This is a genomic window from Pseudomonas sp. GW821-FHT02A11 (genome assembly GCF_059421985.1).
The window spans coordinates 1-40,846 of the sequence record NZ_JBWKWB010000037.1 but is presented as its reverse complement, the minus strand read 5'-3'; the positions used below and the strand labels follow the sequence as shown (position 1 = coordinate 40,846).

Here is a 40,846-nt window from a genome sequence, read left to right as displayed (position 1 = left end):
CCTCCGAAAACGAATGTCGACTTTACAAGCTTAGCTGCCAGCAACACTTTACGCAGACAGAGCCAATTCATTCGCGAAAAATGACGCCGTCTGTAATGACGTCGCGCGAATGAATTCGCTCCCACAGGGGAATCGCCGTAACCGCCTGCAATCGCGGGCAAACGCGCTTCTGCAAGGGTGAGCCCTAAGCGGCCGCCTTTTTCATATTCCGCTTGTGGGTCCGCCCCACGCGCCCTTCGATGTTGCTCTGCAGCTTCCTTCTCATCCCCATCAGAAACGCAGCCTCTGCCGTCACAAACAACGGGCCGATGATCAGGCCTGTGACGTCGTCGACGAACGCCGGTTTGCGGCCTTCGTAATAATGGCCGACGAACTGAATGACCCAACCCACCACGAACAGGCCGACCCCGGAACCGAGCCAGACCAGCGTGCTTTGCTGCGCGAGATGCGCGCCTATCCACAGGAACAGCGCGAGCACCACGCCCAAGGCGATGCCCAGGGGCCGGTCCAGGCGCAGGTAGAACAGCGTCGCCGCGACCGTCGCCAGCAGGGCCGGGGACAACCACAGTTCGCCCAATGCCCAGCTGCTCCAGCCGGGGCGTGACAGCAGCACGGAGACCGCCAGCACGATCAGCGGAACGCCAACGAAATGGGTGGCGATGTTGCGGGTGTCGCGGTGGTAAGCCGCATATTGGCTGAGGTGATCGACGAGGTTTTTCATTGTTATTCCTCCCGAGATGCGTGGATCATGCGCCTGATTTTTTGGCGGGGCGCACCGATGGCCTCAGCCTGCAATAAAACGCCAGCAAGAAAAAGGAGATTCACGTGACGAATGGAACCCAATGGCGCTCGTGGTTGATCAACGATCACTGGTTCAACGATTTGCCCGCTTCACTTCAGGATAGTCTGCTGATCGGCATGCGGCAGCGCCGGGTGACCCCCGGCAAGCTGGTCTTCCAAAAGAACGAGCCCGCGTGCGGCCTGTATGCGCTGCTCGCTGGCTCTCTGCGCTTCAACGACCCCAGGCAGCAATGCCAGTGGCGCCCGCAAACGGCGACTGCACGGCCTTACTGGTTCGGCGAGGTGTCGCTGTTTGACGACAAACCCCGCCTGCGCGATGTGTTCGCCGAAGACCAGGTCATCCTGCTGCACATGCCTCAACCCCCCCTGCAACAGCTGCTGGAAGAGCACCCTAGATACTGGCGATCGTTCGGCCAACTGCTGGCACGCAAGTTGGGGCTGGGTGTTCCGCCGCCGGATCAGATGACCTCGCTGCCCACCGACGAGCGCGTGGCGTTTCGCTTGCTGATGCTTGCTGAAGGCTACGGCGAGATCGACCGCTCGGTGCGCATCGTGTCAGTGGCTGATCTGCATTCCACTCGCGGTCTGGGGCTGGTGCCGGAAGTGGTTGATCGGGTGCTGGTGCAGTTTGCCGAGCGCGGGATGGTGCGCCGCGATCACGATTTCATCAGCGTGCTGGATGTCGACAAGCTGCGCAAAGCGGCCAGACATCGTCTGACCGAGCTCTGACGCGACGTCTTAGCGCACACCGTCGCGGTACTGGCTGGGGGTCATGCCGGTCCAGCGTTTGAACGCGCGGCTGAAGCTGCTGGTGTCGGCAAAACCCAGCAGATAAGCGATTTCGCTGAGCGAGCTGCCGGGGTCGCGCATGTGCTGCAGGGCCAGGTTCTGGCGGCATTGGTTGAGCAGCAAATCGTAGCTGCAGCCCTCATCGGCCAAATGCCGCTGCAGGCTGCGCAGGCTCAGGTGCAGGTGTTGCGCGATGCGCTCTGCCGAGGGTTCGCCTTCGGGTAACTGGGCTTCGATGGCGCCGCGCACCTTGCGCTCCCAGGTCAGCGGGCTGAGTTTTTCCAGCGCGCGATCAAGGACGGCCTCGTTGTGCTCGGCCAGTTCGGCATTGGCGTCGTCCAGGTGGCTGTCGAAATCGGCGCAGGCGAACTCCAGCAGGTTTTCCGCCGCGTCAAAGAACAGCGGCGAGCGGAACACGTCGTGCCAAGGCTTGGGATCGGCGGGCTGCGGCCGTACCAGATGCACCGCGAGGGGGGCGTAATGACGCCCGAGCCGATTGCGGCAGGTGCGCACGTAGATCGCCGCGAAGGCATCCATGGCCTCGTTGGCCGGCATTGGCCCACCCTCGGGCACGCGAAAGCGAAACTCGTAACGATCCCCCACGCGGATGAAGCTCAGGTCCAGCGCATCGCTGACCACCGGGTGATAGCGCACGATGCGCTCGAACACCTCGCGCAGAGAACCACTGGCCACCAGCGCGTAACCGAGGGCATGAAAGGTGGTAGGGCTGACGAAGCGCGACACCCGCAACCCCAGCGCCGGATCACCACTGGCTTCGACCGCCAGTTGCCATAGCCGCGTGGTGACCGTCACCGCATAGCGCGCGTTGGGGTCGTCCATCAGCTGTGGATCGAGGCCCGCAGCCTGGCTCAGCGCGAGACTGTCGAGGCCAAGGGCGTCGAGTTGCTTGCGCAGGGCGCGGGTCCAGCTGGCGAGAATGCTCGGCTCAGGCATACAGATTGGCGCTTCCGGTCAACAGATTGGCGTCCACGGCCGGGCAGTTTGACGCCCCTCACGGCACAGTGGAGCAACGTTTCGCTCATCATAAAACCGGAGAATGGAAGCATGCACGACACTTCTGCAAGCGCTGCCGGACTGAATGCACAGCAGCGATCAGCCCATATTCGCGCAGTGGTTATGGCCCAGGGGGAAGCCTTGCGAAAACGCTACCCGATTCTTGCGCACCAAGATGCAATCGGGGTCGGCATTCTGCTGCTTGCCCTCACCGGCATGATCGGCAGCGCAGTGCTCTATCTCGAAGGTTTCATGGCGTGGTGGGTGTGTCTGCTGCTCAATGCGTTCTTCGCGTCGTTGACCCATGAGCTTGAGCACGACCTGATTCACAGCATGTATTTCCGCAAGCAGCGGGTGCCTCACAATCTGATGCTGGCGTTGGTGTGGATGGCGCGACCGAGCACCATCAATCCGTGGATTCGTCGGCATCTGCATTTGAATCATCACAAGGTGTCCGGCACCGAAGCCGACATGGAAGAGCGCGCCATCACCAACGGTGAGCCCTGGGGTATCGCGCGGCTACTGATGGTGGGCGATAACGTCATGTCGTCGCTGATCCGCATGTTGCGAGCGAAAACCTGGGCGCACAAAGTCAGCATTCTCAAGCGCACCTTGCGCGTCTATGCACCGCTGGCGCTGCTCAACTGGGGCGCGTGGTATGTGTTTCTAGCTTTTCATGCGACGAACGGCATTGCCGGTCTGATGGGCACCTCGGTCGACTGGTCAACCAACACCCTGGCTGTGATGCAGGTGATCGACATCGCGGTCGTGGTGCTGATCGGCCCTAACGTTTTGCGCACCTTCTGCCTGCATTTCGTCAGTTCGAACATGCATTATTACGGCGACGTCGAAGCGGGGAACGTCATGCAGCAGACTCAGGTGCTCAACCCGTGGTGGCTGTGGCCGATGCAGGCGTTCTGTTTCAACTTCGGCAGCACCCATGGCATTCATCATTTTGTGGTCAAGGAGCCGTTTTACATTCGTCAGATGACAGCACCTGTCGCACACAAGGTCATGGCGCAAATGGGCGTGCGGTTCAATGATTTCGGGACATTTGGACGGGCAAATCGGTTCGAGCGTGTGGCTGTCGTTGAAGGTGATCCTCTGTCTCAGCCATCTCGCGGTTGATGACTGTAGGAGCGCGCTTGCCCGCGATGGCGGTTTCTCCATCTGCAACGTCGGGTGCAGACACACCCCCCATCGCGGGCAAGCGCGCTCCTACAGTGATTTCCGAAAATTTGAGTGCATAAAAATTTCTGTAACAACCCCATCGTATTCTTCGCTCATCCCCGGCGAGCTGGGGGCAGACAGCGTGATTTATCAGGGCCGCTCCTTAAGGCAGGGGGTGGCCCTCTTTTTTGGCCGCGCTTTTGCCCGTGATTGAGACATATGATTTTTGGGTATTAATAAATATCTTCTTATTCTTTTTCGAATATATGTCCCGTCTCTATACTCGCCGCCATGAACGCAAAAAATGCAGGAGGCGAAGGCCATGCATAACGAATCGATCCGTTACTTGATCGTCCCAGGCTGGCAAGGATCTGCCGACGACCATTGGCAAACTCACTGGCAGAACAGTCTGCCCAACAGCGTGCGGGTGGAACAGGCCGACTGGCTCAAACCCCGCCGCGAAGACTGGGTAGGTGAATTGCAGCGGGCCATTGCGGCCGACAGCTCGCCGGTGATCCTGATCGCCCACAGCCTGGGTTGCGTGACAGTGGCCCATTGGGCTCAGTTGGCCCCGCTGGAAACCCTGCGCCAGGTGCGCGGTGCGTTGCTGGTGGCACCTGCTGACGTCGAGCGGCCGAACTGCCCGCCGGCGATTCGTAACTTTGCGCCTGTTCCTGAACACCTGTTGCCGTTCCCGACGCAGGTGGTCAGTTCCGATAACGATTCCGCCGTCAGCGCCTTGCGGGCGATGGAAATGGCCCGCAACTGGGGCGCCGAAATCGGCATCCTCAGTGGCGCCGGCCACATCAACGTCAAGTCCGGCCACCAACGCTGGGAACAGGGTTTCGCTTACCTGTATCGCCTGCAGGGCCGTATCGAACAACTCACACGACGCCGCGCATGAAGCCATGTTGCGCGGCTGCGGGCGCGTCAGAGAACACGTTGCCCCCGTTTTTTTTCGCCGCAGTGAACCGACAGGCGCTGCGGCCTTTTTTTTAACGCTCAGGCACTGATGGCTTGGGCGGGAGCCTGCCATGAGTCATCCAGACGTACCGCAACAGCCCCTTCTGACCTTCCCCGACGCTGAAAAAAGCCCCCTGAGCATTCGTGCCAAGGCGCTGGTGTTTTTCGACCCGCGCTCGCGCCGCCTGCGTGAAGAAATGGAGCAACTGGCCCCGCTCGATCTGCCCGTGCTGATTCGTGGGGAACCTGGCACCGGCAAGGAATTGCTGGCGCGGCATATCCATCGTGGCAGTGATCGCTCGGGCCTTTTCGTGTCGGTCAATTGCGGCGCGATCAGCCCGACCTACGCCGATGCCGAGCTGTTCGGTTATGCCGCGGGTGCGCACAGCGGTTCGGTGAGCAGCCGGGCAGGGTGGTTCGGTTCAGCCACAGGCGGCACGTTGTACCTGGATGAGATTGCCGACCTACCTTTGTCGATCCAGATCAAGCTTTTGGCCGCGCTGGAAAACCACGAAGTCACCCGTGTCGGCGCCTCTCAACCAAGCCCTGTAGACGTGCGTTTGGTTGCGGCCACCAGCGTCGACTTGAGCCTTGCGGTGGCTGCCGGGAAGTTTCATGAGCGGCTTTTTCGTTACCTGAGCGAAGGGCGTCTGGATTTGCCCTCTTTGCGCGAGCAGCCGGGCAACATCCTGCCGCTGGCCGAGTATTTTCTGGGGATCTACAGCCAGCGCCTGGATTTCGAAATGCCCCTGATCAGCGAAGCGGCTCAGAAAGTGCTCGAAGCGCATTACTGGCCGGGCAATACGCGGGAGCTGGAAAACGTTATCCATTTCGCCTTGCTGGTGAGCAGCGGGGCTGAGATTTTGCCCGAGCACCTGAATTTACCCTCCCGTTGAAATTCGCAGACTGTTATGAGAAAGGCCGTTCCCTTGCAGGGGGAATGGCCTTTTTTTGCTATGAGCGTTGGATAATTGCCTATGCCAGTCAGTGAAAAGTCTTACGCCAAATATTTACGTTTCATACCCCATCGCCAGCGGGCTCTGATTGCACGAAAAGTGCAGGTATAAAAATACACGTTGTTTATTGCTGCTTGTTTCCCTTCGGTGGACAGCTTTTTGATATTCGAGCAGTCTGATTTTCGAGGGGCTTGGTTGAATGAAAATGACTGTTCTGCATGCACTTCATTGACGAATTGTTTCAGGCGTCGACGGGATGTCGGCGTTATCAAAAAAGGAATTTTATTTATGAGTATTAAATTATTCTGGAGTGGTTTTGCAGCATCGCTATTATTAGGTTTTGGAGTTTCCAACGTTGCTTACGCAATGGATGCAGGAGCCCCAAAAGTTGCCAATATTACACTATTTGGAAAAAGTGAGGCTAACCGCTGTTCATTTCCACTGGAAAGAGGCAAGCAGTACACCATGAGCAGCCAACGATCGAGAGGCTGCAAGAACGATGACTATTACTTTTTTCAGATCACCGGCGGCCAGCCAGGCACGCTGGTAGTGTTCATGGATAGTTCCCAATGTGGGCACAGTCAGCCGACCTATCAATACCTGATAGTGGGGGATGAGGGCGATGTTCTCAACATGACCGAAAAGCGCGATCTGGCACATAACGGCAGCAACGGCCAATACCTGGAGCCTCATCTCGAAACGCGTGGTGCACCTAAACAAGGACGATTAGGAGGAAAGTTATCTTGCGTTGCAGCTTGGTAATATTTTTTAGCACAGAGAGTTTTTGATCATGAATTTATCCTCTTGGGAAAGCCTCGAAACGTTCACCATTACCTCCGCGACGGGCACTAGCAATCTTTATGCGAACGGTCGTCAACAGATCAAGTTGCGTATTACGCTTCGAGCCATCGATGTCGACGGTGAGGCGGTGCCCCTGACTCAGAAGGAATTGAACAGCCTGCGCCTGATCGACACGCAGGGTCGGCTCATCGAGCCAGACCCGCTCGACTATGAGTTACGGCTCACCGACCGTTTGACTCTGGCGCGCCAGCAGTACGACCCCACGGAATACGATCAAGTCGCCGCCCGGCGAGTAGCCTTCAATCCCGCCAAACATGACCGTCTGCAGTTCAATAAATATGTCCGCAATTTCAATGGTGTGAATTGGGTCTGGTCCAGGACCCACAACAAGGACTATCGCTTCTTCCCGCCGGCACCCGGTGAGCGCTTGCCTGAGCCAGATATTGATCAATCGAGCAAGCATGTTTACACCATTGAATTTTACGTGCGTACCATCAGCCCAACACCGCTGTCGATTGCTGCGCAACTGACTCGTCGGGATGGTCAGATAATGGATTCTCATCGGCCCGCTCGGCAGAATGGCTCGTTGACCCTCATTCCCGTCAGTACGCCGACTTATACCGCGGGGAACTATACATTTCCGCGGACGGTGATTGAGGGGAACGTGGAAAGTCAACAGTATTTCGATACCCTTGATTATTACGCGTTTGATCTGGTCTCCAACCAGATCAATCTCGAGTTCCTCCGTTTTGATATGAGCCCACTGAGTATCAGGCGTGACGCGATTGCGCCACAGAACAGGGGAAGTATCACCGGCTTTACGTATCCAGGGGATGATTATTTCAACTTTGGGATGGCCCTGCGTGGGTTACCCCTCAGGCTAAAGGCCGGATTCAAGCAACCCGGAAAAGTGTACATATGCCTGGCCCGTCAACGGCAGTTCACGCCGGTGCCGGGAGGGGTCAACCGTGACACTGTTGTCAGCAGAGGCCCGACGACTATTCGCGCGCTGGATATGTATGGCAACGACCATCGCGTTCAGCTGCAATTCAAGGGCAATGGCCGCAAGTACCTGGAACTGGTTTGATGTTTAAAGAAGACGCCCATGATCACGGGCGTCTTCTTTTTATGACTGAGATTAAATATGAATACTTTACCGTCGGCGGGAGGAAACTCTAACGCCTATAACTTCTTGAGTTTTATTCAATCCGGTGTAGACCCGCGTACGGGAAGCTATAGTTGCCGTATTGCACTGTCGGAGTTGACATCAAATGTGTTGAGCGGCCCCGCGCTGCCGTTGGCGCTGGCGTTCGATCCTCTGATTGACGCGAATCTGGGATTCGGTCGCGGCTGGTCCCTGGGCGTTTCAGGCTACAACGAAGCGAGCAGAAAGCTGCAGTTATCGACAGGCGCCACCCATGAGGCGCTGCTGTCGTCGCAGGCATTCGTTCTGCCGGGCAACAAAATCAATGACCTGAAAGTCTCGCGCAAGGGCGACGAGTTGCATATTGAGCACAAGATCGGGACGCTGGAAGTGCTCAGGAAAGTCAGCAGCAGTTCCAGCGACTGGTTGGTGACGGCGCTCTATTCTGCACAAGGGCAAGGGTTGTTCTTTACCTATGCGCTCAGAGGCAGTACTCGCTATTTGAGCGAGGTGAGGGACGGTTCACGTTCGCTGGTCAAAGTCACATTTGCGGGCAACACGCCCATGATCGTGCTCTGGCCGGACAGCCCCGATAAAAGGCTGACGTTTGCGTTGATCATGCAAAACGGGGCATTGAGTGTGATCAGAGCGAATCCGGGTACGCCGGATCAGCTGGAGTGGCGATTCGAATACACCCGTCTCAACAACCTGACGCTGATTACAAGGCTGCAACAGCCCACCGGGGGGCACGAGCAGGTGAGTTACCGGGCATCGCAGCACAGGCTACCTCCCAGCGCACCGATTCATTCCCTCCCGGCGGTGATTTCCCACACTGTGTTTCCTGGTGGAAATCAGCCCTCGATCAGGCGCGAATACAGTTATTCGGCCAACAATTACCTGGGTTTCGGCTCGAATTCGCCTTGGCGTACCAGTGGAGACAACCTCTACAACCTGCCAGGGACTTACGAGTATTTTTCGACCGAGACACTGGTCGAGGGTAACGGCCCGCAGAGTCGTGTGGTGCGGACCGTGCGTCGCACCTACAACCGTTTTCACCTGCAGATGCGGGAGGTCACTCGGCAGCGCACCTCAGTGGTGGAAAAGGTCATCGAATACCACGGCTCCGCTGGCGTTTCATTCGACCGGCAATCGCCGAAATTCCAGTTGCCACGGCGAGAGGAAACGACGTACTTCGACACCCGCAACCCCAACATCAAACGTACTGAAACGACGCTCACCGAGTTCGATGACGCAGGCAACATGATCCGCAAGGTTCTGCCTTCCGGCGTCACTGAGCTGTATGAGTTCTACCCGCCGCAAGGTGCTGATGGCTGTCCGGCGGATGATTTTGGCCGCCCGCGCTGGTTGCGCAAGAAAACCATCGTTCCTGCCACACCCCCTGCGGCGCCATCTGGTGTCTCCCCTTCTGCAGCATCGCTACAGGCCCCTCGGCTCAGCTCGTATTTTCGCTACGTGCAGCTGCCCTCCCTTCATCACGCGCGCCCCACCTGGATCGCCGTTGCGCAAGAGTCGCTGCATGAGGGCGCTGACGTCACGCCTTTCAAAGTCATCGTCACAACGTACCTGGACGAAAAAGCGAGCCCGTTTTTCGGCAAGATCATTTCTCGCACCGAGACCATGGCTTCCTTCAAAACCGCACTGACTTACACCTATGAACTTGTGGGTGATGTGCTGCGAACAAACATCACGCTCACCGGCGATGACGGTGTCGGCAGCACGCGTCAAATCCAGGAGCATGCGCTCACCGGGCAGGAGGTCAGGAGCGTAGGCCAGACCGGCGTGGTGGTAGAGACCTCGTACGATCGACTTGGCCGCGTGATCAAGGAGACAGTGGAGCCCAAGAAGGCGACCGAAGCGATCAAGACCTTCGACTACCGCCTGCCGAAGAAGCCGGGTGACCCTCTGTATGTCGTCGTCACCGACGCTGCTGGCGCACAGACCCGCACGCGGCTGGACGGCATGAACCGCGAGCTGAGCGTTGAAGTGCAAGACATGGACCGCGCGATGCAGCCTTTGCGTATGACCTATAAGGCCAGTTACGACGCCCTCGGGCAGTTGGTGAAGGAAGTCGATACCGATTGGATCGACGGTAAGCCTGTGGCAGTTACGACGACGCACGCGTATGACGACTGGGGCAATCGCGTGAGCAGCGAAGGCGCCAGCGGGGTCAAGCGACATGACGTGCTGGACCCCATTACCCTCACTCGCACCCAATGGCAGGAAGGCGCAGGCAAAACCGTTATCGAGAAGAACCTGTTCGATCAGCCCCAGACGGTGCAACGCTTTGACCGTGCCGGCGTTGCCCGAGGTGTAACGCGTTACCTCTACGATGGTCTGGGACGATGCATCGAGCGGATTTCGCCTTTAGGCCATCGCACCCAATTCACGTATGACTATGCCGATCGTCTGCTGAGAACCCGCTTACCTGATGGTACAGAGGTCAGAAAAGACTACGTTGCCCACAGCTTGGAGGATCTGGCTACGCACATCTGGGTCGATGATTACCTGGCGGGCGAGCGCGCATTCGACAGTTTGCTGCGTGTCACCGAGCAGACGGTGGGTGGTCGCGGCGAGCGCTTCACCTTCCATGGTGCTCAGGACCGTCCGGCAACCCGTACATCCCCCAGCGGTACCGTGCTGTCTTTCTCATACGACGCGGCACTGGACAATCAGTTGACGGCGCGAAGCGTCGAAACCCATCAGAATCTGGCCGCGCGCTTCAACTACGACCGCACCCATGGCGGGCTGATCCAGGCATCCGATCCTGGCAGCCAACAGCGTCTTCATTACTCCTCGTCCGGCAAATTGCAGAAGGAAGAGCTGTTTGAAGGCACGGCCCGTTTCGAGACTCTGCATGCTTCTTCGCTGAACGGCCTGCCGCTCAGGTACACCGACGCCAGTGGGCAAGAGCGCCGCTTGACCTACGATGCGTTCTGTCGGGTTGCGCAGATCGACCACGGCACCCTGCGTGTCACCTTCACTTACAACGCCCTGGGGCGTCCCGCGCGTATTGAAACCCTTGATCAGCAGTCGCGACAGCGCCTGACGACGACCCTTGAACACGATGATTTTGGTCGTGAGGTGAGTCGCACGATGGGCATCGGCGGCGGCACTGTGCTCAAGCTGACTCAGGCGTTCGACCCGACCGACAAGCTCACCCAACGCATCCTCCGGCGCGGCAATCAGGTGCTGCGGGACGAGCGTTACGGCTACGACCCCCGAGGCCGGCTCGAGCATTACACCTGTAGGGGACCGCAGGCGCCGGTCGACTCAAGAGGCAAGCCGATCATCAGCCAGACTTGGCGCTTCGATGCGCTGGACAATATCCGCGAGCTGACCACGGCCTTCCTGGGCGGGCGGGACATTGCCACCTACCACTACGAAAACCCCGACCGTACCCAACTCACACGCGTGACCCATAGCCATCCCGATTACAAAGCGTTTGATGCGTCTTTCCAATACAGCAGCGACGGCAACCAACTCAACGACGAGCAAGGGCGCGGGTTGGTTTACGACGAGTTAGGTCGGCTGGTTGCCGTGACTCAATCGCCAGATCCAAGGGCTGCAAGACTGATCGACTATCGCTACGACCCGCTTGATCGTCTTCTGGGCAAGACAGTTGCGGGTGAGCCGGCGTCCACGCATTTCTATCAGGACGAGCGTCTGGTCACGCGGTGTCAGGGCGATAAATGCCAAAGCTTCATTCAGCACGATGAACATCTTCTGGCTCAGGCTTGCCGCCAAGGGGCCAAAGCCGAGCATGTCTTGTTAGGCACCGATCAAGGGCGCAGCGTCTTGCAGGCGTTGAAGCCTGAGGGGCAACAGAGCCATGCCTACGATGCTTATGGCAGCCGCGCTCCTGCTGCCGGGCTGGACAGCCTGTTGGGTTTCAATGGTGAGCTGCCCGATCCCCAAACGGGCTGCTATCTGCTCGGCAATGGCTACCGTGCCTACAGCCCTGCGCTGATGCGCTTCCAGAGCCCGGACAACCTGAGTCCGTTCGGCGCGGGTGGCATTAATGCTTACGCCTACTGCCTGGGCGATCCGCTCAACCTGTCGGACCCCACGGGGCATTTCTCATGGCGGGCGATTCTGGGCATTTTCATTGCGGTGGCCTCCATCGCGCTGACGGTGGTGACCCTCGGGACGGCGGCTCCGGCCACGGGCCCGACATTGGTGGGCGGTCTGACGCTTTCCACCTCTGCGGCGATCGTCAATATCGCGGCCAATACAGTAGGCATTGCCGCCACCATTACCCAGGAAGTCGCGCCGCGTTCGGAGGCCGGGAAGGTGCTGGGCTATGTGAGTCTGGGGCTGGGAGTCCTGGGGGCAGGACTTGGCAAGGCCGCTGCGCGCACGGCAGGCGAGGCTGCGACCACCCTCACGCGTCAGGGCGCTATCAAGGTGTCCAATGGCCAGGCGCTGCAAAGCTTCGACCGAACGGCAAAACTGACTGCGGGCGCTCGTAATACCGTGTTGATCGAAGAGCGCATCCGTACGGCTGGCGAGGTGCTGGAAGCCGTCGAGTGGGCGAAATGGTCAGCAGAGAATGTCGAGGATCACGTGATTCCCTACCTGTTCCCGCCGCAACGAGACCCGAATCAACCGCCCGAGCCACAGAGCTCAGTGCTGGAGCAAGTGCTGCGAGGCGGGGGGGAATACGTGGCGAAGAAAGTGGTGGTCGAGGCTATCTCGCAGTTCATTGCCCCGGACCTCAAGCGGCTGAAGCAGATTCGGCGGTTGATCTGAACAAGGCAGCGAGAATCGGCGTGGCGGTATCTGCGGCTTTTTAATATCCGAATTGAATAACTATTGGCTTAAAAAGTATTGTCATGGAATAAAGATTCTCGGTAATGTCCGCATCACGCCGCCGCACCGGTGAACGGGGCGGCGGCACACTGACACTTAAAAATCGCCAACCAAGACGACCGGATTCTCTCTAAGGACATCGCATGAAAAAGACGTTGTTGTTCACCGCACTGGCGGCTGCCCTCTCCTTTGGCGTCAACGCAGCCCAGGCTGCCGAGAAACTGGTGGTCGGCGCAACCGCCGTTCCCCATGCCGAGATCCTCAACCTGATCAAGCCTGAATTGGCCAAGGAAGGCGTGGATCTGGAGATCAAGGTTTTCACTGACTACGTGCAGCCGAACGTGCAGCTGAACGAGAAGCGTCTGGACGCCAACTACTTCCAGACCAAGCCTTACCTGGACGGTTTCAACAAAGGTAAAGGCGCTACTCTGGTGACCGGCGTTGGCGTTCACGTCGAACCGTTCGGCGGCTATTCGAAAAAGTGGAAGTCCATCGACCAGCTGCCTGAAGGCGCAACCGTTGCCATTCCCAACGAGGGTAGCAACGCCGGCCGTGCCCTTCTGCTGCTGCAGAAGAACGGTCTGATCACCCTGAAAGACCCGACCAACGCGCTGGCGACCCCGAAAGACATCGCCACCAACTCGAAAAAACTGAAATTCCGCGAGCTGGAATCCGCGCTGCTGCCACGCGCACTGGACCAGGTTGATCTGGACCTGATCAACACCAACTACGCGCTTGAAGCCAAACTCAACCCGAAGAAAGACGCGCTGATCCTGGAAGGTTCGGATTCTCCGTACGTGAACTACCTGGTGACCCGTACCGACAACGCGCACACCGACGCGATCAACAAACTGTCCAAGGCGCTGACCAGCCAGGAAGTCAAAGACTTCATCAACAAGAAGTACGACGGCGCGGTATTGCCAGCGTTCTAATTGAGGTAAGTGTTGTCCGGACTTAGCGGCAACGGATGATCTGTGGGAGCGAATTCATTCGCGAAAACTTGTCCGGTCGATACGCATGTGTCGGCTGGACTGGCCTCTCGCGAATACATTCGCTCCCACAGGTTGATGGCGTCCGCCAATGGATCGCCGGGATCACTGACCCACGTTTTTCACGCCGACGGCCTGTACCTGCGTCGGCGTTTTTGCATGGGTGCCCAGCGCGCGGCGCAAGGCGATGAGCAATTTGACGTTGTCGTCGTGTGATTTGTCGTGCGAGTGGTCGTTTTCGGTGGCGCGTACCGGCATGATCGGTCCTCTTGTTCTTATCCCTGACATCGGTTCAGTTGCAGTCGTACCTGGCTGCGAGGTCTGAGATAGACACCTATCTTGCGCGTCGAGTTCGCATCCGAAGATAAGACTTTGGTATCCGTCCGGTTACTGATAATGGCATTGCGATGTCGCTAGTTCTTTCGGCGCTATCCATATGCCTTAACGATATTTAAATTTCGCTTCTTATATCTATAAAGTTCCGACTTCTCAGTCACGCTATTCTGGAGTCGGAGTTCTCATGCCAGCAGCCTCCCAAGCTTCCACGTCCGCGCAAGCGCCGGATCAGCAGTTCGATGTGCGTCCATTCGCCGAAAAGGTGGGCGCGGAAATCGTCGGGCTCGACCTGTCCCGGCCGCTTAATGACGCAGATTTCGCACGCGTGCACCGCGCGCATCTGGATCACCATGTCGTGGTGTTCCGTGATCAGCAGATCACCCCGCAACAGCAAATCGATTTCAGCCGCCGTTTCGGCGTGTTGCAGATCCACGTGCTCAAGCAGTTCCTGCTCGCCAATCACCCGGAGATCCTGATCGTCTCCAACATCGTCGAAAACGGTCAGCCGGTGGGACTGGGCGATGCCGGCAAATACTGGCACTCGGATCTTTCCTACAAGGAGCTGCCAAGTCTGGGCTCGATGCTCTATGCCCAGGAGCTGCCAAGCGAAGGCGGCGACACCCTGTTCGCCGACATGCACCAAGCCTGGGACACCCTGCCCGAGCACCTGCGCAAGGCTGTCGAAGGTCGCAAAGCCGTGCACAGCTACACCTCGCGCTACAGCCATGGCAAAAACGCCGAAAACTGGCGCCCGACCCTGAGCGCCGAACAATTGGCCCAAGTCGCCGTGGTCAGCCACCCGATCGTGCGCACGCACCCGGAAAACGGCCGCAAGGCGCTGTTCGTCAGCGAAGGCTTCACGACGCACATCGTCGGCATTCCCGAGGACGAAAGCCGCGCGATTCTTGAAGAGCTCTACGCCCACAGCGTGCGTCCCGAGAACGTGCTGCGTCACAAGTGGCAGGAGAACGACATGGTGTTCTGGGACAACCGCTCCCTGATCCACCTGGCCGGTGGCACCCCAGATCATCTACGTCGTCGTCTGCACCGCACCACCATTCAGGGCGATGCTCCGTTCTGATTCACACCGATTGAGGGAGCCCGCTCCATGAACGCTGTTCTGCAAAGCCACACGGCTAGCGATCGCTCGAACGCGCAAGAGGCCAATCAGCCTACCGCTGAAGCGCTATTGCAAGTCCAGGGCGTAAGCCTTGAATACCGCACGCCGGAACGCGTGGTGCGGGCCACTCATCAAGTCAGTTTCGAAGTCGATCCGGCTGACCGCTTCGTCCTGCTCGGCCCTTCGGGTTGCGGCAAGTCGACGCTGCTCAAGGCCGTGGCCGGCTTCATCACGCCCAGTGAAGGGCAGATCCGTCTGGCCGGTCAGCAGGTGAAGGAGCCGGGCCCGGACCGGATCGTCGTGTTTCAGGAGTTCGATCAGCTTCCGCCCTGGAAGACCGTGATCGAAAACGTCATGTTCCCGCTGCTGGCCTCGCGCACGCTCAAGCGTCCTGAGGCTCTGGAACGCGCGCGGCATTACCTGGAGAAGGTCGGTCTGAGTGCGTTTGCCAACGCATACCCGCACACCTTGTCTGGCGGCATGAAGGCTCGCGTGGCGATTGCCCGCGCGCTGGCGATGCAGCCGAAAATACTGCTGATGGACGAGCCGTTCGCCGCGCTCGACGCGTTGACCCGTCGCAAGATGCAGGAAGAGCTGCTTGAGCTGTGGGAAGAGGTGCGCTTCACGCTGCTGTTCGTCACCCACTCCATTGAGGAAGCGCTGGTGGTGGGCAACCGGATCTTGCTGCTGTCGCCACATCCGGGGCGCGTGCGTGCCGAGATCAACAGCCACCAATACGACCTGAAAAGCCTGGGAGGCGTGGACTTCCAGGCCTCCGCGCAGCGCATTCACCGGCTGCTGTTCGACGAGGGCGAAGCGCCTGCGGTCGAGCAGGATCTGCGTTTTCAGGATATTCGGATCGCCTATTAATGCGCCTACTTTCACTCTTGTAGGAGCGCGCTTGCCCGCGATTGCGATGTGCCTGTGACGTTTAGGTCGCCTGACACACCTTTATCGCGGGCAAGCGCGCTCCTACAGGGGACGTTGGCCCAGATGAGACAACACCATGAGCCTTTCACCCCCTATCCGCGAGGAATACGAAGTCGAGCTTGCGCCTTTCACGCAAGAAGACCTGGCCCGCGACATTCCTCTGCTGCAACGCATCTGGCAACAGAGTTGGGTGCGCAAGACCGTGATCCTGATCGCCCTGGCAGTGATCTGGGAAATCGCTGCGCGCATTCAGGGCAATGACCTGTTGCTGCCCAGCTTCATCGACACCGCCAAGGCCTTTATCGATGGCATCGTCACCGGCGAGCTGCTGGCCAAGGTGTGGATTTCCCTGACCGTGCTGGTCAAGGGCTACCTGATCGGCATCGTGCTGGCATTCGGCATGACCACGCTGGCGGTGTCCACGCAGTTGGGTCGCGACTTGCTCGGCACGTTGACCTCGATGCTCAACCCGCTGCCGGCCATCGCACTCCTGCCGCTGTCGCTGCTGTGGTTCGGCCTGGGCGAAAACAGCCTGATCTTCGTGCTGGTGCATTCGGTGCTGTGGGCCTTGGCGCTGAACACCTACGCGGGCTTTCTCGGGGTGTCGGAAACCCAGCGCATGGCCGGCCGCAACTATGGTCTGAAGGGCATCCGCTTCGTCTGGTACATCCTGATTCCGGCGGCGCTGCCCTCGATTCTGGCGGGTCTGAAAATTGGCTGGGCGTTCGCCTGGCGCACCCTGATCGCTGCCGAGCTGGTGTTTGGCGCGTCGTCGGGCAAGGGCGGTCTGGGCTGGTACATCTTCCAGAACCGCAACGAGCTGTACACCGACAAGGTGTTCGCGGGCCTCGCGGCCGTGATCATCATCGGTCTGCTGGTGGAAAACCTGCTGTTCAGCAATGTGGAGCGCCTGACCGTCAAGCGGTGGGGCATGCAGCGCTAAGGCCGGAACATAAAACGCATCCAACACTTTCGCTTCTTTTGTGAGGAATTTATGGGGACTTTTTTCAAACGCCCGGCACTGACCGCGCTGGCCACAACGTTGGGTCTGTTCGGCGCGCTGTTGAGCAGTGGCGCTCACGCCGAGGGCAAGATCAGCATCGCCCAGCAGTTCGGCATCGGTTACCTGATTCTGGACGTCGTACAGCAGCAGAAGCTGATCGAGAAGCACGGCAAGGAGCAGGGCATCGACATCAAGGTCGACTGGAACAGCATTTCCGGGGCCACCGCGATGAACGAAGCGCTGCTGGCCGGTGCTCTGGATGTGGTGTCGGCAGGCGTGCCGCCGATGCTGACCATCTGGGACCGAACCCGCGGCAAGCAGAACGTCAAGGCAATCGCCTCGCTGGGCTCGATGCCCAACTACCTGCTCAGCAACAAGCCTGAGGTGAAGACCGTCAAGGACTTCACTGACAAGGACCGCATCGCCGTTCCGGCAGCGGGCGTGGGTTTCCAGTCGCGCACCTTGCAGATCGAAACCGCCAAACTGTTCGGTAACGACAACTACAAGAAATTCGACAACATCTCCGTCAGCCTGCCGCACCCGGACGCTACCTCGGCGCTGATCGCAGGCGGTTCGGAAATCAGCGCGCACTTCTCAAGCCCGCCGTTCCAGTACCAGGAGCTTGAAAACCCTAACGTGCACAAAGTGCTGAGTTCGTACGACGTGCTGGGCGGTCAGGCCACGTTCAACGTGCTCTACACCACGCAGAAATTCCACGACGAAAACCCCAAGACCTACAAGGCGTTCTATGACGCGCTGGCCGAGGCCGAGAAGATCATCAAGGCCGACAAGAATGCGGCGGCGAAGACCTACATCGAGGTCGAGAAATCCAAACTGCCGCTGCCGTTGGTGGAGAAGATCGTCAACGATCCGGAAATCGACTTCACCGTCGTGCCGCAACGCACCTTCATCTATGCCGAGAAACTGCATGAGATCGGCGTGCTGAAGAACAAGGCCGACAGCTGGAAGGATTTCTTCTTTGAAGAAGCCCATGGTGGGGCGGGTAGCTGATCCGACCCCAGCGCTATCGATGATGTACCTGACTGCGAACAAACCTGTAGGAGCAGTCGGAGGTTACGACGGCCGCGAAAGCGTCTTGCCTGACACGCCGCTTTCGCTGCCGTCGTAACCTCCGGCGTCTCCTACAGGATTTGCGGCGATAGCAGACGTCGTGACAAACCGCGACCCTTGAACCGCGCTTCAATCCGGCCAATGCCACGCCGGTTGATCCAGCATCCCCTGACCGACAATCCCGGTCTGTCCCAATTCCTTCTCCAGCACGATGCAATTGCATTCAGGGTCGCGCTCAAGTGCTGCGATCAGGCGGCTGGCGTGAGAGACCACCCACACCTGACAGCTCTGCGATGCGCGAATGATCAGCCTGGCCAGTGCAGGCAGCAGATCCGGGTGCAGGCTGGTTTCCGGTTCGTTGAGCACCATCAGGGTCGGCGGGCGCGGCGTCAGCAATGCAGCGATCAGCAAGAGATAACGTAGCGTGCCGTCGGACAGTTCCGAAGCGGACAACGGCCTTAGTAACCCCTGTTGATAAAACTCCAGCGCGAACAGCCCACCCGCCTGAGCGTTGATCGCAATGCGCGCGCCGGGGAAAGCGTCGCTGATGGCCTCATCCAGCGCTTCGGGCTCGCCGATCTCGCGAATGGTTTGCAGCGCGGCCGCCAGATCACGACCGTCGTGATGCAGCACCGGCGTGCGCGTACCCAGTTGGGGTTTGCGCGCGGGCGCGTCGGCGTCGCTGCGAAAGTGATCATAAAAACGCCAGCCACGAATATTTTCCCGCAGCTGCAACACCTCTGGCGAGGAGCGCAGGTTGCCGACCTGATCGAACAGGCTGTCGAAGGTCGGCGTGTGTTGCGCGAGCACGTCCCAGCTGCGGCCTTCGCGGGTGCGAATCATGGGGCCTGCGCGGTCTACCAGCAGGCTCGCCGATCTGTACAGAGGACCGGCCCAGATGCATTCGCGCTTGATCTCCGGGTCCAGCGCGAAGGCTGTCGGTGCACTTGGCGGGGGCGGCAGACCCAGTGAAATCGCGTAGCTGAAATCCTCGGCGGCAAAGCCCAGGCGCAAGCGCACCACGTCATTGCGCGGCCCACCCTGGATCTCGACTTCGCCTTTGCGCATGCGTCGGCTGATGTTTTCCGGCCCGGCCCAGAACGTCGATTTAAGCCCGCCTTCCCGTGCCAGCGCGTTGACCACGCCACCCTGCGCGGTTTCTGCCAGCAAACGCAGAGCACGGTACAGATTGGACTTGCCGCTGCCATTGGGCCCGGTGATCAGATTCAGGCGCGCCAGGGGCACCACCAGGGTGTTGATCGAGCGGTAGTTGGCGACGGCGAGGGTGGTGAGCATCGGGGCTTCCATGCGGTGAGCGGGAGTGACCGGCCAGTCCGGCTTCGTGGAGTTTAGCGGGGCAAGGAACCCTGATCTACGCTCAGAGTCGCATGATCACATCACGACGGCGCTCGGCGGCGCGATGGACGCAACGGCATTGGCACAAGGAGCTTGCATGCCTGCTCAACCCTCATTGCTTCGAAACGGCCTGACGTCGCTGGCGCTGGGCGCATGCCTTGTCGCGCTGGCCGGCTGTGGCGAGGAAAAGCCCGCCGACCCTGTGCGCCCTCGGGTGCAGGTTCAGGAAGTCAAAACCGCTGACTTTGCCGCCACGGTTGCCCTTACCGGCGATGTCCAGGCCCGCGTGCAGACCCAACTGTCGTTTCGGGTCGGCGGCAAGATCATCCAGCGCATGGTCGATGTGGGCGACCGCGTCACGGCCAAGCAAGTGCTGGCCAAGCTCGATCCCAAGGACCTGCAGACGAATGTCGACTCGGCCATTGCCGCCGAAGCCGCCGAACAGGCTCGGGTGAAGCAGACCGCCGCCGCATTCGTGCGTCAGGAAAAACTGCTGCCCAAGGGATACACCAGCAAAAGCGAATACGACTCCGCCCAGGCGCAACTGCGCAGCAGCCAGAGCGCGTTGAAAGCCGCCCAGGCGCAACTGGCCAACGCCCGCGAGCAGCTGGGTTACACCGCATTGATTGCCGACGCGCCGGGCATCATTACCGCGCGTCAGGCCGAAGTTGGCCAAGTGGTGCAGGCGACCATGCCGATCTTCAGCCAGGCCCGCGATGGCGAGCGCGACGCCGTGTTCAACGTTTACGAATCCCTGTTCGTCCAGCCGCCCGGCGATCAGCCGGTGGAAGTCACCCTGCTGGACAACCCCAGGATCAAGGCCACCGGCAAGGTGCGCGAAGTCACCCCGGCGGTGTCGGCGCAGACCGGCACGTTGCAGGTGAAGATCGCGCTCAGCTCGTTGCCGGACGGCATGGACCTGGGCTCGGTGGTCAGCGCAGCGCTGAGCGTGCCGGCCAAACAAAGCGTCGAGCTGCCGTGGTCGGCGCTGACCAAGGGCCTGGGTGAGCATCTGGGTCAGCCTGCGGTGTGGATCGTCGACGACCAGAACAAGGTCAATCTGCGCGGGGTCACGGTGGGGCGCTACCTCACCGGCAAGGTCATTGTCATCGATGGACTGAAGAGCGGCGAGAAAGTCGTGGTCGCCGGTAATCAGCTGTTGCACCCGGATATGCAGGTGGAAATGGCTGATGTCTACAAACAGCAACCGACGGGAGCGACGCAATGAAGCGCTTGTCGGGAGTGATGCTCAGCGCGCTGCTGCTCAGTGCCTGCGGCAAGGAAGAAGCGCCGCCGGAGCCAGTGCGCCCGGTCCTGTTTATGGAAGTCAAACCCCAGGCCGAAGAGAGCCTTGGGCGTTTCGCCGGCAACATCGCCGCGCGTTACGAAAGCACATTGGGCTTTCGTGTGTCAGGGCGCATTGCGGCGCGCAGCGTCGATGTGGGCAGTGAAGTCGAGAAGGGCCAGTTACTGGCAACCCTCGACCCGACGGATTTGCAGAACCAGTTGCGCGCCAATCAGGGCGATCTGGCCCGGGTCGAAGCGCAATACATCAACGCCCAGGCCAACGCGCGGCGTCAGCAGGAGTTGTTCGACCGTGGCGTTGGCGCCCAGGCTGCGCTGGACGTGGCCGTGACCGATCTGAAGACCACTAGGTCGTCGTTCGATCAGGCCAAGGCGTCGGTGCAGCAGGCGCAGGATCAACTGAGCTACAGCGAATTGCGCACCGATCACGCCGCAGTCGTCACTCAATGGAAAGCCGAGGCTGGGCAAGTGGTCAGCGCCGGTGAGCAAGTGGTGACGCTGGCGCGACCCGATATCAAGGAGGCCGTGATCGATCTGCCTGCGCCACTGGCCGAGCATTTGCCCCAGGACGTGGTGTTCAAGGTCGCCAGCCAGCTGGAACCGGACATCAACACCACCGCCACCTTGCGCGAGCTGGAGCCACAGGCTGAAAGTTCGACGCGCACTCGTCGTGCTCGCCTGACCCTGGTCGACACCCCGGCGGCGTTCCGCTTGGGTACGGCGATCAGCGTCACCCTCAGTTCGGCCGTTGAGCCGCGCATCGAGCTGCCCGCCAACGTGCTGCAGGAAGTCGACGGCAAGACGCAGATCTGGGTCATCGACATGCAGAACCAGACCGTTTCGCCGCATTCGGTGACCGTCGTCAGCCGCGACAGCGATTCCATCGTCATCGCTGGAGGCGTCAAGGGCGGCGAGCGTGTGGTGACAGCCGGTGTGAACAGCCTCAAGCCGGGGCAGAAAGTCAAAGTCGATAAGGACAGCCCGCGATGAAAGGGAATTTCAACCTCTCCGACTGGGCGATCAAACATCAATCCTTCGTCTGGTACCTGATGTTCGTCGCCCTGCTGATGGGCGTGTTTTCATACATGAACCTGGGCCGCGAAGAAGACCCCTCGTTCACCATCAAGACCATGGTCATCCAGACCCGCTGGCCCGGCGCGACCGTGGACGAAACCTTGGAGCAGGTCACCGACCGCATCGAGAAAAAGCTCGAAGAACTCGACTCCCTCGACTACGTAAAAAGCTACACCCGGCCCGGCGAGTCAACGGTGTTCGTTTATCTGCGCGACACCACCAGCGCGAAGGACATTCCCGAGATCTGGTATCAGGTTCGCAAGAAGATCGACGACATTCGCGGCACGTTCCCCCAAGGTTTGCAGGGGCCGGCGTTCAATGATGAATTCGGCGACGTATACGGCTCGATCTATGCCTTTACGGCCGATGGCCTTACCCTGCGGCAGCTTCGCGATTACGTCGAGCAAGTTCGGGTGCAGATTCGCGATGTGCCGGGGCTGGGCAAGATCGAGATGATCGGCCAGCAGGACGAAGTGATTTACCTGAATTTCTCTACCCGCAAACTGGCGGCGTTGGGGCTGGATCAACGTCAGGTCGTGCAAAGCCTGCAATCGCAGAACGCCGTGACTCCTGCGGGGGTGATAGAGGCGGGGCCTGAGCGGATCTCCGTGCGCACCTCCGGGCAGTTCGAGTCCGAGAAGGATCTGGAAACCGTCAACCTGCGGCTCAACGATCGTTTTTATCGCCTCAGCGACATCGCTGAAATCAGCCGGGGCTACGTCGATCCGCCCAAACCTCTGTTTCGCTTCGACGGCAAACCGGCCATTGGTTTGGCGATTGCGATGAAGAAGGGCGGCAACGTTCAGGCGTTCGGCAAGGACCTGCACGGGCGCATGGATCAGGCCATCGGCGACCTGCCAGTGGGCGTGGGCGTGCATAACGTGTCCGATCAGGCGCAGGTGGTCGAGAAGGCCGTGGGCGGCTTTACCAGCGCGCTGTTCGAGGCTGTGATCATCGTGCTGGTGGTCAGTTTCATCAGCCTCGGCGTGCGCGCAGGCTTGGTGGTGGCGTGCTCGATTCCGCTGGTGCTGGCGATGGTCTTCGTGTTCATGGAATACAGCGGCATCACCATGCAGCGGATCTCCCTGGGGGCGCTGATCATCGCCTTGGGGCTGTTGGTGGACGACGCGATGATCACGGTGGAGATGATGGTCACGCGCCTGGAAATGGGCGACTCCCGAGAGCAGGCCGCCACTTACGCCTACACCTCGACGGCCTTCCCGATGCTCACCGGTACGCTGGTGACCGTTGCCGGTTTCGTGCCCATCGGCCTGAACGCCAGTTCGGCGGGGGAGTACACCTTTACGCTGTTCGCCGTGATTGCCGTGGCGATGCTGGTCTCGTGGGTGGTGGCCGTGCTGTTCGCACCGGTGATCGGCGTGCACATCCTCAGCGACAAGATCAAAAAGCACGAGGAAAAGCCTCCGGGCCGCGTCGCCCGCGTGTTCACAGGCTCGATGTTCTGGGCCATGCGCAACCGCTGGCTGGCGATCATCATCACCATCGCCCTGTTCGCGACGGCCTTGTTTTGCATGCGTTTCGTGCAGAACCAGTTCTTCCCGTCCTCCGACCGACCAGAGATCCTGCTGGACCTCAACCTGCCGCAAAACGCCTCGATCAACGAGACGCGCAAGGCCGTCGACAAGCTGGAAGCAACGCTCAAGAACGACCCGGACATCGTGCGCTGGAGCACCTACATCGGCCAGGGTGCGGTGCGTTTCTATCTGCCGTTGGACCAGCAACTGGAGAACCCGTATTACGCGCAGCTGGTGATCGTCAGCAAAGGCCTGGAAGAGCGCGCGGGCCTCATGGACCGCCTGAAAAAACGCCTGCGCGAAGACTTCGTCGGCATCGGCACCTACGTTCAGCCGCTGGAAATGGGCCCGCCGGTGGGACGCCCCATTCAGTACCGGGTCAGTGGCGACAACATCGACAAGGTGCGTCAACACGCTATCGATCTGGCCACGTTGCTGGACAAGAACCCGCACATCGGCGAGATGATCTACGACTGGAACGAGCCGGGCAAAGTCCTGCGCATCGACATCAATCAGGACAAGGCGCGGCAATTGGGGCTGTCCTCCGAAGACGTGGCGCAGCTGATGAACAGCATCGTGGTCGGCGCCAACGTGACCCAGGTGCGCGACGACATCTACCTGATCAACGTGGTCGGTCGTGCGGTGGACGCCGAACGCGGCACGCCGGAAACCCTGCAGAACCTGCAGATCGTGACTCAGGGCGGCACGTCGATTCCGTTGCTGGCCTTTGCCAACGTGCGTTACGAGCTGGAGCAGCCGCTGGTCTGGCGGCGTGATCGCAAGCCGACCATCACCCTGAAGGCGGCGGTGCGCGACGAAATCCAGCCGACCGATCTGGTGAAACAGCTCAAGCCGGACATCGACAACTTCGCTGCCGGGCTACCGGTGGGCTACAAGATCGCCACCGGCGGTACGGTGGAGGAGAGCGGCAAGGCACAAGGGCCGATTGCCAAGGTCGTGCCGCTGATGCTGTTTTTGATGGCGACCTTTTTGATGATCCAGCTGCACAGCGTGCAGAAAATGTTCCTCGTCGCCAGCGTCGCGCCGTTGGGGCTGATTGGCGTGGTCTTGGCGCTGGTGCCGACGGGCACGCCCATGGGCTTTGTGGCGATCCTCGGGATTCTTGCGCTGATCGGCATCATCATTCGCAACTCGGTGATTCTGGTGACGCAGATTCATGAATACGAGGTGGCCGGTTATCTGCCGTGGGATGCCGTGGCCGAAGCCACCGAGCATCGACGCCGCCCGATCCTGCTGACCGCGGCGGCGGCGAGCCTGGGCATGATCCCCATCGCCCGCGAAGTGTTCTGGGGGCCGATGGCCTACGCGATGATCGGCGGCATCATCATCGCCACCCTGCTGACGCTGCTGTTCCTGCCTGCGCTGTATGTCGCCTGGTACAAGATCAAGGAGCCGACCAAAGAGCAGCGGGAAGAGGCTGAGGCTGAGAAACGCGGTCGGGGGGATGATCCTCGGCATGAAGACGCTGATGGGGGCTCGGCGTCGGCGTCGGATTAACTGAGACAGGCGATCCGAACTGTGGGAGCGAATTTATTCGCGATTGGCTCGTACATCCGAAAAGTCTTCGTCGACTGTACGATTTTCGCGAATGAATTCGCTCCCACAGGTCTGTCATTTGCCGTGAGATCAGTGGTGGTTCAAACCCTGCGCCAAACGCTCGCCAGCCACGGCTGCTGCTCTCGCGGCAAGCCTTCTGGCCGGTAGTAATGCTCGACCTCGACAAACCCCGCCTCGATCAGCAGCGCGCTCCACGATTGCAGATCATGAAAGGAGCCATAGCGCTCGCCCTTCCAGCCTTCCTGGTTGTTGCCCCGAGGGTTGGAGCTGAACAGCACGCCATCTGGTTTCAACGCTGATCGCAGCTGGCTCAGCACGCGGGGCAATTCCTGACGAGGGACGTGAAACAGCGAGGCATTGGCGAAGATGCCGTCGAAGTGTTCGGCAGGCAGATCGAGTTCGAGAAAATTCTGATGCAGCACCTCGCAGCCACTGTCGGCGCGGGCCATCTCGGCAAACCGTTCTGAGCCGTCGAGCCCTGTGGCGACATGGCCAAGCGCTGTAAAGGTGCGCAGATCCCGCCCCGGCCCACAGCCAAAATCGAGAATCCGGAACGGCGCAGCGCCTTGAATATTGCGCAAGAGCGCGTCGATGTTCTGGCTGACATCGTGATCCCGAGTGCCTTCACGAAAGCCCTCGGCGACGTCGTTGTAATTGCCCAGCGTCGTGGCGGTGATCTGAGCGAGGTCGTGTGGGTCGAGTTTCATTGCGGCCGATTCTGAGCGGGGGAAGCCGCCAATATACCCCCGCCCAAGCGCTGTGTGATGGCTCAGCGCTTGTCGAGTATCAGATCAACCACTTCCTCAATCGTCGCGATCCTCTCCCATTGCGCAGGTGCCGGACTGAGCTTGTACTGCCATTTCACTTGCATCATGAAGCAAGTGAGGTCGTCGTCGATAATGTCGAAGTCGGTGATGAAATTGGTTTTTGCGGACACCGCCTCGCGGGGGATAAACCCGATAATCGACACGAAGAGATCGATTACCTGCTGCGTCAGCACCTCTCGGCTCGTCTCAGCGCCCATTTTTTGCCTCGTAGGCACACAGCCCGATGGTCACCAGATCAAATATTGCCAATCCCGCAGCCACGAAAGTAATTCCTCGCCCGATTACGCCAAAGACTCTAACTGTACCAAAGGTGGCAGTGAAGACCACATCATCGCTTCTGCCCGGGAGGGCGTGGCGCAACCGGGGTGGCGCTCCACCTTGCTCGCGATCTGGCGCGAAGCGGCAGCAAATTCGTACACACAGGGTGTCTGAAAAGACGCGGTTGGCTGGTTTTACTGCCGCTACGCGGCAGATCGTCAGCAAGCTGGACTCCTACGCCCTTCGGGCAGAATCAAAAGCAGACCGACGGCGCCAGCCAGATGACCGGCGCTTTGAGGCTCAGCGCTTATTCAACCGCACCGCCAACCGATCCCCGCCCAGCTGAATCACCGCCACCAAGACCACCAGCAAGACGATGACGGTCAGCATCACCTGGGTATCAAACCGCTGATAGCCGTAGCGGTAGGCGATGTCGCCCAACCCGCCTGCGCCGATTGCGCCCGCCATGGCCGAAGAGTTGATCATGGTGACCAGGGTAATGGTAAAACCGCCGACGATGCCCGGCAGCGCTTCGGGCAGCAGCACGTGCCAGACGATGTGCCAGCGACGGCAGCCCATGGCCTGTGCGGCTTCGATCAGGCCGTGGTCGACTTCGCGCAGGCTGACTTCGGCGATGCGCGCGAAGAACGGCGTTGCTGCGATGGTCAGCGGCACGACGGCGGCCCATACACCATAGGTGGTGCCGACGATCAGGCGGGTGAAGGGGATCAACGCCACCATCAGGATCAGAAACGGCACTGAACGGAAGATGTTCACGAAGGCACCGAGCACGCGGTTGACGTTGGGCGCCTCGAAAATTCCGCCCTTGCCGCTGGTGACCAGCACCACGGCCAGCGGGATGCCGAGGATCAGCGCGATTAGCGACGACACACCCACCATCAGAAAAGTGTCGATGACGCCTTGCCACAAACGATCAAGCCACATAGCCCAGTACCTTCGCGTGTTGCGCCTGTTCACGGGCGCGATTGAGCAGTTCTTCGGTGGACAGCGGCGAATGGCTGATGGCGAGCAGCAAGTGCCCCAGTGCCCGCCCCTGAATACGCTCGACGCCGCCGTTCAACAGGCTGACACGGCCCCCGAAAGCACTGAACAGCGCGGACAGATCCGGCTCCTCGCCGTCGCTGCCGGTGAACTGCAGGTCCAGCACCACGCTGGTGTGCTTGTCCGAGGGCTGCGCCTGCAGACGAGCCTGCACATCCTCTGGCAACGCGTGTTGCAGCGGCGCCAGCAGGGTCTTGCTGACCTCGTGTTGCGGGTTGCCGAACACTTGCCACACCGGGCCTTGCTCGACGATCTGGCCCTTTTCCAGCACCACGACGCGGTCGCAGATCTCGCGGATCACGGCCATTTCGTGGGTGATGAGGATGATCGTCAGGCCCAGACGCTGATTGATCTCGCGCAGCAGGCCGAGAATCGAGTGCGTGGTTTCCGGGTCCAGGGCCGAAGTGGCTTCGTCACAGAGCAGAATCGCCGGGTCGTGCACCAGCGCGCGGGCAATGCCGACACGCTGTTTTTGGCCGCCCGACAACTGCGCCGGGTAGGCGTTGTGCTTGTCCTTCAGGCCCACCAGCTCCAGCAGTTCGGCGACCTTGCGCTGGCGCTGTTCCTTGGGAACGCCTGCCACTTTCAGCGGCAGTTCGACGTTTTTCCAGACCGTTTTCGCCGACATCAGGTTGAAGTGCTGGAAGATCATGCCGATCCGTCGGCGCAGCTCTACCAGCTTGTCTTCGTTGTAGGCGGCGATGTCCACCTGATCAATCAACACCCGCCCGCTGCTCGGCTGCTCCAGGCGGTTGATGGTGCGGATCAGCGACGATTTGCCTGCGCCGCTGCGCCCGATGATGCCGAAAACCTCACCGCGCTGAATGTCCAGGTCGATGCCTTGCAGGGCCGCGACGGGGCCCTGCTGGCCTTCATAGACCTTGCCCAGCTGGCTGAAGCGCACGTGGGCGTGCGCTTTCTCGGGGTGCAGGCGCGCCTGTTCGGCGGAATGCGGCGTAGGCTCTTCCAATGGCAGGGAACGTTGCACAGTGGCGTTCATGTTCAGTTCTTCCAGCCGACCTGATAGAGCGAGCCATTCACTTTATCCAGCGAAGCGCGCACCACAGGGGAGTGTTGATAAATGTCGATGAACTTGGCCAGGCGCGGGTCGTTTTTGTGGTCGGGCTTGATCACGAATTGAATGACGTATTCCGGATGATCGAGGCCGTCGAACAGAATCGCCGAGCCTGCATCGAAGGTCTTCGCCAAGCGGATGTAGGCGGGGTAGCCCTGCACCAGATCGGCGTCGTCATAGGCGCGCACCAGTTGCACGGCCTCGACCTGGATCAGCTTGATTTTCTTCGGGTTGGTGAGGATGTCGTCCTCGGTGGCCTTGTAGCCAACGCCCGGTTTCAGGGTGATCAACCCTGCCTTGGCCAGCAGTTGCAGGCCACGCCCGCCATTGATCGGGTCGTTGGCGATGGCCACGGTGGCGCCGGTCGGCAATTCATCGAAGCTCTTGTACTTCTTCGAATACAGGCCGACGTTGTTGATGATGCCCGGCGCGTACGGCACCAGATCGAAGCCCGACGCGGCCTTGGCGTTTTCCAGGAACGGAATGTGCTGGAAGTAGTTCACGTCGATGTCGCCAGCGTTAAGGCTGACGTTTGGCGCGATCCAGTCGGTGAACTCCACCAGCTCGACTTTCAGGCCCTGTTTGTCAGCCTCGGCGACAGCGGCTTCCAGCGGAATGGCGAAAGCGGCAGTGGTGCCGACTTTCAGCGGTTGGTCGGCGGCCTGGGCGATGCCGGTGAACAGGCCCAGAGAGAGGGCCAGGGTCAGCAGGGTTTTGCTCATGTTGTGGTGTCCGGGTGAGTGTCAGTGGTCTGGTTTGAAGTATTCGGGGTGGCGCAGAATCCCTGTGGGAGCGAATTCATTCGCGAGGGGTCAGTGCAGGCGAAGGAGATTCGTTGTCTGAAAGTCCGTCTCGTCGGAGTGCCGCCCAGAATGAATTCGCTCCCGCAGATTCACCGCATGCCGTCAGGCGCTGCGTTGTGTCTGAAACCTGCTCCCGCATGCCGTTCAGGCAGCCGCGCATTCCCTTCGGCAAACAGCTTCTCGCGCAAGGTCCCGTGCTCGTAGGCGGTCTTGTAGGAGCCGCGCCGTTGCAGCTCGGGGATCACCAGGTCGATGAAGTCCTCGTAGCTTTCCGGGGTGACGATGCGGGTCAGGTTGAAACCGTCGAGGCCGGTCTCGGCGATCCAGGATTCCAGCTCGTCGGCAACCTGCGCAGGCGAGCCGATCACGTTGATGTAGCGACCGCCCAACGCGTGCTGATCCAGCAATTTTTGCCGGGTCCAGTCGTTGTTCTTGAGGATCTTCGTCGCCGATTGAATGGCGTTGCCTTTGACATGCTGGATCGGCTCGTCCAGCTCGTAGTCCGCGAAATCGATGCCGGTCGAGGCCGAGAAATGCGCAAGCCCGGCCTCGGCGCTGGCGTACTGCAGGTATTCGGCGTACTTGGCCTGGGCGGCCTCTTCGGTGGCACCGACGATGACGTTCAGGCCCATGAAAATCTTGATGTCGTCCGGGTTGCGGCCGGCCGCGACAGCGCTGGCGCGCACCTTGTCGACCTGCTCGCGGGTCGCCGGTTTGTTCTGGCCGCTGATGAACACGCATTCTGCGTTGCTGCCTGCGAACTGCAGGCCGCGATCGGAACTGCCCGCCTGGAACAGCACCGGCGTGCGCTGGGGCGAAGGTTCACAGAGGTGATAACCCTCGACCTGATAGAACTCGCCGTGATGGCGCACGTAATGCACCTTCTCGGGCTGTGCGTAGATACGCGCCTTGCGGTCTTCGATGACGGCGTCGTCTTCCCAGCTGCCTTCCCAGAGCTTGTACAGCACCTCCAGGTATTCGTCGGCCTGGTCATAACGCCGGTCGTGTTCGATCTGCTCCTTGAGGCCCATGGCCTTGGCGGCGCTGTCCAGGTAACCGGTGACAATGTTCCAGCCTACGCGGCCACGGGTCAGATGATCGAGCGTCGACATGCGCCGGGCGAACAGGTACGGCGCCTCATAGGTGAGGTTGGCGGTCAGGCCGAAACCGAGGTTTTTCGTGACCGCTGCCATGGCTGAAACCAGCAGCAGCGGGTCATTGACCGGCAGCTGGATCGACTCTTTGAGCGGCACGTTGATCGACTTCTGATACACGTCGTAGACGCCGACGATATCGGCGATGAACAGTCCGTCGAACAAGCCGCGCTCCAGCAGCTGGGCCAGATTCGTCCAGTACTCGAGGGTCTTGTACTGGGTCGAGGTGTCGCGCGGGTGCGTCCAGAAACCATGGTTGATGTGGCCGATGCAGTTCATGTTGAACGCGTTGAGGAGAATCTTTTTCTTGCTCATCAGATCGTCCCCCGGCGCGGCGGATTCACGTCGTTGAGGTAGAAATTGCCGATGGCGTGGTACTTCCAGCGCACCGGGTCGTGCAGGGTATGGACCCGCGCGTTGCGCCAGTGACGATCCAGACCGTGCTCGGCCAGGGTCGATTGCGAGCCAGCCAGTTCGAACAGCGTGCTGCCGGCGGCCAGTGAAATTTCCGTGCTGATGGCGCGGGCTTCGGCCACGGCAATCGAGGCCTGGGCCACGTTGTCAGCGGTGCTCTCGGCCTGGGCGCGATCCAGGTATTGGCCTGCGCGTTCCAGCAGGGCTTCGGCGGCGTGCAGGCGAATGCCGAGCTTGCCGAAACTGTGCAGGGTCAGCGGGTCGTCGACAGCTTTTTCGATGCCCGAATCGATCCACGGACGAGTGCGCGTACGCACGAAATGCAGCGCGTCTTCGAAGGCGGCGCGGGCGATGCCGGTGTCGATGGCGGCGTGAAGGATCTGCGCCAGCGGGCCGACCGTGGTCGGGCGCTCGAAGGCGGTCTGGAACGGCACTACATCCTCATCGTTGACGTACACATTCTCGAACACCACCGAACCGCTACCGGTGGTGCGCTGGCCGAAGCCGCTCCAGTCGTCGATGACGCTCAGCCCTTCGCTGTCGGCGGGCACGAAGACCAGTTGCTGAATGCCGTCGTCATCGATTACCGAGGTCGGGATGCGTTGTGCGTAGATCGCCCCCGTCGAGTAGAACTTGCGGCCGTTGATGCGCCAGCCTTTTCCGTCGCGGCTCAAGCGAGTGGTGCGATCGTGGGCAGTCTTGGTGCCCAGTTCAGCGAGGGCGTTGCCGAAACGCTGACCCGCGAGAACCTCGGCGTACAGGCGCTTTTGCTGTTCAGGGCTGCCGTTTACACGCAGCACTTCGAGGGCGTAGAAATGGTTCTGCGGAATCTGCCCCAGCGAGCCGTCGGCCGCCGAGATGATGCGAATGACATCGGCCAGGGTGACGCTGGAAACCCCGGCGCCGCCAAAGGCCTTCGGCACGCTGATGCCCCACAGACCGGACTGCGAGAACGCTTCCAGCTCGTCATGGGGCAGGCGGCGTTCGCGGTCGCGTTCGGCGCTGTGCTGTTTGAATGTGTCGGCCAGCGCGTGGGCGATGTTCAGGGCCTGGGCGTCATCTTTGATGATCGCGATCGCCGCCTGCGTGTCACGCGGCAAGGATTGAAAACTCATAAGTGTGCTTCCAGTTGTCTGGTTCAGATCCAGGAGTGACGGGCGGGCAGGGTGCCGTTGAGGTGCCAGGCGCCGACGGCGTGGACTTTCCAGCGCACCGGGTCATGGAGGGTGTGGACGCGGGCGTTGCGCCAGTGCCGGTCGAGGTTGAACTCGGCCAGGGTGGCGCGGCTGCCGGACAGCTCGAACAGCTTTTCGCTGGCCTGCAGCGCAATCTCGGTGGTGAGCACCTTGGCTTCGGCGACCACGATGGACGCGCGGGCGGCGGACTGTGCGTCGATGGGCGCGGCAGCGATTTCATCGAGCACGCGGCCTGCTTTGTTCAGCAGCGCTTCGGCGGCGTGCAGTTCGAGCTTCAGCTTGCCGATGTCGGCGATCACATACAGGTCGTCGCTGGCACGCTCGACATTGGCCTCGACCCAAGGGCGCGAACGCTCGCGCACGAAACGGATGCTTTCATCGATGGCTTCACGGGCGATGCCCGCGTCGATGGCGGCTTGAATCAGCTGCGAAACGGCACCTTGAATATTCGGCGACAGGCCGAGTTTCCAGTTCTCGATGACCAGGTCGCCGCTGACGCGCACGTTGTCCAGCAACACGCTGCCACTGGCGGTGGTGCGCTGCCCGAAACCGGACCAGTCGTCGATGATGTGCAGGCCCGGCGTGCCACGCGGCACGAACACCAGCACCTGTTTGCCGTCGTCATTGATCGCCTTGACCGCGACCCAATGGGCGAACAGCGCGCCGGTCGAGTAGAACTTGCGACCGTTGAGCAAAAATTGATCACCGTCGGCGGTCAGACGCGTCCTCACGTCGAGGGTATTTTTGGTGCCGCGCTCCGGGCCGCCGTTGCCGATGCGCGCGCCTTTGAGCACGCTGTCGAGCAGCACTTTCTTCTGCGCTTCACTGGCGCTGCCGACGAGAGAATTGAGAATGCCGAAATGATTCTGTGGGATTTGTCCGACTGCAGGGTCAGCCGCTGAAAGAATGGCGAACACCTGCGCGATCGTGACGAACGAAACCTGTGGTCCGCCGTACGCGCGCGGCACGGCAATGCTGCCCAGGCCGCTACGGGTGAATGCTTCGATTTCGGTCCACGGCAACTGGCGTTGGCGATCACGCGTGGCGGCGGTGGGGCGAACAAGAGCCGCCAGCTCATGGGCGGCGGTGATCGCTTCGGCGTCGTTGCGCAGCACCCGGGCGGGCAAAAGGGGAGGAGCGATGTCCAGGGGATGCTGGACAGGAGGGATGCTCAGATCAGTCATGGTGGTGACCTTCACGAGCGCAGGCACTGTTGTTTGGCGTGACCATTCGAACCTCGAATCAAAACCGCGGTGGCGGCAGGAAAAACTCACGATGGTCCGGTGGTCCGGTGCATATACCCTAAGCGTGTATAAAAATTAAATAAACTTACATTTAGGAATAAGCATAGAAGGGGCGCACAGGCTCTGATCGCCGGTCAGACGTCCCGCCCAGGTCAGGCAGCAACCGAAAAGCATCAGCAAAACCAGGTATTTGACGATGTGTCTGCACTGCATGACGTATGTCTCCGCAAGCCTTTTTTTCAGCAGGCTAGCAGCGGGGATTCATCTCCAGGAGTGACGGGCGGGCAGGGTGCCGTTGAGGTGCCAGGCGCCGACGGCGTGGACTTTCCAGCGCACCGGGTCATGGAGGGTGTGGACGCGGGCGTTGCGCCAGTGCCGGTCGAGGTTGAACTCGGCCAGGGTGGCGCGGCTGCCGGACAGCTCGAACAGCTTTTCGCTGGCCTGCAGCGCAATCTCGGTGGTGAGCACCTTGGCTTCGGCGACCACGATGGACGCGCGGGCGGCGGACTGTGCGTCGATGGGCGCGGCAGCGATTTCATCGAGCACGCGGCCTGCTTTGTTCAGCAGCGCTTCGGCGGCGTGCAGTTCGAGCTTCAGCTTGCCGATGTCGGCGATCACATACAGGTCGTCGCTGGCACGCTCGACATTGGCCTCGACCCAAGGGCGCGAACGCTCGCGCACGAAACGGATGCTTTCATCGATGGCTTCACGGGCGATGCCCGCGTCGATGGCGGCTTGAATCAGCTGCGAAACGGCACCTTGAATATTCGGCGACAGGCCGAGTTTCCAGTTCTCGATGACCAGGTCGCCGCTGACGCGCACGTTGTCCAGCAACACGCTGCCACTGGCGGTGGTGCGCTGCCCGAAACCGGACCAGTCGTCGATGATGTGCAGGCCCGGCGTGCCACGCGGCACGAACACCAGCACCTGTTTGCCGTCGTCATTGATCGCCTTGACCGCGACCCAATGGGCGAACAGCGCGCCGGTCGAGTAGAACTTGCGACCGTTGAGCAAAAATTGATCACCGTCGGCGGTCAGACGCGTCCTCACGTCGAGGGTATTTTTGGTGCCGCGCTCCGGGCCGCCGTTGCCGATGCGCGCGCCTTTGAGCACGCTGTCGAGCAGCACTTTCTTCTGCGCTTCACTGGCGCTGCCGACGAGAGAATTGAGAATGCCGAAATGATTCTGTGGGATTTGTCCGACTGCAGGGTCAGCCGCTGAAAGAATGGCGAACACCTGCGCGATCGTGACGAACGAAACCTGTGGTCCGCCGTACGCGCGCGGCACGGCAATGCTGCCCAGGCCGCTACGGGTGAATGCTTCGATTTCGGTCCACGGCAACTGGCGTTGGCGATCACGCGTGGCGGCGGTGGGGCGAACAAGAGCCGCCAGCTCATGGGCGGCGGTGATCGCTTCGGCGTCGTTGCGCAGCACCCGGGCGGGCAAAAGGGGAGGAGCGATGTCCAGGGGATGCTGGACAGGAGGGATGCTCAGATCAGTCATGGTGGTGACCTTCACGAGCGCAGGCACTGTTGTTTGGCGTGACCATTCGAACCTCGAATCAAAACCGCGGTGGCGGCAGGAAAAACTCACGATGGTCCGGTGGTCCGGTGCATATACCCTAAGCGTGTATAAAAATTAAATAAACTTACATTTAGGAATAAGCATAGAAGGGGCGCACAGGCTCTGATCGCCGGTCAGACGTCCCGCCCAGGTCAGGCAGCAACCGAAAAGCATCAGCAAAACCAGGTATTTGACGATGTGTCTGCACTGCATGACGTATGTCTCCGCAAGCCTTTTTTTCAGCAGGCTAGCAGCGGGGATTCATCTGGCATGGTGGAGGGTGTAGGGCTTAGGCAATCGATGTTGTGGGATTTTTCTTGTCGGCGTGGGATCTGTGGAGTCGATCACGCTCTGCCGCCAGCGAGCGTCGTGGCACGGCTTCAAGGTGCCACGACTGCAATGTCGATGTCTGCCTCATGTTCAGTGATCAGATCCAACGGCATCCGCGATGCTCACCCGGATCGACCGGGACGGGGCCCATAGGGAGTTGTTGCCGACACGATCGATCACGCAGTAGGTCACTTCCTGGTGTTCGTCATCGCCGGCCTCCCGGATCAACGAGCCAGGCACGTGAAGCCTGACGGCCTTGCCGACCTGCAACTCGGTGAGCGCCGGGAAGTCCATGCGCACGTCGCCCCAGCGCAGGGTGATTTCGTCGTACACCTCCATATGGGGGTAACTGTCGATGAAGAGGTCGATGCCCGTGGTCAGGTGCTTGCGGGTCAATCCTTTGTCCGCAACCCACTCAGGAAACCTGACCGGCGAAAGTCCCTGGTTCTCTTCGCCATCGGCACCGACCAAATGGCCGCCCGGAGTTTCCAGTTTGACCCACAGTTTGAGGCTAGGGGACCTCACAGATTCACTGCCTATTTTTGTTACGCGGTAGTAAGTTTTTACTTTGCCAGTTTGCAGAAAGCTCTCAGCAATATGTAGGACAGAGGTGTAGCCAATGTCGGATGCAGTTAAAACTTTCGACGCGACATAACAGTCTCCCCAGAACAGTTCAATCAGATCACCGCTCTCCATATCCGGATAAGGGTCGATGTTGACCAGCAGGTGATTGGCGGCCAGAACACCAATCCCTTGTTTGTTCGCTTGCGGCAAATAGGGCGCGAAGAGCTTGAGTGGCGTCTGACTGACAGGCGTTTTGATCATCTTCGTGTACTCGTTGGATGTTTGATCTGAAGCGATGCAGGCACCACGTGTTTGGCCGCAGACGCTTCGGTACATGGGTGTCGTTAGTACACGCCCGATGCGCATCCATGGCAAACCATACAAACGGTGCCAATTTCGGGGTTGCTATTCGCTCGGTGGTGTACGCGTTTTCTTCTTCGAGCTAATTGTGTTACTGGATCTCTGTCAATAATTTCCGATGCGTAAAAGTATGTGTACGGAATAAACAGATGTTTCCTACAGTTGGGGCGAGTTAAACACTCGTGAAGTAAACGGCTTGCCCTACTTGTTGCAGTTATTTATCTGATTCGCGTTGGGATGTGTGTCGAAGGAAGGGAATGAGTGAGTGCATAAATGAGCAGTCGTTTAAAGGCAGCAGGGGAGTTGCGGCAGCCCGAGCGATATATTGAATAAATAGATCCGGAATGCGTAAAAACGCCTCGGTATGTTCTGAATACCAGGATCGTTCCAAGCTTTTCCAAATGTTGGGCATAAAGAAAACGGCGCTGAAGAGCGCCGTTTTTTCAGCACGTTTTGTAGGACTAATTCCTGCTGCGTTCCAGAAATTGTCTTGTGCGTTCTTCCCTTGGGTTTGCGAACAGTGCCTTGGCTTCGCCCTGTTCAACGATCACGCCCTTGTCGATGAACACCACGCGATTAGCCACGTCGCGGGCGAATTTCATCTCATGGGTGACGATGACCATCGTGCGCTTCTCTTCGGCCAGCGCGCGAATTGCACTGAGCACTTCGCCCACCAGCTCGGGGTCGAGGGCTGATGTGGGTTCGTCGAACAGAATGACTTCAGGCTCCATCGCCAGCGCCCGGGCAATTGCCACGCGCTGCTGCTGCCCGCCGGACAAACGCCGCGGGTAGGCATCTTCCTTGCCTGCCAGACCCACCTTGGCCAGCAGTTCACGCCCCAATTTGATGGCCTGTTCGCGGGGCATCTTCTTGACCACGGTCGGGCCTTCGATGACGTTTTCCAGCGCGGTGCGATGGGGGAACAGGTTGAAGTTCTGGAACACGAAGCCGACGTGCTGGCGCAGCTGGCGAATCAGGCCCGCCTGCTGGCTGAGCGGGCGGCTGCCATCGAGCTTGATGTCGCCGACCACGATAGTGCCGCTGGTGGGTTCTTCCAGGAAGTTCAGGCAGCGCAGGAAGGTGGTCTTGCCCGAGCCACTGGGGCCGATGATGGCAACCACTTCGCCGGGTTCGACCTTGAGGTCGATACCCTTGAGGACCTGATTGCCCTTGAATTCCTTGGTCAGTTTTTCAACGGTGATCATGCCTCAGGACTCCACATCGTGGCGGTTGGCTCGCGCTTCCAGGCGGTTCTGGAAATGCGCCAGCACCGTACACAGCACCCAGTAGATCACCGCGACGGTGAAATACATGGTGAAGACTTCCAGCGTGCGCGAGGAAATCAGCTGCGCCTGACGGAACACTTCCGGCACCTGGATGGTGGCAGCCATGGCCGTGTCCTTGACCAGCGAAATGAAACTGTTGCCCAGCGGCGGCAGGGCAGTGCGCGCAGCTTGCGGCAGGATCGCCCGGCGCATGGCCTGGGCACGGGTCATGCCGATACTCGCCGCAGCTTCCCACTGGCCGCGATCCACCGCGCCGATGGCGGCACGCAGGATCTCGCAGGCGTAGGCCGCCATGTTCAGCGACAAGCCGATGAGGGCTGCCGTGATCGCATCGAGCTCGATGCCCAGATCCGGCAGACCGTAATAAATCATGAAGAGCTGAACCAGCAGGGGCGTGCCGCGAAAGAACGATACGTACACCCTGGCGATGGCACTGATGATCCAGATCTTCGACAAACGCATCAGTGCCAGGCCGAAGCCCAGCACCAATCCGAAAAACATCGAACCCAGACTCAGACCCACCGTGTAATACGCGCCCTTGAGCAGAAAGGGCGCGGAGTCCAGCGCGAGCTGTAGGCTCTCTGGAATCATTTGGTCACGTCAGCCTTGAAGTACTTCTCGGACAGCTTGGCGAGGGTGCCGTCAGCGCGCAGTTTGTCGATGGCCTTGTTGATTGCGGCCAGCAGCTCAGGCTCGCCTTTACGCAGCGCGATACCGGCTTCCTGACGGGAGAACGCTTCGCCGGAAACGGCCAGTTTGTCCTTGGTCTTGGCAACTAGCTCCAATGCCGCCAGGCGGTCGACCAGAATGGCGTCGATACGGCCTACGCGCAGGTCCTGGTACTTGGTCGGATCATCGTCGTAGGTTTTGACGATGGCATCCGGTACGTTGGCCTTCAGCCATTCTTCGTAGTTGGTGCCAAGGCCTACGCCGACCTTCTTGCCTTTCAGATCAGCAGCGGTCTTGATCACGCCGGCGTCCTTGGTCTGCACCAGCGCCTGAATACCGGAGACGGTGTAGGGCTCGGAGAAGTCGTACTTCTTCTTGCGCTCGTCGGAGATGGTCACCTGGTTGATCACCACGTCCAGGCGCTTGGATTCCAGAGCCGCCAGAATGCCGGCCCATGGGGTGGCGGTCAGCTTGACCTTGACGCCCAGCTCCTTGGCCAGTGCTTCAGAGAACTCGACCTCGAAACCGGTCAGCTTGCCGTCTTCACCAACGAAGCTGAATGGCGGGTAAGTGCCTTCCAGGCCGACGTTGAGGGTGCCGTTCTTTTTGATGGTATCCAGCTGCTCGCCAGCGACGGCGTGGGTCATCAGGCCGGTGCCGAGCACAAGGCTCATGGCCGACAGCAGGAAGGTGCGGCGGATTGCAGACATGTTCATGTAAGTCCCCTGTTTTAATTGGAATGTCAGGTGCGCTTCAGACCTGACGAAACTACTGTGCAACCGCCGCTTTATCCAGCTTTTTCAGCGGTCTGCCGGGTTTTGTCGAAGCGTCTGGCGGCGATCATAAGAGCAGCGGTTTAGGATTAAAAATAATTAAAAACGAATCTGTTATCTGTTTTATGCATATGCACTGGTCCGGTAGCAGCCCGGCTTGCCGGCGGTTGCGATTTATCCCTCACACCGCTTTTCGCTGCCGTCGTAACCTCCGACGTCTCCTACAGGTCATCGGGTGAATCCAGACGCGGTGAACGTCCCCATCACTGCCCCGAAAACACATCCGGGTACGCAAACAACGCTGGCGCACCGCCGGTGTGCAGAAAGATGATCGGGCCGTCGTTGAAGCGCTGACGCCCGATGCCATCAAGCAGCCCGGCCATGGCCTTGCCGGTGTACACCGGGTCCAGCAACAGGCCTTCGTGACTTGCCACCAGCTTGATCGCCGCCAGCGTACCGGCGTTTGGCTCGCCATAGCGCGGGCCGTAGTATTCGTCCCACAGGTTGACCTTGAACGCCGCAGGTAATGGCTCGCCGAGCAGTTCGACAGTGCGCTCGGCCAGGCCTTGAACCTTCGGCGCCTGGGTTTCTTCAGGGCGCGAAACGGTCACGCCGATCACCGGAAGATCTGGCAGGGCTTCTGCCAACGCCAGCCCCAGGCCGCTGTGAGTGCCCGCGCTGCCAGAGGCCAGCACGACGGCAGCGAAGTCCACGTTGGTCTGTCGAATCTGCTCAGCCAGCTCGAAACCTGCACGCACGTAACCCAACGCGCCCACGGGGCTGGAGCCACCAATCGGCACCCGATACGGCTTCTTGCCGCTGTTGCTCAAGCGTGCGGCCAAGGCTTGCAGTTGCTCGTCGGCGTTGTCGAGGTTTTCCACCAGCTCGACCTTGGCGTCGAACAGATCGAGCAACAAGCGGTTGCCGTTGCTCAGGTAATTGCGGTCTTCGGTGGCGATGGGGTTTTCAAGCAGCGCGACACAGCCCAGGCCCAGTTTGGCCGCCAGCGCTGCGGTCTGGCGCACGTGGTTGGACTGGATGGCGCCTGCGGTGATCAGCGTGTCAGCACCTTGGGCCAGCGCGTCGGCGGCCAGGTATTCGAGCTTGCGCAGCTTGTTGCCGCCCATGGCCAGCGGCGTGATGTCGTCGCGCTTCACATAGATGTCGCGACCGGCCCAGGCCGACAGGCGTTCGAGTTTTTCCAGCGGCGTGGGCGCGCCCAGCAGGTCCAGGCGATGAAAGCGGTCGAGCTGTTGTTTGATCATGGTCGTATCGATGCATCCGCAAGTGAGTCGCTGGACTATAGGCAGACGTTTCGGACAGGGCAACCGGATGATCCCCAATAAGCTGTGGGTTATAGCCTCACGAAAATTGTTATTTTTTCGCCACAAAAGATTGCCGTAGAGTGAACCCACCTTCGGCCATGTCCTGCCGACGAGCCGTTGAACTGAGGAGAAATCTGCGTGAGCACTATTCCCGAACTGTCCCCGCAAGACTGCGCCGAGGGCTTGACCGGCCACTGGCAGTTGCAGCGGATCGTGGGTGAGCTGCGCGCCGCACGTGATGACTGGCGCACGCGTAACGGCCGTGTGAGTGGCGAAAAGGGTGGCCGCGAATTGCCGTCCCGCGAGGCTTTGCGCGACATTCTTGAAGCCCTGTGCGGTGCGTTGTTCCCGATGCGCTTGGGCCCGGTGGACCTGCGCGAAGAGAGCGAAGACTTCTACGTCGGCCACACCCTGGACGTTGCCCTGAACTCATTGCTGGATCAGGCGCGCCTGGAATTACGCTACGTCGCCCGTCAGCGTGGCGAAGACGCCAGCTGCGCCGATGTGCACGCCGAACGTTTGATTCAGGACTTTGCCAGCGCCTTGCCGAACATCCGCCGTATCCTCGACACCGACGTGCTGGCCGCCTACCACGGCGACCCGGCCGCGCGCAGCGTCGACGAGGTGTTGCTGTGCTATCCGGGAATTCTGGCGGTGATCCATCATCGTCTGGCGCACCACCTTTACAACAATGGCCTGCCACTGCTGGCGCGGATCAGCTCGGAGCTGGCCCACTCGGCCACTGGTATCGACATCCACCCCGGCGCGCAGATCGGCCCGAGCTTCTTCATCGATCACGGCACCGGCGTGGTGATTGGCGAAACCGCGATCATTGGCGAAAACGTGCGCATCTATCAGGCCGTGACCCTGGGCGCAAAACGCTTCCCGGCCGACGAAGACGGCCAGTTGCAGAAGGGCCACGCCCGTCACCCGATCGTTGAAGATGATGTGGTGATCTACGCCGGTGCGACCATTCTGGGGCGCATCACCATTGGCAAGGGCTCGACCATCGGCGGTAACGTCTGGCTGACCCGTGGCGTGCCCCCGGGCAGCAACGTGAATCAGGCGAACCTGCAGCATGATGATGGCTCGCAGAAGTAATCGACGCGTGTAGGAGCGCGCTTGCCCGCGACCGCGGTGTGCCTGTTATGGATATGTCGCCTGACACACCGCGGTCG

At 60.1% G+C, this 40,846-nt stretch carries 33 protein-coding genes and 1 pseudogene; 16 read left to right on the top strand and 18 right to left on the bottom strand.

Annotated features, from left to right (window positions below; translation table 11 throughout):
- Nucleotides 1-184: 184 nt before the first annotated feature.
- Nucleotides 185-721 carry an Mpo1 family 2-hydroxy fatty acid dioxygenase gene (locus AC07V9_RS28195; RefSeq protein ID WP_495018898.1) on the bottom strand — a complete coding sequence of 179 codons (537 nt, stop codon included), beginning with the start codon at nucleotides 719-721 and terminating at the stop codon, nucleotides 185-187.
- A 104-nt stretch (nucleotides 722-825) separates the two neighbouring features.
- On the opposite strand from AC07V9_RS28195, the gene AC07V9_RS28190 reads away from it, so the two are divergent.
- Nucleotides 826-1,530 (top strand): Crp/Fnr family transcriptional regulator, encoded by a 705-nt coding sequence (locus AC07V9_RS28190; protein ID WP_495018897.1) that lies wholly within the window; start codon nucleotides 826-828, stop codon nucleotides 1,528-1,530.
- Nucleotides 1,531-1,539: 9 nt separating this feature from the next.
- Here the strand turns inward: AC07V9_RS28190 and AC07V9_RS28185 are convergent, their stop codons facing one another.
- A complete protein-coding gene (locus tag AC07V9_RS28185) occupies nucleotides 1,540-2,544 on the bottom strand; it encodes an AraC family transcriptional regulator (protein ID WP_495018896.1) in 1,005 nt (334 codons plus the stop codon).
- Nucleotides 2,545-2,655: 111 nt separating this feature from the next.
- Between AC07V9_RS28185 and AC07V9_RS28180 the strand changes: the two genes are divergently transcribed.
- The 7 genes and pseudogenes from AC07V9_RS28180 to AC07V9_RS28150 all read left to right on the top strand — a co-directional run bounded on the left by AC07V9_RS28180 (nucleotide 2,656) and on the right by AC07V9_RS28150 (nucleotide 13,400).
- Nucleotides 2,656-3,732, top strand: a complete 1,077-nt coding sequence (locus AC07V9_RS28180) for a fatty acid desaturase (protein ID WP_495018895.1) — start codon at nucleotides 2,656-2,658, stop codon at nucleotides 3,730-3,732.
- Between the two features lie 364 nt (nucleotides 3,733-4,096).
- Complete coding sequence (locus tag AC07V9_RS28175) at nucleotides 4,097-4,678, top strand: alpha/beta hydrolase (protein WP_495018894.1); 582 nt, start codon at nucleotides 4,097-4,099, stop codon at nucleotides 4,676-4,678.
- 130 nt (nucleotides 4,679-4,808) lie between these two features.
- Nucleotides 4,809-5,624: pseudogene (locus tag AC07V9_RS28170) on the top strand (sigma 54-interacting transcriptional regulator); the annotation flags it as partial.
- A gap of 357 nt (nucleotides 5,625-5,981) precedes the next feature.
- A complete protein-coding gene (locus AC07V9_RS28165; RefSeq protein ID WP_495018893.1) occupies nucleotides 5,982-6,455 on the top strand; it encodes a hypothetical protein in 474 nt (157 codons plus the stop codon).
- Nucleotides 6,456-6,483: 28 nt separating this feature from the next.
- Nucleotides 6,484-7,581, top strand: a complete 1,098-nt coding sequence (locus AC07V9_RS28160) for a hypothetical protein (RefSeq protein ID WP_495018892.1) — start codon at nucleotides 6,484-6,486, stop codon at nucleotides 7,579-7,581.
- Nucleotides 7,582-7,767: 186 nt separating this feature from the next.
- The gene (locus AC07V9_RS28155) at nucleotides 7,768-12,408 is read left to right on the top strand and encodes an RHS repeat domain-containing protein (protein ID WP_495018891.1); all 4,641 of its coding nucleotides are present in this window, start codon (nucleotides 7,768-7,770) and stop codon (nucleotides 12,406-12,408) included.
- Between the two features lie 203 nt (nucleotides 12,409-12,611).
- Nucleotides 12,612-13,400 carry a MetQ/NlpA family ABC transporter substrate-binding protein gene (locus AC07V9_RS28150; RefSeq protein ID WP_495018890.1) on the top strand — a complete coding sequence of 263 codons (789 nt, stop codon included), beginning with the start codon at nucleotides 12,612-12,614 and terminating at the stop codon, nucleotides 13,398-13,400.
- 162 nt (nucleotides 13,401-13,562) lie between these two features.
- On the opposite strand, the gene AC07V9_RS28145 is transcribed toward AC07V9_RS28150, so the two are convergent.
- Nucleotides 13,563-13,715 (bottom strand): hypothetical protein, encoded by a 153-nt coding sequence (locus tag AC07V9_RS28145; protein WP_495018889.1) that lies wholly within the window; start codon nucleotides 13,713-13,715, stop codon nucleotides 13,563-13,565.
- Between the two features lie 262 nt (nucleotides 13,716-13,977).
- Here AC07V9_RS28145 and AC07V9_RS28140 point away from each other — a divergent pair, with 262 nt between their 5' ends.
- From AC07V9_RS28140 to AC07V9_RS28125, 4 genes are all read left to right on the top strand, one after another.
- Nucleotides 13,978-14,874, top strand: coding sequence for a TauD/TfdA dioxygenase family protein (locus tag AC07V9_RS28140; protein WP_495018888.1), 897 nt, complete (start codon nucleotides 13,978-13,980; stop codon nucleotides 14,872-14,874).
- Between the two features lie 27 nt (nucleotides 14,875-14,901).
- Complete coding sequence (locus tag AC07V9_RS28135) at nucleotides 14,902-15,783, top strand: ABC transporter ATP-binding protein (RefSeq protein WP_495018887.1); 882 nt, start codon at nucleotides 14,902-14,904, stop codon at nucleotides 15,781-15,783.
- Nucleotides 15,784-15,919: 136 nt separating this feature from the next.
- Nucleotides 15,920-16,786: an ABC transporter permease gene (locus tag AC07V9_RS28130; protein ID WP_495018886.1), complete on the top strand. Its 867-nt coding sequence runs from the start codon at nucleotides 15,920-15,922 to the stop codon at nucleotides 16,784-16,786.
- Nucleotides 16,787-16,837: 51 nt separating this feature from the next.
- On the top strand, nucleotides 16,838-17,857 hold the full coding sequence (locus tag AC07V9_RS28125) for an ABC transporter substrate-binding protein (RefSeq protein ID WP_495018885.1): 1,020 nt from the start codon (nucleotides 16,838-16,840) through the stop codon (nucleotides 17,855-17,857).
- A 189-nt stretch (nucleotides 17,858-18,046) separates the two neighbouring features.
- On the opposite strand, the gene AC07V9_RS28120 is transcribed toward AC07V9_RS28125, so the two are convergent.
- Nucleotides 18,047-19,213 carry an AAA family ATPase gene (locus tag AC07V9_RS28120; protein WP_495018884.1) on the bottom strand — a complete coding sequence of 389 codons (1,167 nt, stop codon included), beginning with the start codon at nucleotides 19,211-19,213 and terminating at the stop codon, nucleotides 18,047-18,049.
- 157 nt (nucleotides 19,214-19,370) lie between these two features.
- Between AC07V9_RS28120 and AC07V9_RS28115 the strand changes: the two genes are divergently transcribed.
- The 3 genes from AC07V9_RS28115 to AC07V9_RS28105 are packed head-to-tail and all read left to right on the top strand — an operon-like array spanning nucleotide 19,371 to nucleotide 24,705.
- Nucleotides 19,371-20,501 (top strand): efflux RND transporter periplasmic adaptor subunit, encoded by a 1,131-nt coding sequence (locus AC07V9_RS28115; protein WP_495018883.1) that lies wholly within the window; start codon nucleotides 19,371-19,373, stop codon nucleotides 20,499-20,501.
- Entirely contained in the window at nucleotides 20,498-21,568 is a 1,071-nt protein-coding gene (locus AC07V9_RS28110; RefSeq protein WP_495018882.1) for an efflux RND transporter periplasmic adaptor subunit, read from the top strand. Before AC07V9_RS28115 ends, AC07V9_RS28110 begins: the two co-directional genes overlap by 4 nt.
- Nucleotides 21,565-24,705, top strand: coding sequence for an efflux RND transporter permease subunit (locus AC07V9_RS28105; RefSeq protein WP_495018881.1), 3,141 nt, complete (start codon nucleotides 21,565-21,567; stop codon nucleotides 24,703-24,705). Before AC07V9_RS28110 ends, AC07V9_RS28105 begins: the two co-directional genes overlap by 4 nt.
- A 140-nt stretch (nucleotides 24,706-24,845) precedes the next feature.
- On the opposite strand, the gene AC07V9_RS28100 is transcribed toward AC07V9_RS28105, so the two are convergent.
- The 14 genes from AC07V9_RS28100 to AC07V9_RS28035 form a co-directional block, all read right to left on the bottom strand.
- Nucleotides 24,846-25,472: a class I SAM-dependent methyltransferase gene (locus AC07V9_RS28100; protein WP_495018880.1), complete on the bottom strand. Its 627-nt coding sequence runs from the start codon at nucleotides 25,470-25,472 to the stop codon at nucleotides 24,846-24,848.
- A gap of 62 nt (nucleotides 25,473-25,534) precedes the next feature.
- A complete protein-coding gene (locus AC07V9_RS28095) occupies nucleotides 25,535-25,789 on the bottom strand; it encodes an acyl carrier protein (RefSeq protein WP_495018879.1) in 255 nt (84 codons plus the stop codon).
- Nucleotides 25,790-26,150: 361 nt separating this feature from the next.
- Nucleotides 26,151-26,795 carry a methionine ABC transporter permease gene (locus AC07V9_RS28090; RefSeq protein ID WP_495018878.1) on the bottom strand — a complete coding sequence of 215 codons (645 nt, stop codon included), beginning with the start codon at nucleotides 26,793-26,795 and terminating at the stop codon, nucleotides 26,151-26,153.
- The gene (locus AC07V9_RS28085; RefSeq protein WP_495018877.1) at nucleotides 26,785-27,912 is read right to left on the bottom strand and encodes a methionine ABC transporter ATP-binding protein; all 1,128 of its coding nucleotides are present in this window, start codon (nucleotides 27,910-27,912) and stop codon (nucleotides 26,785-26,787) included. Before AC07V9_RS28085 ends, AC07V9_RS28090 begins: the two co-directional genes overlap by 11 nt.
- A gap of 2 nt (nucleotides 27,913-27,914) precedes the next feature.
- Nucleotides 27,915-28,709 (bottom strand): MetQ/NlpA family ABC transporter substrate-binding protein, encoded by a 795-nt coding sequence (locus AC07V9_RS28080; protein ID WP_495018876.1) that lies wholly within the window; start codon nucleotides 28,707-28,709, stop codon nucleotides 27,915-27,917.
- A 170-nt stretch (nucleotides 28,710-28,879) separates the two neighbouring features.
- Nucleotides 28,880-30,259, bottom strand: a complete 1,380-nt coding sequence (locus tag AC07V9_RS28075) for an LLM class flavin-dependent oxidoreductase (RefSeq protein ID WP_495018875.1) — start codon at nucleotides 30,257-30,259, stop codon at nucleotides 28,880-28,882.
- Nucleotides 30,259-31,473: an SfnB family sulfur acquisition oxidoreductase gene (locus AC07V9_RS28070; protein ID WP_495018874.1), complete on the bottom strand. Its 1,215-nt coding sequence runs from the start codon at nucleotides 31,471-31,473 to the stop codon at nucleotides 30,259-30,261. The genes AC07V9_RS28075 and AC07V9_RS28070 overlap by 1 nt, the downstream gene beginning before the upstream one ends.
- Nucleotides 31,474-31,496: 23 nt before the next feature.
- The gene (locus AC07V9_RS28065) at nucleotides 31,497-32,738 is read right to left on the bottom strand and encodes an SfnB family sulfur acquisition oxidoreductase (RefSeq protein WP_495018873.1); all 1,242 of its coding nucleotides are present in this window, start codon (nucleotides 32,736-32,738) and stop codon (nucleotides 31,497-31,499) included.
- A 321-nt stretch (nucleotides 32,739-33,059) separates the two neighbouring features.
- Nucleotides 33,060-34,301 (bottom strand): SfnB family sulfur acquisition oxidoreductase, encoded by a 1,242-nt coding sequence (locus AC07V9_RS28060; protein ID WP_495018872.1) that lies wholly within the window; start codon nucleotides 34,299-34,301, stop codon nucleotides 33,060-33,062.
- A 480-nt stretch (nucleotides 34,302-34,781) separates the two neighbouring features.
- Nucleotides 34,782-35,516, bottom strand: coding sequence for a hypothetical protein (locus AC07V9_RS28055; RefSeq protein WP_495018871.1), 735 nt, complete (start codon nucleotides 35,514-35,516; stop codon nucleotides 34,782-34,784).
- Between the two features lie 560 nt (nucleotides 35,517-36,076).
- Nucleotides 36,077-36,820, bottom strand: a complete 744-nt coding sequence (gene tcyN, locus AC07V9_RS28050; RefSeq protein ID WP_495018870.1) for an L-cystine ABC transporter ATP-binding protein TcyN — start codon at nucleotides 36,818-36,820, stop codon at nucleotides 36,077-36,079.
- Nucleotides 36,821-36,823: 3 nt separating this feature from the next.
- A complete protein-coding gene (gene tcyL / locus AC07V9_RS28045; protein ID WP_495018869.1) occupies nucleotides 36,824-37,492 on the bottom strand; it encodes a cystine ABC transporter permease in 669 nt (222 codons plus the stop codon).
- Nucleotides 37,489-38,286: a cystine ABC transporter substrate-binding protein gene (gene tcyJ, locus AC07V9_RS28040; RefSeq protein WP_495018868.1), complete on the bottom strand. Its 798-nt coding sequence runs from the start codon at nucleotides 38,284-38,286 to the stop codon at nucleotides 37,489-37,491. Before tcyJ ends, tcyL begins: the two co-directional genes overlap by 4 nt.
- A gap of 320 nt (nucleotides 38,287-38,606) precedes the next feature.
- Nucleotides 38,607-39,608, bottom strand: a complete 1,002-nt coding sequence (locus tag AC07V9_RS28035) for a D-cysteine desulfhydrase (RefSeq protein ID WP_495018867.1) — start codon at nucleotides 39,606-39,608, stop codon at nucleotides 38,607-38,609.
- A gap of 198 nt (nucleotides 39,609-39,806) precedes the next feature.
- Between AC07V9_RS28035 and epsC the strand changes: the two genes are divergently transcribed.
- Entirely contained in the window at nucleotides 39,807-40,769 is a 963-nt protein-coding gene (gene epsC, locus AC07V9_RS28030; RefSeq protein WP_495018866.1) for a serine O-acetyltransferase EpsC, read from the top strand.
- Nucleotides 40,770-40,846: the final 77 nt, after the last annotated feature.

What these genes read in the sequence shown, in the direction of transcription:
- AC07V9_RS28150 (WP_495018890.1), top strand. Translation starts at nt 12,612, where the DNA reads ATGAAAAAGACGTTGTTGTTCACCGCACTGGCGGCTGCCCTCTCCTTT.
- AC07V9_RS28110 (WP_495018882.1), top strand. Translation starts at nt 20,498, where the DNA reads ATGAAGCGCTTGTCGGGAGTGATGCTCAGCGCGCTGCTGCTCAGTGCC.
- AC07V9_RS28195 (WP_495018898.1), bottom strand. Translation starts at nt 721, where the DNA reads ATGAAAAACCTCGTCGATCACCTCAGCCAATATGCGGCTTACCACCGC.
- AC07V9_RS28095 (WP_495018879.1), bottom strand. Translation starts at nt 25,789, where the DNA reads ATGGGCGCTGAGACGAGCCGAGAGGTGCTGACGCAGCAGGTAATCGAT.
- AC07V9_RS28175 (WP_495018894.1), top strand. Translation starts at nt 4,097, where the DNA reads ATGCATAACGAATCGATCCGTTACTTGATCGTCCCAGGCTGGCAAGGA.
- AC07V9_RS28135 (WP_495018887.1), top strand. Translation starts at nt 14,902, where the DNA reads ATGAACGCTGTTCTGCAAAGCCACACGGCTAGCGATCGCTCGAACGCG.
- tcyJ (WP_495018868.1), bottom strand. Translation starts at nt 38,286, where the DNA reads ATGAACATGTCTGCAATCCGCCGCACCTTCCTGCTGTCGGCCATGAGC.
- AC07V9_RS28035 (WP_495018867.1), bottom strand. Translation starts at nt 39,608, where the DNA reads ATGATCAAACAACAGCTCGACCGCTTTCATCGCCTGGACCTGCTGGGC.
- tcyL (WP_495018869.1), bottom strand. Translation starts at nt 37,492, where the DNA reads ATGATTCCAGAGAGCCTACAGCTCGCGCTGGACTCCGCGCCCTTTCTG.
- AC07V9_RS28080 (WP_495018876.1), bottom strand. Translation starts at nt 28,709, where the DNA reads ATGAGCAAAACCCTGCTGACCCTGGCCCTCTCTCTGGGCCTGTTCACC.
- AC07V9_RS28160 (WP_495018892.1), top strand. Translation starts at nt 6,484, where the DNA reads ATGAATTTATCCTCTTGGGAAAGCCTCGAAACGTTCACCATTACCTCC.
- AC07V9_RS28105 (WP_495018881.1), top strand. Translation starts at nt 21,565, where the DNA reads ATGAAAGGGAATTTCAACCTCTCCGACTGGGCGATCAAACATCAATCC.
- AC07V9_RS28130 (WP_495018886.1), top strand. Translation starts at nt 15,920, where the DNA reads ATGAGCCTTTCACCCCCTATCCGCGAGGAATACGAAGTCGAGCTTGCG.
- AC07V9_RS28140 (WP_495018888.1), top strand. Translation starts at nt 13,978, where the DNA reads ATGCCAGCAGCCTCCCAAGCTTCCACGTCCGCGCAAGCGCCGGATCAG.
- AC07V9_RS28075 (WP_495018875.1), bottom strand. Translation starts at nt 30,259, where the DNA reads ATGAGCAAGAAAAAGATTCTCCTCAACGCGTTCAACATGAACTGCATC.
- AC07V9_RS28145 (WP_495018889.1), bottom strand. Translation starts at nt 13,715, where the DNA reads ATGCCGGTACGCGCCACCGAAAACGACCACTCGCACGACAAATCACAC.
- AC07V9_RS28120 (WP_495018884.1), bottom strand. Translation starts at nt 19,213, where the DNA reads ATGCTCACCACCCTCGCCGTCGCCAACTACCGCTCGATCAACACCCTG.
- AC07V9_RS28085 (WP_495018877.1), bottom strand. Translation starts at nt 27,912, where the DNA reads ATGAACGCCACTGTGCAACGTTCCCTGCCATTGGAAGAGCCTACGCCG.
- AC07V9_RS28125 (WP_495018885.1), top strand. Translation starts at nt 16,838, where the DNA reads ATGGGGACTTTTTTCAAACGCCCGGCACTGACCGCGCTGGCCACAACG.
- AC07V9_RS28180 (WP_495018895.1), top strand. Translation starts at nt 2,656, where the DNA reads ATGCACGACACTTCTGCAAGCGCTGCCGGACTGAATGCACAGCAGCGA.
- AC07V9_RS28070 (WP_495018874.1), bottom strand. Translation starts at nt 31,473, where the DNA reads ATGAGTTTTCAATCCTTGCCGCGTGACACGCAGGCGGCGATCGCGATC.
- AC07V9_RS28065 (WP_495018873.1), bottom strand. Translation starts at nt 32,738, where the DNA reads ATGACTGATCTGAGCATCCCTCCTGTCCAGCATCCCCTGGACATCGCT.
- AC07V9_RS28100 (WP_495018880.1), bottom strand. Translation starts at nt 25,472, where the DNA reads ATGAAACTCGACCCACACGACCTCGCTCAGATCACCGCCACGACGCTG.
- AC07V9_RS28165 (WP_495018893.1), top strand. Translation starts at nt 5,982, where the DNA reads ATGAGTATTAAATTATTCTGGAGTGGTTTTGCAGCATCGCTATTATTA.
- AC07V9_RS28185 (WP_495018896.1), bottom strand. Translation starts at nt 2,544, where the DNA reads ATGCCTGAGCCGAGCATTCTCGCCAGCTGGACCCGCGCCCTGCGCAAG.
- AC07V9_RS28090 (WP_495018878.1), bottom strand. Translation starts at nt 26,795, where the DNA reads ATGTGGCTTGATCGTTTGTGGCAAGGCGTCATCGACACTTTTCTGATG.
- AC07V9_RS28115 (WP_495018883.1), top strand. Translation starts at nt 19,371, where the DNA reads ATGCCTGCTCAACCCTCATTGCTTCGAAACGGCCTGACGTCGCTGGCG.
- AC07V9_RS28060 (WP_495018872.1), bottom strand. Translation starts at nt 34,301, where the DNA reads ATGACTGATCTGAGCATCCCTCCTGTCCAGCATCCCCTGGACATCGCT.
- tcyN (WP_495018870.1), bottom strand. Translation starts at nt 36,820, where the DNA reads ATGATCACCGTTGAAAAACTGACCAAGGAATTCAAGGGCAATCAGGTC.
- AC07V9_RS28055 (WP_495018871.1), bottom strand. Translation starts at nt 35,516, where the DNA reads ATGATCAAAACGCCTGTCAGTCAGACGCCACTCAAGCTCTTCGCGCCC.